This is a genomic window from Thalassotalea mangrovi (assembly GCF_005116735.1).
Lineage (GTDB): Bacteria > Pseudomonadota > Gammaproteobacteria > Enterobacterales > Alteromonadaceae > Thalassotalea_A > Thalassotalea_A mangrovi.
In genome coordinates, this window is sequence record NZ_SWDB01000007.1 from 57,672 (window position 1) to 115,342 (window position 57,671).

Here is a 57,671-nt window from a genome sequence, read left to right on the forward strand (position 1 = left end):
GGAAACTTTGTAGCAGCGGCCTATTGTTACGTTGAAAGTTGGAAAGCATACGTAACTCTTCAACGGTTTCGGCAGGAAGGTTTTGCGCCTCATCGACGAGTAATAATGCCCTTTTTCCCTGGCTGTTGAGAGCCAGCAAATGTTGTTCTATGGCTTGTAACAGGCTTGCTTTGCTGCGTTTTTCCACTGGCATTTTAAACTTTCGGGCAATAGCCCTGAGAAGGTCTTCCGGCGACAATTTAGTCGTAACAATCTGCACAGCCTCTATAGAAGAATCTTTAATGCGATGCAGAAGGCTTTGAGCAAGCATGGTTTTTCCGGTTCCAATTGGACCGGTAATGACAATGAAGCCTTCTCCCTGCTCGAGGCCATATTGCAGATAGGAAAGAGCCTGCGTGTGTTTAGCAGAACCAAAAAAGAACTTTGGATCTGGATTTAATTGGAAGGGTTTGGCTGTAAAGCCATAAAAATTCTCATACATATCAAAACTCTTTTACCAGTTCTATGCCAATGCGATTTTCATTGTAATTTAATAAAAATCGGTTTGAATTACGGTTTAAGTGTTGACCGTAAATGGTTAATGTTAATGTGGAATTTAATTCTTCATTCCATTCCGCTGCCCAGATACGGTAGTGATCGATTTGCGCTTCAGCCTCATCAAAATCCCGATCGAAGTCGTTCTTAATGTAGGAAAAACTTGCATCCACGGTGGCATTGCGGGTGACTTCGCGTGATGCGCCAATATTGAAATATTCGTATATATCATCATCACCGAACTCAAGTTCGGTGCGCTTGGTTTTGCGTATGCCAAGGTGGTAGGTAGTGCGCTTTAGCGCCAGCGAAGTGCTGAAGTTCAGGGTTTTATTGAGGCTGTAGGTTTCAGACTGGCGCAAACCAACGTCTGAAGCAAAGCCAACAAAGGTATAGCCAGTCAGATCGAATGATTCATTCGGTCCAACGATACAACTTGAGAAATCGCCCGGTGTTAAGCCAAGACACCAGACTTCGAGTTGTTGGTCGACAAAGTTGTATCGGTCAAATAACTCAATGGCCTCATTATAAGCCAGCGTGGTGGTTAGCTTGCGCATTCTGTGACGAAATGATGCCTGGTAGGCATCGCCATAAAAGCGTTGAAAAAACTTTGCTCGTAACAAGGTTCGGGCGGATGGCTGCCAATTGATTGCACCACTGATATAATCTTCAGGGGGGGCGAGAAAATCAACATCGGGTTGATTTGCGGAATCTTCATCTACCTGGTTCCAGGCAAGATCCACATCGAGACTGTCGATAATTTGCCAGCGGATACCGAATCCAAAAGAGGAGGTGCCCTGAATCTGGGTATCGAGCAGGTTACCTTCGGTGTCTTCATCGTAAAAGCGCACAAATGGATTTAATTTAAACCCGGTTATCCAGCCTATGACGATATCGGCGTTCCAATATTGTCCACTTCGACGGTTATTTGACGTGTCGAGGATTTGCCCACTAGCGTCCCAAAATATATTTCTTGCAGCATTACCACTGCGCGTATTGAAAAAACCACTATACCCTTCACGATCGCCAATCGCGTCCTGAGCTGTGTCATAGAGATAGGCCAGTTGTGCCGATGTGGTGACCGAACTAGACGTGACATTGTATTCAAGACCGGCACGAAATCGCTGAAACTGCACCGTATTGCCTGCGACCAGGTCAGCCAACGCGTTTCTGGCGCTGTTTTCGGCGACATTATCAATCGAATAAGTTGCAAACGCGGCCATGCCTTCCGGCCACAATTCAATGCGACCCATCGCTTCCATTTGATTAAAGTTATCCCGTTCGCCCAAGTCATGGCTATAGAGTACCTGGATGAATTCGTAGTCAATGTCGGCAAGCGCGCCACCAGACACATACTGTGCATTTATACCGGGTGAGATAAGTGTAACAAAACTAATGGTCTCGTCTGTGGGAGACAGCTCAACGTTATCCGTAACGACCTCTTCAACAGAGACCCGGGGTGTTAAATTCCAAGGTTCTGCTTGGGAAGAAAAGGTTAAAACAGTGCATATAGCAAGTACAGATATCTTATTGAATAGTCTTATTATCGTATCCGTAACTGTTATTACCATATAATTCCTTATGCGATTGTAATGCTTTATTTAACACCAGTCCTTTCGCTAAATCTTCATTTAACATGGCACAGGCTCGATTAACTTTTTGTATCGATGTTTTATTTTCTTCTACCGCGATTATGGCTTGCCCCATAAGTTGTGATAATGCCGCTGTTTCCGTTAAACCGAGAATCGGTGGGCAATCGAAAATAACGATTCGATCCGGATAACGGCTTGCCAATTCTTCTACCAGAGCCGTCATCTTGGCACTGGCAAGCAATTCATTGGCCAGGTAATGAGGGGTACCTGTGGGCATGATTTTTAGTTTTGCTACATTAGTCGAGTAAATAATGTCGCCAGGTTGTTTGACATTTCCCAGCAGGTATTCGATTAACCCTTTGCGTGGCTTGATACCGCAGTGCCGCAACACACTGGGTTTATAGATGTCTGCATCGACCAGTAATACGGTTTTGTCCTGTTCTGCGGCAATACTCAGCGCCAGATTAATGGCAATGAAGGTTTTACCTTCATCGGCAAGTGCGCTGGAGACCATCACCAGGTTTGGATGTTTCACATTGTTGGCTTTTGAGGTCAGGGCGTTTCCTAACAGGTTACGTTTGATTTCCCGAAACTCCTCCTGAATGCCATGATTACGAGAACTGTCCTGAGAGGTCAGGAAGCCCAGGTTTTCCAGCATCTCCAGGTCAAGCTGTAATACGGAATCGTCTTCATCGTCGCGACGTGCGGTGATTGACTCCATTTCGCTGACGTCATTATCTTTAACCGAGAGGCTTTCATTGACTTCACCAGCGACATGTTCAGGCTGCGCCTGTGCCGCTTTCTCGACAACGCTCCCAGTATCCGCATTCGAATCTGCACTGGATTGCACATTTTTCTGTGTAATGTTTTGCTCGGTGGATGAATCGGCGTCTACTCCCTCTTGTTTAGCTTTACTGGCTAAATCGGCTTGCTTTTTCGCGAGTGCTTGTTCAATGGTAGACATATCAATACACCTTAGTTTGTTGAGTTTGCGGAGCCTGACTGGAGGTCGAGTAACCGATAAATCCCGCAAGTAAGACCAATAACAAAATATTTGAAATGATAAACATGCGGGTCTTGCGTGTTTCTTTATCGAGTAACCCCATGGAGCTTGTCGCCGTAACCACACCCATAACCGGCATATTCAATGCGCGAGATAATTGATTGGATGAAACGACAATAGGGTTCGCCTGAGTCATCATAAATGCCGCGCCAGTACCTGCTCCGAGGCCGAGAACCAGAACACCTAAGTAAAACAGAATCCGATAGGGGCCACTTGGTTCGAGCGGAACCTGAGGTGGATCGACTACCCGAAACTGAATCTTGTCTGAGGTTGCATCCGCTTGTTTGGCCATCAATGCGGTTTCTTTGCGGGACAGCAGTTCCTCGTACTTACCTTTGTTGATCTCATAGCCACGGTTCAAGGCAACCAGTTCGGCTTCAATATCCGGAATGGTGCGGATTTTTTCAGTCAGTTCATCCACTTGTGCCTGGTAATTGTTAGCCCGAACCTGTAATGAGGCGATTTCGTTTTCAATTTGGTTAACCAGAATACGCATTTCCTGGTAAACCGGGCTGGCATTGGCAGCGCTAAGGTTGACACTTTCACCATCCTCGCCCTCGGTAGTTAAGGCGACATAATAGGCTTCAATTTCTTCTTTACGCAGGCGGCTCAGCTCGTCAAGGCGGCGGCGGATTTCAATCACGTCTGGATGCTTTTCGGTATAGCTGATCAACGCTGTATCTAAATTGGTTTTAAGGGTTTGAATGCGTTCATCATAAGTGGTTGAAATAGCATCGTTATCAAGGATGTTTTCTGATAAGGACTGACTGTTTAAGTCCTCTTTCGATAACTGGCCTTGCGCAGATTCAAGCCGACTACGTGCTTCCATCAATTGTAAGTTGGTGTCACGAAGACGTGTTTTTGCGCCATTTAGGGCACTGTAAAAGCCGCCTGAATCACTTGGCAAAATACCGGTATAACGCTTTTTAAATTCGGTCAGGCGTTTCTCAGCAATAACCAGCCTGTTTTCATAATCCTGGATTTGTTTGTCGAGGAATTTCTGAGCGGTATCGGTATCGCTTCGTGTTTCACCAAGGGTATTCTCGATAAATACCGTGAGCGCAGCCTGCACGATATTTTTTGCAAGTTGTGGGTCTTCACCTTCGTAGGAAATGGTGAATATATTCTCCTTGCCAACCGGTTGGATCGTCATTTTGCTCTTTAAATCGTCAATGATTTCTTCGAATTCTTCTGAATCTTCGGCCTGTAAATCGAGATCGGTCATGCGAGCAATTTTGGTCAGATTTGGTCGTCCCAATAAGGTTTTTACCATCAGGCGGACCTGATAATCTGGATCCGTCTCAACCATCAACCCTTCCATCAAAGGCCTGAGCAAAGACTGGGTATCGACATAAACCTGGGCGCTGGCCTCATATTTATCCGGCAGGGCACTTACTGCCAGCCAACCGATCGGACAAATTATCCATGTTGCTATCAGGATATAGTGCTTCTTGGCCCATACGCCCAGCAGTATTTCCTTTATTCTTTCAATTTGTTCGTACATGATAGGAATTCTTCATTGATGAAAATTAAAACCAAGCTTCCGGAATAACAATAATATCGCCCGGTAACACATCGACATTTGCGCTGATATCGCCATCTTTAATTAAATCTTCGATATTGAGCAGGTATTGCTTTTGCTCACCATTTTCGACCCGTACCAGTACTGATTGGTTACCGTCGGCAAACTGCGTTAGCCCTCCGACCGCAATCATTACGTCGAGTAAGGTCATATTCTGCCCATAGCTGACTGCTCGGGGCTGGGACGCTTCGCCAATGACTCGTATTTGCTCACTGTAAGGACCAATGAATCGGTTTACCGTAACGGTGACGATAGGCTCTCGTAAATAGGTCGAGAGTTGCTCTTCAATCGTACGGGCTAATTGGGTGGGTGTTTTCCCCGAGGCCATAATATCTTCCACCAGGGAAGTGGTAATTTTGCCATCAGGACGAACAATAAAGCTGCCCGAGACGTCTGGATTTCGCCAGACAAAGATATTCAACTGGTCACCAGGGCCGATCAAGTAGTTGTAGGAATCCGCAGTTTCAGTTTGAGCTGGACGGACGGTTGCTGAGGGTAATGATTGGTTTGAACTGCAGCCATTAATTATCCCCAAAAAGATCACAGCTATCATTATCTTTCTTATAGTCAAAGTTCCTTTCGCCATAGCTTAATGCCTTCATTGCAAAGATTATTTTTGGTTTATACAAAGGTTAGTTCAAAGATTTAATTTTTGCGCAAATTTTGTGGCAAAAATAATCATGACGCTCTGGTTTCTTGAACTATAGTTAATGGGAAATACGGATTTTCCCAATAATGTCAAACAATAAAGGATTCTGAGGTAACACTCGTGCAGAATAAAAATATTAACTACTATGCAGTGCTGACCAGACTGTTAATTCTGGTCGACTCGGTCATTTTTTTTGTCGCCTTTGCCATCAGTCATCAATTCTCGCCCCAAAATTACACCAATATTGAGGTTTTAGGTAACTCGCTGTTTTTTGCATTTGTGATGCAACTGGCATTTCTCGGCCTGGGTATATATAAGCCTAAGCTCAGGGATAAATGGTGGGGAATGCTCCGTCGATTGATTGTGGCAACAGCACTCAGTTTTCTGTTTTTGATATTGGTTCAGGCTCTGTTCAAACAGTCCTACTATATGACAGAAAGTCTATTTAATGCTTGCCTATACAGTCTTTTGGCTGCGTTTTTTTTGCGCAGTTTATTGTTGGCATTTAATGTTCTCGGGTTTGCAAAACGAAACGTATTAGTGCTGGGAGCTGGTGAGAGAGCAACCATCATTGAACAGAGAATGCGACGCAAAATTGATCGCCAGGGTTTTAATCTCATAGGTTTTGTTTATATGCCCGGAGATGTCGAGCCTCGGTTTGATAAAGAGAAAGTGATTCACCTTGGGGATCGGTCATTACTTGATTATATCGGTAAAAATAATGTTCAGGAAATTGTAATCGCTACAGACGAAAGGCGAGAAAACCTGCCGATTGAGGAGCTGTTTGCCTGTAAATTGCGAGGTGTAGTTGTTTCCGACATCCTTGACTTTTTTGAGCAGGAGACAGGTCAAATTGCCGTCAACCTTATTTACCCAAGCTGGTTAATTTTTTCCGATGGATTTTCTTCATCCAATGAAATCCGTAACAACCTTGACTGGCTGTTTAACGCCAGTTTAGCTGCTGTTTTATTTTTGTTAACCTGGCCTATTATGTTACTGACCTATATTGCGATTAAACTTGAAGACGGCATTCGCTCTCCTGGCTTTTACTGGCAAGAGAGGGTTGGCCTGAATGGCCACGTTTTCAAAATTGTGAAGTTTCGCAGTATGAGGACTGATGCTGAACGCCATGGTATCAAGTGGTCTTCAGAAGAAGATGACAGGGTAACCCGAGTAGGTCGCTTTATTCGTAAATATCGGATTGATGAGTTACCGCAAATATATAATGTTATTAATGGTGATATGGGTTTTGTCGGTCCAAGGCCTGAGCGCCCGGAATTCGTGGAATACCTGCAGCAAGTGATTCCTTACTACTATGAACGTCACAATGTTAAATCTGGTCTGACTGGATGGGCACAATTGAAATACCCTTATGGCTCCAGTGATGAGGATGCTTTGGAAAAGCTTAAATATGACCTTTATTACATTAAACATCGCAGCTTTTTCATGGATTTACTTATCCTGATACAAACCGCTGAGGTAGTCCTCCTTGGCAAAGGGCGCTAGTTTCTGATTTAACAGGTTTCTACATACATTAAATTTCAGTTTTCTGACCGTGCAATGATTGTCAACGGAAAAGCGCGGCAGCTCAAATCGATTTGCTAGCAGATTTGCTCCTAGCTTGTGGAGAAAAGTGAACGCCAGCTGGTAACCGCTCTTTCTAAGCAAGTTAGTTGTGATCTCATTGTAACTGTTCTCACCCCCAACTGGATAGGCAAAAGCGGAAATCACCGTATCTAGCTGTTGCTCCAGGCGACGTTTAGACTCTACAATTTCCTGTTCCTGCTGAGCTTCATTGAGATGCGATAGTATTTGGTGACTGCAGGTTTGTGAACCTATTGATATGCCATTGCTAAGAACTTCACGCAACATATCCCAGTTCATAAATAATGATTCTGATATGGTTAACTCATTGTCCTGATAGCCTGAGGCTTTGCGCAAGATGGCTAACTTCTCCGCCATGGATAACCGGTGATTTTGTTTCATAAACCTGAGCATGATACGTATTTGCTCGGTAACCGGTGCTTTGTACCAGTTAATCGGTAATTGCCACTTTTTCAGCTGCTGGTGATTTATTTCGGTATTTTTAAGCAACCAGGCTACCTCGTCCCACCAGGGAACCAACGGGTTATCAATAAAGTCGGTGGCGATAAAAAAGGTCGCAGGTAAGTTAGCAGACTTGAGTAACGGATACGCGAGGTTGAAATTGTCCTGGTAACCATCATCAAAGGTGATGATCGCCAGGCGGTCTTTGATCGGGCTGTTGTTACGCATGATTGTCATCAAGTCATCAAGACTGATAACATCAAAATTGCTTTTGAAAAATTTTAAATGGGCTTCAAATTGTTCAGCACTGCAGCTGAATAAGTTCGGGTCGTACTGAGTCTCTCCAGGATCACCGATACGGTGGTAATTAAACCCATACAGCCCTTGTGGACGTAATTTCCACAATAGCCAGCCAAGGCCTGAATATTTAAATAAATCCGCTTTATAATCCATGTCATGCCTTATGTTTTATTTCTTCATTGAAAATATCGGCAACTTTATATTCGGGCTTTGGAATAATAAAATCTCGATAAGCACCAGGCTCTCCCTGCACATCTGCTTCTGCTGCTTTTATAATGTTGTACATCTCTCGGGCAGAAACGTAATGTAATTTATATTTTTTACCATCATTGTATTTGTTTTCCAAATACTCACACATTTGTTCGAAAGGTTGGCCTAATAAGGTATCCATGGACTCTTCCTGAGTGCCGTGGGTGTGTACCTTTACAAACAGCCAGTCTGGCTTGTTGTTAACGCTGATTTGCGTATTTACCCAAAGGTCAATTCGATCCGGAGAGGGTGGCATATTGCCACGAATGTCAGCATTTTCTATTTGTGGGAAGATTTTCTTTTTTAAACGTTGCCAGTTGAGTGCTAATGGTCCGGTAATAATCATTAAATCTCCCCAATGACGCCCTCCGCGCTCAACCGGTTTACCAGTATTATGGGAGTTTGGTTGGCCGGGGTGGTCTTTGGCATAGTAAATTTCGTTGGCCAATGCAGGTTGTGTGTCGCTTGGCGCGCTGGGGAAAGTGAAATCTGCGAAACAACCGGTTTCTTTGAGGACTACAAGTTCATCATTGACCCCGCATAGCTTGCCATCGGGTCGGGAATTATTGAGACACCAGTTACCATGAATAAACGCATATTCAAGGTTTTTTGATTTTGGGTTTCGGCAAAATGCACCATGATTTTCATGCAGGGTTTGAGTGAAAGAGGTCAGGGTGTTTCGTAAGTTTTCACTGGTATCATTGTCATGGTGCAAATGCACCTCGATTTCACCAAACCCCTGGGCACAGATGTAGGCTATTTTATCCAGATGTTCTCGTCGATATTCTTCTTCCGGGTAAAAAAAACTGTGCTTTGGATGCTCACCATCCGCATCTTTGAATTTTCCGGCGATCTGGGGATAATCATAAAGCCAGCGATCGACCCGGGCACGTTCCTGTTCAATGCTGATGTTCTTACCCCATTGCGGTTCATAGTGATCGACAAAGCAAAACATAACATGGGTCAACTGCTCTGATTGGCCAAAATGATGCCATTTTCCGGTTAGTCTTCTCTTGATGAAATGACCGAGCCAGAGATTAAGATTCTTTTTATATAGGATCGCACTAATCCCTGCCGTTGAAAGTATCACGAGTGCGAGTAACCAATAAATCATGAGCGGGAAGTCCTTTGCCAGGTGCCAGTTAAATTTCGTCGACTAAAAAGCACAAAACCCTGCATCAGAGCCGTATTTAATCGTAAAAAGAACGCAATAAAGGTTACAAACCAGGGAGGGCTGTGACCTTTATCAATTTGTCGGATCCCCCAGATACCAAGCCCATAAAGACAGCACTGTAACAATAAAAAGCCGCCGTAAAATGGCTGGCCGGCAATCAACAAATTACTGAACAGGGCAACGATCATCAGGTGTGGTGTGAACCAGCGTAACACTTTGTGGGAGAAATAGGCGAAGCAACGCCAGCCTTGGGAGGGATTAAGAAGCCAGAGTAAATTACTGAATGCCTGATAATTACCAGCGCCAATGCGAATCCGGCGTTTGCCTTCATCAATAGCGCTGGGGGCAACCTCTTCCCGGGCTTTGGCGCCGCGGTGATAAGTTACCCGATAGCCTTGTCTGGCAATATTCATGACGATTTGAAAATCGTCGACTATGGTGTTGGCATTAATCGGCAAATAAAGCTGCCGGCGAATCGCATAAATGGCGCCATTGGCGCCAAGCAGCGCATTGAGCTGGCTTTCCTGGTTTTTAATAAATTGTTCATAGCGCCAATACAGGTTGTCTTTATTGGTGTTGACACCGTGGTTGAATAAATCGAGTTCACCACAAACGGCGCCGACTTTTGCACTGGTGAATCCGGCAACTAACTGTCGAATTGCGTCTGCTGCAAACTGGGTATTGGCATCAGAAAACACTACGATATCGGTTTTGACCAGCGCCAGTAAATCATTCAGGGTACTGGCTTTACCGCGATTACCTGGAAATAACTTTATCTCAACCTGAGGGTGATCAACGCGGGATAAAATGGTGTTGGTGGCATCGGTACTACCGTCGGAACCGATGAAAATATGTAGCTTTTGCAATGGATATTGCTGAGCCAGCAAATTGTCAATGCGCTCGCCAATACAGTGTTCTTCGTTATAAGCTGCAATGACTACGCTGACATCCGGTAATTGTTCATCGGCCAGAGGAACAATCTCTGGTTGGCGACCAAAAAGGCGAGCAAAAATGAAACAAAGGCAAGGGTAGATAACGTAACTGTAGGTAATGGCTATTACCGCTACCCAAAAAACAACTTCCATTTTCATCCCCTGATTATTCATTGTTATTCAATAAAATATATATCAAGAAATGAATTTTGGCAGGGCACAGGAAAAATAATTTTTTTGCCGAAATCCTCCGGTCGAACAGGTCAATTTTACAATTCGAATTAATTTGCCGGTCGAGCTAGCAGGTTTCCAGATCTGCCATATACTCAATGGTATTCCGACTATAAAAAAAACTAAAGACTGCACCAAAATGAATAACAAATGGGATGTTATTTACATCGGTAATGAATACAGTATCGACAATCGCACCAGTAGTCATCACCTTGCCAAACGACTCGCTGCCCAGCATAACCTTCTCTATGTCGAGGCGGCGGGCCTGCGAATGCCCAGGTTGTCAGTTTCTGATCTGAAAAAAATATTCACTCGTCTCTACAAGGCGTTTCACCGAAAGCCGAAAAAACTTCCTGAATTCGAAGTGTTGTCGTTATTTTTACTGCCGTTGCCATCTTCCTGGTGGCTTAGCCGCTGGAATAAAAATAGGGCCATCAACAAAATAAAAAGAAAATGCACGCAGATGCATTTTACTAATGCGCCCGTCGTTTGGTGTACCGTGCCTACCCTGGCTGATGTGATCCAGAAACTGCATCCACGGGCCATCATATATTATTGTGTTGATGACTTTTCGGCCCTGCCCGGGGTTAATCAACAACGCATCATTTCTCTCGATCAAACACTCAGTTCCCAGGCGGATTTAATCTTCACACCATCAATGCCATTGTTTGAAAGAAAACGCCGTGAATATGAAAGAGTATTTTTAAGCCCTCATGGAGTTGATGTTGACCATTTTTCACAGGCGAACCTGCCAGGTCCTATTCCGCCGGAGTTAGCGAACATCAAGGGGCCGGTGGTTGGGTTCTTTGGCTTAATCGAATACTGGATTGATATTGACCTGGTATGCTTTGTTGCTCGTCAACTGCCGCAGGTAACCTGTATTCTGATCGGTCGCATCACCGTCGATTTGCGACAGTATGATATTCCAGCCAATGTAAGATTTATTGGGCAGCGCTCCTATGAACAGCTACCGGATTTTGCGCGTCGCTTTGATGTCGCGATTATTCCTTATGTGTTAAATCAGCAGGTATTTAATTCAAATCCATTAAAGTTGCGCGAGTACCTCGCCACCGGCAAACCAGTGGTGTCGGTCAGTTGCCCGGAAATTGATAAATACCGAGAAGTCGTCAGTATCGCCAATGATTATCAGGAATTTGCCAGCCTGGTCGGCATGGCCATTAATGATACGGACCAATTTGCGCGTGAAAAACGCCAGCAAGTGGTCGCTAAAGATACCTGGGAATCACGGTATCGCAAAGTCAGTGAACAAGTCGAAACCATTCTGAATAGCAAAAAAACAATGGAGCAATAATGAGAACCGTAATTATTGGTTGTGGTAATTTAGCGCGTGTTCATTTGCAGAAATTACGCAATATGAATCCAGACATTGCCCTGGCGATTGTTGATATTGATCCTGAGCGTCTGGCGCAGTTTTCCTCTGAGCTTGGCATCAGTGCCAGCTTCACCAGTATTGAGCAAATGTTGCAATCTTTTCGCCCCGATTATGCCCATATTACCACGCCTCCGGGCAGTCATTATTCGCTGTGTGAGCATTTATTGTCCAGCCAGGTGCACTGTCTGGTCGAAAAGCCGCTGGCGATGACCAGTGAACAAATTTCAAGTTTACTCACCATTGCTGGCAAAGAGCAGGTTAAGCTGACCGTAAATCATATGCGTAGCTTCGACCCGATGGTAAAAAAAGCAAGGGACCTGATCAAACGCAAAGATTTTGGCGAAGTGAAAGCGGTGAATGGGCGTTACAGTTTCGATTATTTTGATAATCGCAAATACGACTCGACCAGTCGCTGGATGGAGAAATTACCCGGTGGGCCGGTGTTTGATATCGCACCCCACGTGTTTAGTGCCATGGAGCAATTCACCGGACCGTTACATTATCAGGCAAGCCAGGTTACTGCCATTGGTGATAAGGTACACGATTATCAGTTACTTTTGACTAACGACAAGGGCATATTTGCCAGTGCCCTGATGAATTTAAATACCCTGCCTCTGAAAAACGAAGTGATCGTTGAGTGTGAACGAGGCTCGGTTCATCTCGATTTTCGCAATTTTATTATCAATTACCAAAGTGTCAGCGCCCTGCCAAATGCAGTGTCGAGAGTAACGGCTAATTTACATGGTGCCTGGCAATTGCTGTGGGGTACAACGGTTGCGATCACTAAATTTGTCTTCAAACGCCTTGATCCCTATGCAGGTCTGGATGCCATCATCAAAGATTTTTACAGCGAAAAAATGATTAATAAATGCGCCGAAGACGCTCACAGATACCTGCAAATCATGGAGCGAGAGCCGGCTTTTGTGCCAGCAACGGAGCGAGTTGAGGAGCAAGAGCTAGCTGCGGCAGATGTATTGGTCACTGGCGGCCGGGGATTTTTAGGTCAGGCCCTGGTGTTGCGCCTGTTGAAACAAGGCCGGGTGGTGCGGGTTTTGTTGCACTCGAATAGCCCGTTACCGCAAAGCTGGCAGCCCTATGAGAAACAAATTCAGGTGATTATCGGCGATATTTACGATCACAAACTTGTCTTACGCGCCTGCACGGATGTCAGAAAGGTATTTCATTTGGCAGCCGCAATGCAGGGGAACTGGCATTATCACCTGGATACCACGGTAACAGGTACTAAAAATCTGTTAACTGCCAGCTCGCAACAAGGGGTTGAGCAACTTATCTATATCAGTACGCTGAATGTGTACCACGGAGAAGATTATCAACAGAGTTACAAAGTTGATGAATCTTTTCAGTTTGAACGGCAACCGCAACAGCGCGGCAATTATTCCCACGCTAAGTGGCAGGCTGAGCAGGCTGTACGGGATTTTGCGTCTGACAACCCTGAGATTCAGGTAACGATTTTCCGGCCGGGCCTGATTTACGGACCAGGACTGGATCCTTGTCTGAATGACCTGGGCATCTCTATTGGCGATAAATATCTGTTATCTATTGGAATGGGAGATCGACGCTTACCTCTGGTATATGTGGAAAATGTGGTCGATGCCTGCGTGTCAGCACTCAAACACAGTGATGGAACGTTAAAGATATTTAACCTGGTTGATAATGATTACCCAACTCAGCGTGAATACATTGAGTTATTGAATCAAAATGGTAAGAAGAAGCGGCTAATCCCCATTCCTCTGGTGGTTTACAAAACCGCGTTCTGGGTGCTTGATCACTTGTGCGCAATCGGACTGAAAAGAAACCCGCATTTATCCTACCGTTTACGCTCGATATCATCGTCACCGGTATTTGATACCAGTGAAGCGCAACAGACGTTGCACTGGCAACCTCAGGTGGGCCTGAAGCAGGGCGTCAATGCGGCAATTTCGGCGCTGAACCAAGCGGGCGTTAAGTAAATAATGAAAGGTCTGCTGCTGAAAAGTACGGCGTTTCGATTTTTGGAGCGCTTTATTATCCTGCTCATTTCGCTGTTGATGACGCCGTTTTTTATTCATCATTTAGGTGAAGAAGGTTACGGGCTTTGGATTATCATACTATCGGTACTCACCTGGTTTAACGTGGTTAACCTCGGGTTTCCTTCTGCGGTACAGCGTCATATCACCCTGGCGCTGGAAGCGGGTGATGAGGAGCAGGTCAACCGCGTATTTTCCACGTCTATTGTTCTTTTTCTCGGGCTGGGAATCATTGCCGCAACCGGGTTGCTGACACTGGCTCAATTCCCTTCCTGGCTGGGCATTTCCGGGCCAATGGAAGTGACATTAAGTTACTGTTTCCTGTTCCTGTCGTTAAAAATACTGTGGGGGTTCCTAATGAACTGCCTGCACGGTTTTTATGTGGCGGTATTGAGGTTCGATATTGATGCTAATATTTCCTCCCTGAACGCGATCATGAAAGCCATTATTGTCTATTTAACCATACCGCAACTAGATATCTATGGTGCTGTGCTGGCAACTCTTATTGCCGATGTGATAACCAATGGTTATAAAGTTTACTGGGTGAAAAAAAACTACCCTTATTTGACGTTTCGTCGGCGATTTGTCAGTAAAGCCGAATTTAGCAGTCTATTTCACTTCTCCAAATATGTAGTCGCAAGCGGCATCGCCAGTACCATAAATACCAAATCAGATCCGGTTATCGTCAGTAAATTTATGGAATTGGCAACGGTAACGCTGTTTAGTATTGCTACCCGGTTATGCGGTCATGTGCAGGCGTTTGTGTTATCTGTATCCGGTCTGTTTCAACCGATATTCACCAGGATGGTCGCTCGCGGGACCAATATGGAGCGCTTGTACAATCAGGTAACCAGCCTGAACCTGTTTGTCTGTACCGCCCTGTTCTTACCTTTGTTTATTTTTTCTCCCTTGTTTGTCGAATTGTGGGTTGGGCCGAAGTTCATTCCTGCCACTGATTTGATTGGATTTTTTATTTTTGGCTACATGTGCATTGCCGTAGGCAGCGGCGTTAATAATGTCCTGTTCGCACAAGCGAATCATAATTGGATATTTGTCGGTAACCTACTTGGCGCATTTGTACATATCGCAATGTCGGTTTATTTACTGGAGGATTATGGCTTGATTGGGGTTGCCATTGGTACTCCCGCTGGCTTCATTATTTCCGAACTTATCTTTAAGTTTTCGTTACTTAAATATTATTGTAATTTCAGGCTGTTGCCGATTTACCTGCGCTTCGGGTATGCGCTTGTGGTGCTTTACGGGCTAGGTATCCCACTGAAACAATGGCTACAAACTTATACCGCAGAGCAGTGGCTAATATGTTTTGGCCTGGCATTCATAATCCTGCCAATTACCACCCTGATTGCTTATGTGGCAATTCTCGACCCAGAAGTGAAAAGAAAAATCATCGAATTGGCCTTACAAATTAAATCGACACGGTGGAAGGGGAGTACCGAATTGGACAACCCTTGAAATGCCAGAAAATAAAGAGTGCTATTGATAACAATTAATGCTGATTTTCTAACGCATATCACCCGCACATTGTGATGTATTGACTATACTCAATTCAGTAATAATAAACGGCAGTGTAGAAATGGATATTTACGCAACATTCTTCCGATCAATCTTATTTCCAGGGTACGAGGCCTATAAAGGTCGTAAAACCTCCTCATTGCTCACATCGGCAGAGCAACGATTACAATGGCCTCGACAAAAAATTGTACAATTCCAACTTGAACGAATGCGCGAACTGCTCTGTTTTTGCCAAAACAATGTACCTTACTATCAAAAGCAGTGGCTGGATATTGGCTTTAATCCCAACAATCTGACCTCCGTTGAACAGCTAAGTGAATTGCCTTTGTTGACGAAACAGGATGTGCAGGATCATTACCAGGCGTTAATCCCGGAAAGCAAACGCATCAGTAATATGAAAAAGTCGACGGGCGGCTCTACCGGGCGTCCTTTTCATTTTGAATTGGATAAAGGCAGTTATGAAACGCGCCAGGCAATTATGTGGCGTGGATACGGCTGGGCGGGCGTCGATATTGGCACCAAAACCTGGTATTTATGGGGGGTAGATCTCGGTCAGCAAAGCTGGAAGCATAAGCTAAAGGACGATTTATACCATCGATTTTATCATCGCAGGATTGCCAATTCGTTTGCTCTGAGCAATGACAACTTTGCCGAGTATACCGCCGAGTTAAACCACTATAAGCCAAAAGCCATCGTCGCCTATGTAGCTCCCCTGTACAGCCTGGCAAAATACATTAATGAACACGACGTTAAAGTGCATCAGCCCGAGGTTATCCTGACGGGTGCCGAGGCCTTGCTGGAATACCAGCGCCAGGAAATTCAAAAAGCATTTCGATGTCAGGTATTCAACACCTACGGATGCCGTGAATTTATGTTAATTGCGGCAGAATGTGCACAACAGCGTGGCTTGCATATCAATATCGATCAGTTGGTGGTTGAAACCGTCGACCATAATGGCGCTGCGGTGAAAAATTCAGTTGGCGATATTGTCATCACGGATTTATTTAACTATGGCATGCCATTAATCCGCTATGCGAATGGTGATCAGGGGGTTATCAGTGAGCGTCAGTGTTCGTGCAGCAATCCCTTACCCATCCTTGAATCCGTGAATGGTCGCAAGCTGGATATCATCCGCTCCCCGCAGGGAAAAATTTTGCCGGGAGAATTCTTTCCGCACTTGTTAAAAGACTTTCGCGGAATTGAACGATTTCAGGTGCGGCAAAAATCGCTGTCTAGCCTGGATATTTTTATTGTCGCCAATGATAAATTTGATGATCAGGTACAAAGCACGATTGATGGTCAGATCAAAGCGGTGATGGGCGAACAGTTACAGGTAAACTTCCATCAGGTAAGTGAGATACCTCTCACCAGTACCGGTAAACACCGGGTTACGATATCGGAGCTGTGATGTCGAAATTGTTGATCATAACCAATCTGTATCCTTCCTCCTGGGATCCCAACCGGGCGACATTTAATAAACAGCAATTTGATCGGTTGGCTGATTTTTTTGATGTCAGCATTCTGGTTCCGGTTGCCTGGACGAAATGGTTAAAGCTTTCGCAAAATGAAAAGCGAGAGGGGGGTGAAAATCTTCGCTACCAGCCGTTTTTCTATACGCCAAAATTTCCCTACGCCATGTTTAGCGTATACATGTTTGTTTCGCTATTTACCGCATCGTGGCGTTGGATTAAAGCATTACGTCCCAAGGCATTACTGGCGAGTTGGGCATACCCTGAAGGCGTTGCAACAGCGCTACTGGCAAAGTACCTGAGTTGTCCATTTTTCATTAAAGTTCACGGTAGTGATATTAATGAGTTTGGCAAAGATAAGTGGCGAGCAAAACAAATTACCTGGGCAGCAAACCGGGCGGCGGCAGTTTTCGTGGTAAGTGACGCGCTGCGTCAGCGAATGATTTCCCTGGGAGTTGACGAACAAAAACTTCACCTGGTTTACAACGGTGTCGATAAAAAGCTGTTTTTTCCGGCAGCAGCGTCACACCCCAGGACATCGAAACGATTGCTATATGTTGGCAATCTGAAGGCCAATAAGGGTGTTATCGAACTGATCAGTAGTTTTACTGAGCTGTTACATCAATTTCCAGACAGCAAGCTGGTGATCGCAGGCCAGGGAGAGATGGAGTCAGCTATGCGGCAGATGCTTGATGACAGGTTGGCAGCAGATAAAGTCGAGTTTTTGGGGTCAATTGCGCATCAACAGGTGGCGCAGGAAATTCGCCTCAGTGATGTGGTTGTGCTACCGAGTTATGCTGAGGGAGTTCCCAATATCCTGCTTGAAGCAATGGCCTGTGGTAAGCCAGTAGTCGCTACAAGCGTTGGTGGCATTCCGGAAATAGTTACCGAAAAAACTGGCATTTTAGTGCCAGCGAAAATGGTAAAGCCTCTGACACAAGCGATGATACACGCATTAACAAAAACATGGTCTGAGCGGGAAATCGTTAATCATGCAGCGATTTTTGACTGGCATCATAACATTAGGTTGGTGCACAAGGTCATCGAACAGGTCATTGAGCAACATTCTGATAACTCCGTGGTGTCAATATGAGCTTTAAGTCGCGTCTTATTCAACGTTTATTTCCAAATGATAAAATCTATACCAGACGTAAGTCTGGTGACAAGTGCCTGTATCTTACCTTCGATGACGGACCGACCCCACAGGTGACTCCAAGGGTGTTAGAACTATTATCACAGCATGATACCAAGGCGACTTTTTTCTTTATTGGCAAACGGATGGAAAATAATCCTGAGCTTGTCAAAAAGGTCAAAGAGCAGGGACATTCGCTCGGCAATCATTCGTATTATCACAAAGGATTTAAACATATGCCGACCAAAGACCAGCTCGAGGAGATATTACAAACCAATGAATTGCTGGCAAGTTTTGAGGTAAATCAACAAAGTATCATATTCCGCCCACCACATGGTCGGTGGCGAATCGGGTTGTTGTGGCAATTGTTAAAACGAAACATACCTTTAGTACTTTGGTCCGTAGATAGCAAAGATTACTCCAGGAAAAACTCGCAAATACTGTGTCGTCGACTATCAGAAATGTCCTTGAGGGATGGCGATATCATCTTATTTCATGACGATAATGAGTTGTGCCTGGAGATATTAGACAATTTGATTCCATTATGGAAAAAACAAGGCTTTAGTTTTGCGACGTTGTAGTTAGCCAAAAAACTCAGAATTTAATAAAAGTGTTCAAGCCGGAGCGTATTTTATTGTTTGCGGCCTATAACTTTGTTTGGAGAGTCTGATGAAAGACAGCCTAATACAGTATTATTTGAAATCGAGTAAGGTCTTATTATTAAACAAAAGTTTTTTATCGGTATTTCGAAAAATGCCGAACTGGATGCGCATTTGGGGATTTTATCTGGCATCTTATTTGCGGGGTTCAAAATCGCAACATTGCAATTTTGTTATTTTTGCACAGGGAAGAACAGGTAGTACGGTGTTAGTTGACTTGATTAACTCCCATCCGGATGCGTTTTGTTACGGAGAAGTGTTAGCTCCCAATGTCGTGCGCGGTGTAAAAAAACCGGTACGTTATGCCCAGGGCCTGACCGTATTTGCCAAAACACCAGCGGTTGGCTTTAAAGTAAAAGTGTATCAACTGGAAAAGGCTCAAAACCAATGCCCACGCAAGGTGTTACACGATTTTTCCGACAATGGGTGGAAAGTCATCTACCTGCATCGAGACAATCTGCTGGAGCATGCAATATCTGATTTGCGCAGTGAAAAAACCGGGACATATCACCAGTTCGGTAAAAATAAACAGCAACAGCCTCTGGTTGATATCAATTATGAAGAAGTAGAGCGAGTTGTAAAATTCCGGGAAAATTGTCGGATGGCCGAGAAGAAGGCACTGCAAGGGATCGATTATTTCGATATTTCTTATGAAAAGAACCTCTGCGATGCTACTAAGCAAACAGAGACACTCAACCGCTTGTTCGATTATCTTGGCTTACCAGAGCATCAGGTGAGTACCAGGTTCAACAAAGTGGTTAAGTCAGATCTGTCAAAAGTGATCAGTGACTATGCAACCTTAGAGCAGCGCCTGAAAAATTCGCCTTACCAACACTTTTTAAATGCACGTTGATACTTTTAAGGATAGCGTCAAACCTGAAATAATGATTTTAAAACAAGGGGTTACAGATGGGATTCAGAGGGTTGGCAGCATTACCCGATAAACTTATCATTACCGGTGGCAAGCAACGCCGGTTTCATTACGATATGAAAGAGTGGACCGGTTACGGTGCCGCAAAGGCTTTACAAATCCAATTTACCCCGGACCTGAAGGTCAGCGAGGTCATTGATTACACGTCTCCTGAAGATTGTCTGCCTGAGGATAGTGAAGCATCCATTACATTTAAATCAGGAACCCGCCGTTCGGAAAGTTTATGGGTTGCAACGCAGACCGAAGCCTTATGCTTTTCAACTCAGGATTTTTCATTGCAACACCGAATTAGTCATCCCGTGTTTAACGATGTCCATCATGTATACCCGACTTTAGATGATACCTTGCTGGTCACTTCGACGGGTTTAGATGCGGTCTTTGAGTTTACTCCCAGTGGTGAAAAAATGAATGAGTGGAGTTGCACGGAAATGGACATCTGGCAACGATTCGAACCGGGTAAAGATTATCGAAAAGTACTCACTACCAAACCTCACGCCGTGCATCCAAATCATTGTTTTGAATATCAGGGCAAGTATTGGGTGAGTAATATGAAAAAGAGTCAATGCCAGTGCCTGCAGACAGGGGAAGTGATTCACCTTGATTCCGGTAATATTCACGATGGTATCCTGGTCGGAAAATATGCATATTTTACCCATGTAAATGGATTTATCTCCAAAGTTGATATGGACCTGCAGCGGGTCATCGAGATCCATGACATGAACCAGATTGAGGTAGGCCCTAAGCAACTGGGGTGGTGTCGTGGATTGTATTGTATCGATGAATACCGGTTTCTGGTCGGTTTTACCCGTATTCGCCCATCTAAAATGCAGATGGGCATGGAATGGTTAAAAAACCGCTTTTATGCAAAAGGCTGGCAAGGGTGTCTGCCAACGCGAATTTGTTTGTTGAATACGAAAACCATGAGCTTTGACTGGCAGGTGGATTTGGAGCAGCACGATATTCATGCGGTATTTTCTATCCTTTAGCTACCTTGAAACCTAGGTAGACAACCTGACTTATAAACTCTGCCGGCCTTTCCGCCTCACAGCAGGACTATCGTGATTATGTACATGGTGAAAACCGACAGCGGAGCCATGAACAAAATTTTCAAAATCGTTTTAGGCTCTTCGCTGGCACTCACTTCAGGGATTTTCGCTCTCACCTGAACGTAAACACCAAATGCCAGGCCTAAAAACATGTACAGAAAAACGATATAACTTCGGCTAAGAAAGAAAGCGGTAGCCATGAATCCGATTAGACAGTAAAAATAAATTTTCGCTAGTGCCAGGTTTTGACGCAGAGTTTTATCCTGAAGTTCGCTTTCATACTTACTCGAATCTATGTTTATGATTTTAAGGAGCATGATCATGGTTAAAATGATCGTCATAAACCACAGGGTGTAGCCAATAAGTCCTAGTTCAGCAAAAATTAATACATAGGAGTTGTGTGCGGTTCGTCCATGATTTTCTATAAACTGGTTGGCGCCGACCCCAAATAATGGACTGCTCTTTAACATCTGGATTCCTTCATACCAGGCATCGATGCGCCCGTAGGCGCTGTCTTCGTCGGCACTAATTTCCCTGAATAATGACATGGCGATGAACGTTATCGGCAATGAAATGATAGATGCCAGCGTCGCCTTAACAGTACCGAATTGAAAGTAACAGTATGCCAGGCACATAAATATAAGCCCTATCAAAGCTCCTCTTGAGTTGGCCAAGTATATTCCATAAAGAAGTCCGGCTACCAAAGCCAGATAAATAAAACGCATTATGAGACTTTGGCTGTTAGAGCGCAGATAGAATAGAATAGGCAAATTCATTAGCAGAAACATGCTCATATCGTTGGGGTCGTTAAACAGCCCCACATACCTTATTCGTGTGTCCTGAATTAATGAAATGCCCGTCCAGCCAATGCCGTCAGGATTGGCTCTTTGGCTCAGGCCATGGTGAACCATGATTATCGATGTTAAAGTGAACAGGAAAAAAATCCAGTTTCGTTTGGCAGGGGAATTGACTAAACTGGCGTACATGATGAAGGGCAGCAATCCATATATCGCAAAGTCAATTGATGCGAATAAGCCACCTCCAAGCCATCCATTCCAGAGACCGGATATTGGCATCAGAAAAACAATCCCCAGCAAAAACCAAGATTGGTAACCCCAAAGCTTAGGACGTTGTGATGCCAGAAAGAAGATAAAAGCTATGATTAAGAAATAGCGCGCAATGGGCGTTGGGTCTGGATTATACGTCCACTCCTGCGGACGGATAAAAAGAGCAATGGTATAGATAAACAGGAAGAAAAAGCCGAGATGAGAACTGTTTTTATCGTACAGGCCTACTGATTTTTCCATAGTAAAAAGTCCCTAGCTTGCTTTAATTTATTATTCATTGCAAAACCCAGATTGCTGGCTTTTTTAACGGCTAACCTAGATTCAAATAATTCTCGGGTGTTATCTGCAAATTGTTGTTTGTATGATCGACCCGACGCACCTTTCATAAAGTCATAGTATTTAAACTGGCGCTTGATACACTCTTCAATCAACAGAAAATGAGACAAAAAACCGGGCGAAAGATTTGGCCGGAACTCAGTGTCTAAACCGCTCTGGTAGAAATAACAAGTCTCATTATAGGTTATAGCATAGATTGCCGATATTGCTTGGCCACGAGCGAATAAGACCCAGAGCTCAAGGCGGTTATGTAACAGGGCTTGATGCATAAATTTTTGATGAAATAAACGAAATTTATCGGCTTTGAATACACCAGGCTTTTCCAGTCGTTGCCAGCGTTTCTGGTGCAAATCCTGTAAATGTTGAATGCCTTCCTCAAGGCTGGAGAGGTAGCGATAGGATTTAAATTCGCCCTGCATTTGTTGCAACCACTGATTACGGTGACGAAACATTTTCTTGCGAAAAGATGGTTGCAGCTGTTGCCAGAATTGTTCTCGCTCCGAAGGTAAGCGGCAACGGTACGATGTCCCAACGGTACTAGTGGATATAAAGAAGTAGCGATTAATTTTGCGCACAAAGTGAGCAAGGCAGCTATGTGCCAGGTAGTTATTCAGGGTAATATGAGTAACGGCTGTCATCGGTTGCTGACAGTAAGGGTGGACCCGATGGTGATTGGTGAACAGGCAGTCCATCAAGATATCACACAAATTGCTGGCTACGGATTGAAAATGTTCTGGTGCGCAGATAATGTCGAGGTATTCGCTGGCGACTTCCTCGCTTTCCGCCTCACCGGTACCTAACATCCGTAGTGTCTGATGTTGAATGTAAAATGGGGCGATTGCGATCAGGTTATCATGTTTATACAACAACACGATGTAAAGGCGATCTCCTGGCCTGGCATAGGTGTGCCACCAAAGGTTTAACCAACTAAAATCCAGAAAAAAACTTAAATGGGATTGTTTGACCATTTGCGCGTCCCAAATGCCTCGCAAATTATCAAACCCTCTGGTCGTCGTTATTATTTTACAATCCAAAACCTTGACTCGACTAAAACTCCTTAGATAGTTATAGATGGAATTAGCTAAATACCCCAAAAAATGACAATATTTTTTATTCTCAACGGCTTACCAACTACACTGAGATTTATATTGAATAACAATTAGTAAGTAACGGAATATGAAATTTTCCTGGTTGTGGTTGAGTGTGATATTAGCGGCGTTAGGGCTTAGTCGGCCGGCGTTGGCGAGCGTTGAATTTACCATTGCTGCTGACGGTGGTGGCTATCAGGTAGTGATCCCGGTTCCCGCTAATCGGGTTAAGTTGCAAAGCACCCCTGCAGTTGTACAAATTAATGGGGCTACCGAGCATGCTATTGCAGATGTCGATATTACTCATCATATGCTTTGGCCGGATGCCGATGGGCAGCCTGAATTTGTCCGGGCACTAATCGTTACATTTCCCCGGCCATTGTCCAAAAACAGTGTCTTTGCATTAAAGTTTTCCGCCAGGGCAAACGAGGCTATCAAGCCATGGTCAGGTGGCGCATTAAATCTGGCCGATGTGATTTTTTCCCCGGATTGGTTATCAGCGAGCTTGTACGCTCCGCTGCGGTCAACCAGCAACAGGCCTCCTGACTGGTTTGATTATGCTTATCAGCAGTTTGGATATCGCATGGCAGACATGGAATCCATCAACCAGGATCCTAAGATTAAGCGAAATTTTACCACATCTGCCCCCTGGCTTTATGACCGTGTTTACGTGTTGTATCAACTTTACTTTAAAACGGGCGACTTGTATTTCAAGCATGCGGCTCGTGCATCAGCCGAGATTTATCGCAGTTATCTCAATGAATTTGGCTATTTCTCTTTAAAACCGGGAACCGATATTAAATACCTGTTATCACCGGGAATGCTTCTTGATTACCAGTTTTATCCATCATCGCAGACTCGCCAGGTGATTAACCAATTCTTTCAAAACAGTTCGCGCTGGCCTGAGCAGTATCTGCCAGGGCATACATTCTGGACCGAACGTAATCTGTCAGTAGCTTTAGCCAATGCCATAAGCGAATGGGAAATCAGTCACTCATCGCAAAGCCTGCAGCGGGTTGAGCAATTGTTATCGGGTTCAAAGCGAATGCTTGAAGTGGCAATGAAAGATAATCTTAATTGTCTCGCCCATCCCTATCGTGTGCACGAGGGCAGGGGGGATGACGTGCTGGTTTGCTCCCCGTGGATGAATGCGTTGCTTGGCCATCAACTTTTTAAATGGTGGCAATTAACGGGCGATGAGGATGCGGCAGAATTACTTATGGCTCTGGCTACCGATGTTGTAGAGCGGGGTACCTACCAGGCACCGAAGGGTAAAATCGCCGGACTGACGGTTCCTAAATATCTGGTTTTTGCCAGCCCATCAAAATTTGCCGAGCAGATGTCACACTCAGACTTGCAACATGCCTGTGATGTGGCAGGGTTGTTGGTAACTGCCAGGTTTTTGAGTGTTCAACAGCAAGGCGATGATGGCTATTTCAAAGATAAAATGGAGGCATTGTTGTTAAGTTGTCGTGCCATCCTTGGTGTGGATAAAAAAAATCACAGTTGGCGGGTAAAACCACTGCGGAAATTTAACTGGTGGTTTCATTCGACCGGCAATCTTTCCTGGCAGTTGACGCAGTTGGATAGTGTTGAGCACGTGAATCCGGTTATTGGTGCTGGCAATAAGTAAATCGGCTCTTTTCTGAGAAGGTTGCAGTGATACGGACTTTACTGTCGGACTCTTGTTCCGGCGTATGCCAATATTTGCCTTCGCTAAATTCAGATGTTCGCTTAGTTCAGGTAAAGCTGCTTGTATTTATTGGCACAGTTTTGCAACGAGAAATTCTGTTCTATCATTGTCTTGCTGCGGTGTGCGTATTCATGTACGGTTTTGCGGTCATTGATGCAGGTTTCAATAATTTTCGCCAGAGACTGGCTGTCGTCGTAATTAAATAACCAGCCGGTATTTTCATGGGAAACCAGCCTTGGATTTCCTCCGACATCGGTAGCGATTACCGCACATTCACTGGCCATTGCTTCGATAATCGCCAGTGATAAGCCTTCTGTTTCTGAGGTTACAACCAACACATCGAAACTTGAGTAAATCTGATCTCGTTGATTAACGACGCCATGGAAAATGACGTTGGCATCAGGTAAATGTTCTTCCTTGAATTGTTGCAATAATCCGAGACACGGACCATCTCCGAAAAAATGGACGACAATTTTTTTACGCACTTCTGGTGTCAAATTTTCTAATGCTTTCAATAAGTTTATCTGATTCTTTATGTCAATCATGCGTCCTACGGAGCCGAGTGAAAGGGTGTCCTCAACCGTCTTGCGGGCACCGGTAATTTCCGGTAGCAACACGGCGTTATCGATAACCCACTTTTGCTTCTTATGCCAACCATGATTAGTGCTGAATATTTGCTGGCTCTCTTCACTGACAAAGGTAATTGTGTGAATGTATTTTTCACAGTATTTATGTAATAACTGCCAGGTCGGGGTGTCGAGGGGAGCAGCACCATGGCGGGTATAAATAATTTTTCGCTGGCCGATCAATGGCAATAATGGTGCAATAAACTTGAGCACATGGGGAGAGTGAATATGAATAACATCCGCATTTCTCAATATTCGGTGTAAACGAGTCAGGGCAATAATCTTCGGTCCTCGATTAAAAAAAACATTCAGCTTTAAAGCGTTGCATTCGCTGACTAATGGATCATCCTGACGGCCAAAAGAGAATATCTTTGTCTTCAGGCCATCGTGACGTTGTTGTTGACATAAATCAATGACAAACCGCTCGGCTCCACCGATCAAAAGACTGGACACCATGTGCAACACTGATAGTTTTTGATTATTACGTCTGCGCATGTTTTATGCTTCTTCACTTGTTTTAATCTAACTATAGAAAAAACCAATGATTTGACAAATTTTATAGTTCAACTATCTCTAAATATTAGGAATCATAAGGACGAGCCAGATGAAGATTTTGGAGATAGTTCAATCTTTGGATAAAGGAGGTCGTACCGTCCGTTTCGTGGATACCATTATTGGCCTTCGTGACAGAAGTATCAGCGTCTATCCAATCTCTTTAAAATCTCCGGAAAGACCTCTGAAAATCGATGATATCTGTATTATACCCAGGCATCAGGGGTACAACTTTTCGCTCGTGTGGCAATTGGTTGACTTCATTCGCAGACACAATATCGATTTGGTACACGCCCATTGTGAATATACACAATTTTATGCAGGGATCGCCTGTAAACTGTGTCGAATACCAATTGTTGCAACCATGCATCGCTCAGATTTGAGTAAATATCGTCCCTCACTGCTTAATTCCTGTTTGCGTTATCTGGTCGATGTCTTTGTCGCAGTATCGAAAGACCGGCAGGGAAAACTGGTCAAACAGCTTTCAGTCCCGGAAGAAAAGACATGTGTCGTCCACGGCGGGGTGACCAAAACTCAGCAGATTGAAGAAGCGCAAAAATATCAGCTACGCCAGCAGCTGGGGATAGCAGATGACCAGTTGGTCTTATTCAGTCTTGGTCATCTTGGCGAAATTAAAGGACATCAGGACACGATTCGAGCATTGCGCAACATTAATGACAGTAGGGTACATCTTTATATCGCCGGTACCGGAGAAAAGTCTGAGAAGACGTTCCTGGTTGATATGGTAGAGCGTTTCAAATTACGGGAACGCGTTCATTTTGTCGGCCAAACCAGCATCGCCCAGACCTGGATGCAAGCCTGCGATATATTTATTCAGCCCTCACTGGAAGAAGCCTTTGGCCTGGTTTTTATTGAAGCAGGGGCGGTGGGACGGCCGGTGATTGCGACCCGGGTTGGTGGTATTAAAGAGATAATTGATGATGACCAGACGGGTATTCTCGTTGAGCCGGGACATCCGGAGCAGCTAGCGCAGGCGATCATGACTCTTATCTCAGATAAAACCCGACGGGAAGCGATGGGGCATAACGGTCTGTTGCGGGTCAGAAAAAATTTCTTGCTTGAACACATGATTAATCGATATCAGCTATTATTTAGTGAATTGCTGGTCAGTAACGTTTCGCTATGGAAAAAATTATGGTTACGATAGTAATCTCTCCAAGGGATAGGTACACAGGTATTTTGGAATGTATTAGTCGTGTTTATCAATACACGACTGAGCCGTTCAAACTCATCGTTTTGGATTTGGGATACCCTAAATCGCTACGACGGGATATTGAGCGGGTTTTAGCTCCGTTTGACAATGCACAGATAATCGATCTGGGGTTGATGATACCCATGCGGGCGATCGCTGCAATACGCGAGCAGATTGATACACCGTACACGATGTTTATCGATAATGATTCAATCGTGACCAGTAATTGGCTCCCGCCGCTGCTCGAAGTGGCCAGGCTCGACGATGTGGCAGTGGTAAATCCGCTTACCTTGGAAAAGGAAGGGGTGGATCGTGGTGCTAAGTTGCGCACTCACCTTTTCACTAATGAAATACGTAGTATTGATGTTTCTGGCGTCAAGTATTTGATTGAGGCTAAAAGCTATCGCCGCAGTTTGCCTGAAGCACTACCAGAAGAAATCCGACCCTCGGATATGTTCGAATTGCATGGGGTGATGTTTAACACCCAAATCCTGAAAACTATCGATATTCCTGATATGGTCATTCGCGAGCACATCGATATCGGTATTCAGCTACACCGGATGGGAAAAAAGGTGTTATCGCAACCGAAATCCGTCGTTATTTTTGATAACCTGGGCACGCGCATGAAGCTGAGTGATATGCGTTATTTCTTTCACCGCTGGTCTAAACGGTTATGCTGGCACTCTGCCCGGGAATTCGAACGTCGCTGGGGGTTAAATTTTTATTCGGAAGACGCTATGTACCTTTGGGTCTTTCGGCGTCGGGTATTCCTGATTTGTCGCTGGTTGTATTTGCCGATTCCGGTTGCCAACAAACTTACCGGTGCTGCTGCCCGGCTGTACAACTTCTTTAACCCGGTCTGGGAACCTCTTGACGATCCGATCGCCAAGTCGGAGCGTTATTTTCCGGAAGGCTAAACCTGTATTCTGCCATCTTCCTGGCCAGAGATTTCTCAACCTGGCCGTCTGTGCCTGTTTTTTTTACAAATCAGCGACGTTTTTTTTCATTTCAACACTAACCCCATGATTTAATAGCCTAAATAAGAATGGCCTAAGACTTGCTTAGATAGTTATGTTGAGTCAGGCCAACATACCGCCAATGCAGACTCACTTGCAGTATTGATCATATTATAATTTTAGCCACAACAGGGGTCACAATGCAGATTAGCGTCGTTATTCCTTTTTACAATGACTATGACTTTTTCCCAGAGGCATTGGCGTCGGTTCGCCGCCAAAGTTACCAGGTAGCTGAGGTGGTGGTAGTAAATGATGGCGCCGATCAAAAATCACGCCAATTCCTGGGACAGTTTGATGATATTACGGTAATTCATTTGCCAGAAAATAGTGGTTCCGCGGCGGCGCGTAACGTCGGCATCATTGCCGCGGTGAGTTCCTGGATCGCGTTTCTGGATGCGGATGATGTGTGGATGGACAATAAACTGGCGATGCAAGTGAAGTTCCTTAAGGATAACCCTCATTTTGATGGCTGTCATACCGGGGTTTGTACCTTTAATCAGGACGGCATTCTCAATACCTATCTGAACAAACCTGGTAACCTTAAAATCTCTGATATGCTGATCGATACCCATGTCTTACCCAGTGCCTTGATGATCAGACGCCAGGCTTTACTGGATATCAACTTATTCGATGTCAAATTTCGCTGTAAACAGGATCAGGAATTAACATTGCGGCTTGCTGTATCGGGGTATCAGGTAGGGTTCATTAATCAATGCCTGATGAAATTGCGTCGGATGGATCATGGCAATACGACATCGAGCGGCCACAAGATACTGGCCGGTGCCTGGCAAATGTTGCGAAAGCACAGGAACCTGTACCGACAATACCCGGGAACCACGGCTAAATTCATTTATTTTTCGTTGATGACTGCCGGTGGCAAGATGCATGGCCTGGAAAGAAAAAGCTGCTTTATGCTAGGTAAGACGATGGCACGTGTATTTCCAAGTCTGCGCTCGTTGGCCAGCTAAATCAGCTTAATTTTGTCTCCCGGGTGACTCAGGCAGATCCACTAATTCATATCCGATATTTTGCAGCAAATTCGCAATTCATCCGTTCAATGTTTGTCACCCGATTTGGCTTATGAATCGGTCTCGTCTTAGTCGCTTTGCTGCGACCATCCAGGCAGAGCGTTAATCTTATTCTTGTTGTTCATTTGCCAGTAAAGGCTCGCAGTCCATGTCACAAAACCGGAATTGCCAGATCAATTTGTCATTTTCGTTTGAAGTTAGAAATGACTTACTTCGCATTAACTTAAAACGTTTTACATTACTGGTACGAAAATCCTGGCGTTGATACCAAAGTTGCAGATGAGCCTGCCTTCGACCCTGTTGCAAGACATATTCGGCAAACTGTTTATGATCACGAAACTCTACGACTTGCCAGCCTTGCGGCAAAACGACATTGGCATAATAACTTGGCTTGCAGTCGAGATCATCACAGTAAAATTGATAAACCTGCTCAATCCCTGTGTCCTCAAATCCCGGCAGGGGACGCTGACTCAGACTGGAATAAAACTTAATATCAGGGCTTGGCAGCGCCTGATTACCAGACATGTTGTTTATCGGCTGGCGATTAATCATCAGCAACGCAGACGAGCACAGGCTGACCATAACCAGGGTCAGCAGGGTAGCTGTCAGGTTAGGCTTGGTGGCTGCGGGCTTTTGAATTGTCTGCTCTTCGGGTTCGTCTGCGAGTTTATTACCGAGATAAAACAGGATTACCATAAACGGAACATACAGGTACCAACCAAAATTGTTGTGATCGTGCATCAACTCGCTTTCCATATTGGTGTATTGACCAATGAGAATTAAGCTGACAATTCGAATCCAGTTGGTGATTAAAGCACCCAGGATAGCGAAGGTGAAAAAGATGGTGGCAGATCGCCAGTTACGAATATACAGAAACACGTAAAGACTGCTTATCGCCAGGGATACCAGCAGGTATCGAAGGCCACTACAGCCATTAGCAATTTCGAAAGTTCCTGCCGGCAGGCTGATAAACTGATCCTTAACGTATATCGGAATATCGGTAAAATGCAGTATGCCCGTGGCAGCCGCTACAGACATATCTTGCAAAAAGGTGGTAAATGCCCCCCAAAGCGGCATCAAAAAAATCAGGTAGAGGGTGGGGAATAATAGAGCCAGGCGGGGTTTGAACAGCATGATACTGGCACTGCTTAATAGCATCAGCAGGCTTAACCAATAACCCAGGCTCATTTGCGCCCGGACTGTGGCAAACAGGCAAACACAGGAAATCAGAAATAGGAAAAACGCCAGGAACGAGAATTTATCTCGTAACTCAATCTTGCCTTGTTTAAACGCATCAAAAAGCAGGTAGGCGCTGATGACTGGGATAAGAAATGCGTGTGAGTATGTACCATCATCAAAACTGTGACGCCAAAGCGTCACTAAAATGGGCATATTCATCAAGCCAATAAAGGCAAATAATGCAAACAGCACGTAAAGGGGACGATAAATGATGTGTTGCGTTACTTGCATCGGTAATAATTTTTCCATAAATAATCAGATACCCGGTTGTAATAACGTGTTTCTCAGCCACTGCTTACACGAACGTAGCGACAAATAACCTTGTGCCAGCGCCCGAATAGTCCATTGCCTGAGCATAAATATTGGTGGTTTTGACAAAGGGTAACCCATGTGTTGTAAGGTGTTGCCCGCGACCGCTTCAAAGCAGGCAAGCTGATATGGACTCAAATGCTTTTGCCAGCGTTGGGCCTTGCTGGCATCAATTTTCGGTTTCACGTAAAGCGCAATGTTGTCCTGACGGATCAGCTGATTATCCAGCAGATTCTGGTAGTAATCCTGGGTTAACTGGCTCACCTTGACGTCGAGGAAAGTAGCGAGTTGGGCATATACCGCATCCGCATCCGCGAGAAGGTTTTCATAATGAATTCGCAGAAATTGAGGCGAAAACTTTTGTCCCGCAGACTCAGCAGAGTTCACAAACCTTTGCCATTGCCAGGCAATATTGAATGGCGATTTCGGATACTGACGAGCATCCGGGTGCTGTTCTCTTTCTAGCATTGACTGATAGGCGGCCCTGCCATCACGGACGATGTGAATAAATTTTGCAAAGGGAAATATATGCTGTAGGGTTTCTATGTGGGCGGCAAAATAGGGGACCTTGCATCCCCATCGTTGTTTATTCTCGAGGCGATTAAGAAATGCCTGGTAAATGGCATCGATTAACTGGCGTAGGGTAATGTCCTTTCGTGTCGCCAGTTCTTGATTAATTTGTTCCCGGCTAACGTGCCATTGACTGAATGTACCATTGTCATGGTAAAACAAATCGTCGATCAGGTGATTAACTTCCTGGTCGGTTAATATTCTTTCGCAATCCTGCTTCAGTTTGTAGTAGAACCTAAGTATAAAATCGTCTTCGGGGGGAATGGCTAATTCTTCGATCGCTGACAGTTTTACCTGCAGCAAGGTGGTACCGGAGCGCGGGCAGCCAACGATAAATACCGGGCTCAGGCGTTTCGCAAAATCGTCAGATGTACCAGCGGATTTATCCATGTTTTATATTTGCACCATTATTATTTTGTCGTCCTGAGTAATCTTTCGCGCCAGGTTTATTGCATTGTCGCCAGGATAACCGCCTCTATCACTGCATGCCAGAGCGGCTAACGAGGCCGCCCGAACGACGATAATCGTCGTCCAATCTATTATACTTAGTTCAAATTTGGCTAAATATCTATGCTGGTCACCGGATATTTATCGACAAATGCCCATCCTTGTCGTAACCCTGGCTTACTGATCACGCGATTTCACTAATATTGCAGATATTTTGTCCAAAAAAAAATTTCACCTATACTGAAGTCGAGTTCTGCTGATTTAGTGGTTCAGCCTATATATCAGATATATCAATTGGTTATAGAGCCTTCACAAGGAAGAAGAATGAAAACAACGATAAACTCCCTGATAATCCTCTTTTTAAGCTTTCTGGCGCTAACGGCCTGCCAACCCGACAAAAGTGAACAGGAATACATCGACAGTGCGTTACTGTTGATGGCTGATGGTGATTACCAGGCAGCGAGCATTGAACTGAAAAATGCAGTAAGGGTTGCACCTCAAAGTGGCCGCTCACGAATGTTATTGGGTAAGAGCTATCTGTTGTCTGGCTCTATCCAGGGTGCCAAAAAAGAATTGCAGCGAGCATTGGACTTAAATTTTGATGCCGATATTGTGTTGCCATTACTGGTGCGCAGTAATATCTATATGCTCGATTTTGACAGTGTTAAGGACAACATTGACACCGCAATCCAACTTTCGCCGCAGGTTCAGAGGGAAATCAACAGTGTCGCCGGGATCGCAATGTCGATGGCTGGGGATGTAGAATCCGGATTCGATGTTCTGTCGAAAGTGATTACCGGTAAACCATCCGATGATTTTTACTATAAGTTGAGCCAGGCCTGGTTTGCCGCTCACAATGATCAGATCACTCAAGCCATCGATATGGTCGATGCGCTGCAGGTTCAGGACACGCCTTACCGGGATGCGACCCTGATGCTGGCAAATCTATACCGGATGAATCGCCAGTTCGATATGGCCGTGCAAGCCTATGCCAATTATAACAAAGCCTACGCATACAATTACCTGGCGCAACTAGCCTACATTAATGTCCTTATCCGCGAAGGCCAAATGGACGTTGCCGAAGAGCAGGTTGATGAGATGCTGGGCTATTATCCCAGCTCGGCCATAGTGAACGAATACAAAGCCGAATTGCTGACGTTATCGGGTAAAAATGCCGAAGCCATTGAACATGCTACGTTAGCGTTGAGTGGTCAACCCAATTTAGTCAAATCTAACTTAATTGCCGGCGTTGCCAATTATCGGCTCGGTAATTTTGAATCCTCATATCGGCATCTGAGTATTATCGAAAAGGATCTGCCATCCAAGCATGTAGGCCATAAAATATTATCAATGGTAAAACTAAAGCTTGGCTACATTGATGAAGCAGTTGCCAGTATCGAAAAGCTGGATGAAATTAATGCAGAAGATTTTGCGTTAGTTGCCAATACATCGCAAGCCCTGTTGCGTAAGGGAGATACCAGTCAGGCGAGCAAATATATAGAAAAACTTGATGCCCTCGATGTCAATGACTCACAGACTCTCGGCCAGCGTGGTGCGTTAAAATTATCGGTTCAGGATGATACCGGCATTGATGATTTAAAACGCGCTTTAGAATTGGACCCGGATTTTGATCGGGCACGATTGACTCTGTTGTTAAATTACGTGAAAACCAAAAATTACTCCGACGCAATGGGTATTGCCGATGAATGGGTCAAGCAAAAGCCGGATTCCGATCAGGGTTATCTGGCTAGAGGAGTTGTTTATCGCGCGCAAGGGGAAATGAAACAGGCCATTAACGCATTCAACGTTGCGCTCGAAAAAGTTGAAAACAGTTCAGGCGCCTTGTTCAATCTGGCGTTAGCAGATATGCAGGATGGCCAGGGTGAGCAGGCGCATCAAAAATTAACTCGCCTGTTACAAAATGAGCCCGCGCATCGTGGTGGTCTCGATCTCATCATTGCCAATGCAAAAAACCTTAATGATGAAGATGAAGTTGTCGATTTTCTGGAGGAGCTTTCAGAACAACATCCAGAGCAAGTAAACCTGACCATTGCCCGTGCCAAAGCACTGGAAAATGCCGGCCGTCGGGGGCAGGGACTGGAATTACTGCAGAGCATGGCCAGCAATAAAGATAACCCGGATGTTTATTATCGGGTATTTGCGAAAATGGCTATCGCCGCTAAACAATATCAGCGTGCGGAAAACCTCTATTTGACTCAAATAGAGAAAAATCCGGATAATTTCGACGCGCACCAGGGCTATTTGTACACGTTGGAAGTACAGCAAAAATATCAGCAAGCTTACACCCAGGTTAAAAAAGCACAGCAACGCTTTCCCGAGCAGGAAAATTTAAAGTTGGTGGAAGCTAATTACCTAATGCAATCTAAGTCTTATGGGCGAGCCAGAGCTGTTATTGAGTCGATTGATCCAAGCGAAGTCAATGAAATTGGCTATCTGAAACTGGCGGCTAAATTTTACTACCAGGTGAATGAAAATGAGCAGGCAAAGGAATTTGCGCAACCATTGCACCAGCGTCAGCCCAATGCCGCGAATAGTTTTCTTTACGCACAAATCCTGCAACGCCTGCGGGACAACAACACGGCATTGGATGTCATCAATGTAGGGTTGGCATCAGATCCAGATAACCTGGCAATGAAAAACCTCAAAGCCGAGTTAACCAGCGAAACCGATCCCCAACAGGCGTTGGCTTTGTATCAGGAAATCGCTGAGAAATACCCGGATAGCTTTGTTGTACTTAACAACCTTGCCTGGTCGGCAATCATGGCGGAACAATATCAATTGGGCCTGGACAGTGCGAAAAGAGCGGCGAAATTAGCGCCACAACAACCGCAGGTTAAAGATACCTTAGCGGTAGCGCACATGAAGATGGGAGATTATGATACCGCTGAGTCTTTGCTAATTGAGGCGAAACAGGCCTTGCCAGACAACGAAGAGATCCTGTTGCACTATGCAGAGGTACTGATTCACCTGAATCGTTTAACAGAATCGGAAGAGGTATTGGCAAGCCTGCAAACCAGTGACAAGAAGGAAAAAGTGTTGCAGTTGCTGGAAAATAAAAGCTAAAAGGATATCCGGGTTAACAACAAAAAGGCTACTCGGTAGCCTTTTCTTTTGCGGTCTTGGCAATCCGGTCGGTGCTATCGCCTTGTGCCAGTTGTTCCTGGCCGGGTTGCAACAAAGAAGAAATATCGACTAACTCTACCTGGTGCTGGGCCAGTGTCGGTAGCATCCGATGCAATACCTGCAGTGTCTGCGGATGCGGATGGGCAATGGCAACGGCAACGCCGTCTCGTTTACTCAATCGGATTAACTTATTAAATTGATTTTCGATATAAGACTCATCGAGCTTGTTATCAAGGAATAGTTTGCGATGTAAGCTTGGAACCCCATGTTGTTGGGCCACGTATTCTGCTTGTGAGAACTTGCTGGTGCGTGAGTCGAGAAAAAACAAATCGTTGGCTTTCAGGAACTTCATGGTCCAGTTCATCGGCTGGGATAACTGCGTCAGTCGGCTACCCATATGATTATTGATACCTATTACATAAGGAATATCGTCAATTTGCGCCTGTAATGTTGCATAGAGATTTTGCTCAGACATTGCGGATGTCAAAGCTCCCGGGCCTGGATTTAAGCCTCGGATCGATTCCATCGGAACATGCAGCATAATTTCACGTTGCTGTTGTTTGGCTTGTTGGGCTAATTCTTTACCATGCGGGGTATGAGGAAGCACGGCAAACGCTACCTGCCTCGGTAACATTAACGCCGCCCGGTCGGTGTGACGGTAGCCGATATCATCGATCACGATGGCCACTTTTTTAGTGGTTTGCGAGCTTGCCAAAACAGAAAACGGCAATAACAATAAGAGAGAGAAAAGTAAGCGCAAAATTAAATTCTTATTATTTTAATGTTTTGTTTACAGCAGAATAACAATATTAATCTGGAAAATCGATGAAAACCCGGTAATTTTTTTCGCCCTGAAATAACCCTTTGTTCTGGCAGAAATTTATCGGTTATTTACACCATAGCTTAGGGTTCACCGGCTTTCCTTTGTGGCGGATTTCAAAATACAGGCCGGCCTGGTTTTGCCCTCCGGATTGTCCAACCAGGGCAATAGGTTCCCCGATTTCCACCCGATCACCTACATTTTTCAGCAAGGTCTGATTATGGCCATATAAACTCATGTAACCGTCGCCGTGGTCAACTACTACCACCAGCCCGTACCCTTTAAGCCAGTCGGCAAATAACACAGTGCCGTTGTGGATGGTATACACCGGACGACCGACCGGAGCACTCATTAACACGCCTTTCCAACGCAAGTAACCTTGTTTACGCTGGCCAAATGCATGGGTGACATGTCCTTTCACCGGCCATTGCAACTTGTTCTTTAACTTACTTAAGCCGGTAAGCTCCCAGGCTTGTTGCTGCATTGCCTGTAATCGAGCCAATGCCTGAATCAAGGATTTCTCCTCGTCTTCGAGCTTAGTCAGTCGCTGCTTCGACGAGAGTATTTTGGAATTTATGCTTTTCAATGTCGCCTGGCGTTGCTGGCGATTGGTTTCCAGAGCTTCTTTTTGTTGTTGCTGCTGATCGATAAGTTTGGCGAGCTTGTCGGCCTGGGCCTGCTGTTCCTGCTCGACATCTAGTAACCGTTGAATGACGGATTTAAAGTCTTCGATACTTTCAATCCGGGCATCGTTCAGATACTGATAGTAAGTAAGGTTGCGACCTACCTGATTCGGATCCTGTTGGTTGAGTAATAGTTTCAGGTAGTCATGATGGCCGGCATAATAAGCGCTGCGAATCTGTTCTGCCAGTACCCGCTCCTGTTTCTGCTTTTCTTTGCTCAGATCCTGCTGTTGTTGCCTGAGATCCGCAAGTTTACTTTCAACCAGTTGTTTTTCATCGCTAATTTGATTGATTTTTTGAGCATTTCTGGCAATTGCCAGATCATCCTGTTTAAGTCTGTTCTGTAGTTCCTGTTGCTGCTGATTACTCTGGTCGAGTGTTTGTTTCTGCGCGGCAATCTGTTGCTTTAACGCATCGAGTTCTTGTTGTGTTTTTGCATCATCATTACTGGCATTAGCGTTGCCAATCAGCAAGCAAAACAGGGCGCCCGACAACCAAAGGCTGCCGGGGATTCGTAAGAAAGGGAAAAGAGTGGCGCTAGTCACTTAGCTGCATCAATGGAGTTCCGGTCATTTCTTCGGGCTGCTCCATTGCCATCAGTTTCAGAATCGTTGGTGCGATATCACTCAGTGACCCGGTTTGTGCCGGGATTGCTGGGCGACCCACGTAAATCAGTGGTACGGGTTCGCAGGTATGGGCCGTATGAGCTTGTCCGGACTCGCTATTCACCATCATTTCGGCGTTGCCATGATCGGCGGTAATCAGACACTCACCACCGGTTTTATGCAATGCAGTTACCACCCGGCCTATGCATTGGTCTACGGCTTCACAGGCTTTTACTGCCGCCTCAAAATTACCCGTATGACCAACCATATCCCCATTCGGGTAGTTACAGACAATAAAATCATAGTCACCACTTTCAATCGCGGCAACGAGCTTTTCGGTTAGCAACTCAGAATTCATTTCCGGTTGTAAATCATACGTGGCCACCTGTGGTGACGGGATTAGTTCCCGATCCTCGCCAACAAACGTCTGTTCGCGACCGCCACTGAAGAAAAAGGTGACATGGGCGTATTTTTCCGTTTCTGATATCCGCAGCTGGGTTTTATTATGCTTTTGTAGCCACTCACCGAGCACGTTTTGTAGGTTTTCAGGCGGAAAAGCGATGGCGGCATCAATGTCTGCCGCATATTCGGTTAACATCACGAAGCGACTGACGTCTGGTGTGCGTTTGCGAGCAAAACCGTTAAAGTCCGGTTCCGTAAAACAGCGCGTAAACTGACGCGCCCGGTCGGCTCGAAAGTTCATGAAAATCATCGCGTCACCGTCTTCAACCGTTACCGCACTGCCATCCTGGATAATGGCGGTAGCTTTGACGAACTCATCGTTTTCATCCCGATCATAGGCATCCTGTAATGCCTGAACTGCAGTCTCGGCCTGATACTCGCCTTCGCCAGAGACGATAAGGTTGTATGCTTTCTCGACGCGATCCCAACGTTGATCGCGGTCCATGGCATAGTAACGGCCAACAATCGAAGCGATGCGACCATTGCCTAATTCCTGAAACACCTGATCGGCTTTTTCCAATGACGCCATGGCGCTCCGTGGCGGGGTATCGCGTCCGTCCAGGAATGCATGCAAGTAGACCTTTTCAGCGCCGCGCTGCTTGGCCATCTTCAACAGGGCGAAAATGTGTTCTTCGTGACTATGCACGCCACCAGGCGACAATAATCCGAATACATGAATGGCTTTGCCTTTGTCGACCGCCGTATCAATGGCTTCTTGTAATACCGCATTCTGGTTGAATTCACCATCTTCGATGGCTTTGGTGATGCGAGTGAAGTCCTGATAGACAATGCGTCCAGCCCCAAGGTTGACATGGCCGACCTCGGAATTACCCATTTGGCCATCGGGTAAACCTACCGCCATGCCGGATGTATCGATTAACATGGTCGGATAGTCCTTCATCAGGTTATCCATCACCGGTGTGTTGGCATGTGAAATCGCATTGGAGTCCTGATTTTCGCGATATCCCCATCCGTCGAGGATGATCAGTACTGTAGATTTCTTGTTACTCATTGATTTGCCTATATCTGATTAACGACTGGAGCTCAGCAGCATTGTACACCGGACTGGTATCATAGAACCAGTTTGTGGCGGGGATCAACCGCAATTTTTTGCAATTACTGGATTCTTGATAAGCAAACGGTATACTTGTGGCCTTTGCAGATTTAACAACCGCCGAAAGCGGCGCTTGCATCTTTTTTACAGGTAACATAAAGGTTATGGAACAGTACGTCGATTTTTTAAGTAATCACCCGGTTTTATCAATGGCATGGCTGGCGATTGCTTCATTACTGATTTTTACATCGGTGAAAAAGCGATTTTCATCAATCAAGTCGATCAGCACCCAAGAGCTGACTATGTTGGTAAATCGAGAGGATGGGGTCATCGTTGATATCCGTGCCGACAAAGACTTTCGAAAAGGTCATATTTTTGGTTCAAAACACCTGAGCGCGGAAAAAATTAACAGCAATGAGCTAACCAGCCTTGAAAAATACAAAGACAAGCCCATTATTGTGGTATGTGCCGCGGGCATGACTGCCGTAAAGGCGGCCAATCAGCTTTCCAAAGCCGGCTTTGCTAACGTGACTTACCTGCAAGGCGGTTTGTCAGCCTGGCAATCTGCCAGCTTACCGATCAGCAAGTAACGGACGTGTTATGGTAAAAGTAGTGATATATAGCAGCGCCTATTGCCCTTATTGCCATCGGGCGAAAGCGCTGTTATCTCATAAACAGGTTGTTTTTGATGAAATCAGTCTCGATGAGGAACCTGGTCGCCGAGCGGAAATGATCGAATTGAGTGGTGGTCGCAGAACCGTGCCACAAATTTTTATCGATAATAAACATGTCGGTGGTTGTGATGATCTAATGGCCCTGGAGTATCAGGGTGATCTGGATACTCTGCTGAACAAATAAATACAAGTCGTATCGATACGACAGAATTCTATACTTAGGAAGTAATATTATGTCTGAACAAAACCAAGCAGCTGCTAACGGTAGCGACAATCAACAAGCAGCACCGGCATTTGCGATTCAACGCATCTACACCAAAGATGTTTCATTCGAAACGCCGAGCTCGCCAGCGATTTTTCAAAAAGAATGGAAACCTGAAGTAAAGTTAGATCTTGATACCCGTTCTAACAAACTGGCTGAAGATACTTACGAGGTTGTGCTTGCTATTACAGTGACTGCATCGTTAGACGATCAGGTGGCATTTTTGGCGGAAGTTCAGCAGGCTGGTATTTTCACCGTTGGTAACATGCCAGAGCCGCAACTGGCGCACACGTTAGGTTCATTCTGCCCGAATACATTATTTCCATACGCTCGCGAGGTAGTTAGTAGCCTGGTTGCCCGTGGTACGTTCCCACAGTTGAACCTGGCACCGGTTAACTTTGATGCATTATTCGCATCGTATGTACAAAAACGTGCAGCGGATATGAAAGCGGCTCAGGAAGCCAATTCCGACGCAACAACTGACGCGTAATCTATATGGAAAAAAAAGCTGATATCAGCGTGCTGGGGGCCGGTTCTTACGGAACCGCCCTGGCATTTTGTTTTGCCAGAAATGGCCAGAAAACCCTCCTTTGGGGCCGCAACCCAGATCATGTTGCAGCCATGCAACAGAGCCGCTCGAACGAAGCATACCTGCCTGGCTTTACATTTCCTGAAGCACTGGCATTGGAAGCTGACCTGCATAAAGCGGTAACCGCCAGTGATATTTTATTGATTGTGGTTCCCAGCCACGCATTTCGGGAAATGCTGGTTAAGATAAAACCTCTTCTCCAACCCGGTGTTAAAGTCGCATGGGCGACTAAAGGCCTGGATCCGGAGACCGGACGTTTATTGCAGGATGTGGCCCGTGAAGTTCTCGGTAATGACGTGCCACTGGCGGTGTTGTCAGGGCCAACCTTTGCCAAAGAAATGGTGGCCGGCTTGCCGACCGCGATTTCGTTGTCGTCTGATGATCAACCATTTGCCGACAGCCTGGCCAGTTTACTGCATTGTGAAACCTCGTTCCGGGTCTATCAGAACAGTGATTTTATCGGTGTACAACTTGGCGGTGCGGTGAAAAACGTGATTGCCATTGGTGCCGGTATTGCCGATGGTATTGGCTTTGGCGCGAATGCTCGTACGGCTTTAATTACCCGGGGGCTGGCCGAAATGAGTCGCCTTGGCGTAAAGCTGGGTGCAAATCCTGTGACCTTTATGGGCATGGCGTGCCTGGGAGATCTGGTTTTAACCTGTACCGACAACCAGTCTCGTAATCGTCGATTTGGCCTGGCACTGGGTCGTGGTGAAAACGTGGAACAAGCACAACGGGAAATTGGTCAGGTGGTTGAAGGCTATCGCAACACCCGCGAAGTCTATATGCTGGCGAAACGTGAAAACGTGGAAATGCCGATTGTCGAACAGATTTATCAGGTGTTATACCAGGGTAAGCCAGCCGCTGAGGCGGCGTTACAATTACTCGGCCGTAATCCTACCAGTGAATGTTAATCGATGGACCTGTACTCAGGTCCATATTGCCACTTCTCACATTGACCAGAAAATGTAATAAGTTGCCGTTGCCAATATGGAGAGTGTAAATGTTTGAGATCGCCTTGTTTGAGCCCAGAATCGCGCCAAATTGCGGCAATATTATCCGCCTGGCCGCCAACAACGGTTGTCGCTTGCACTTAATTGAGCCTTTAGGGTTTGATTTCGATGATAAAAAGTTAAAACGGGCCGGCCTGGATTATCATGATCTTACCAATGTTGTCCGCCATGCCGACTATCAGGCATTTTTAAACGTTGTGGGAGATAAACGGATTTTCGCCTGTACCACCAAGGGTTCGGTGCATTATCATCAGGTACAGTTTCGTCCCGGCGACGTGTTGTTGTTTGGCTCTGAGACTCATGGTTTACCCGATGACATTCGCGATAACTTACCCGATGGTCAGCGAATCCGCATTCCTATGATGGCCGATGCACGCTCATTGAACCTGGCAAATTCGGTTGCCATTATCAGTTATGAGGCCTGGCGGCAGCAGGGTTTTATTAACGCTGTTTAGGAATACGTTATACCAATCACATTAAGTTTGTGCACAACTCAGAGTTCGGGCAGAGGTTCATTTACAACATAGATTTTATTGATATAGTCATTCTATATTAATGAAATAGGTATTATCGCTCCTATTTTTTGCGAAATGGCCACTGTTATGGCTGGGTGGCGGCGCGATAGATTTTTAAGGTTTGTTGCAAAGCATGGTGTGCTTCCAGATCGATATTGCTATGCAGCAGGCCATAGACATTGGTTTCGATACTCTGCGCCAATCCCAGACAATCCATATCAATGCGCTTGAGACTGATCTGCTGGTTATCTCTGGCATGTTCGAACAGGCTACACAAGTTTTCCCGGATAAACTGTCGCTGCGCCTGACTTAAGTCCTGGGTATGCTGCATGCAGGACTTCACCAGATCCTGATGCACTTCTTTGTCTTTAATGTCGTGAAAAACCGGTTGCCCCAGGGCCATTACAATATTTTCCACGACTTGCCAAATGTCACTGACCTGCAACCGGTAATTTTTTACCTGTTGCTGAGTTCGCTTAAAATGCTGATCTACGACCTGGCGAAAAATATCTTCTTTACCACTGAATAATTTATGAATAGTCACACGAGAGGTATCGGCATAGCGACTGATCATGGAAATGCTGGTGGTGTTATAACCGAACTGAAGAAAACATTTTCGGGCTGCATCCAAAATCTGTTGCTTACGATCATTAGATTGGTTTGACATTGTGATTTAAGTGGCTGAAATAAGTATCTCGGTATTTTTAGCTGCAGCTATCTTAGAACATCTGCGGCTTATAACCCAGTAAAATATCAAAAACCAAAATTACTTGTTAACAAAAAATGTAAATGTGTTAACCTCTCGCTCCTGTTTTTATCCCAGATAAGTTTGATTGGTTGCCGCTAAATTCAGGCGACCCGAGTCGTCGGCAATAACGGTGCCAGTGCGGCAGTTATAATGTAGATGCTGATTCTGCACGGTTATGGGCACCAGCGGCGTCCTGGTCGAGATTATGGAGTGTATATGTTGAAAAAAATTGTATGGTTGGTGATGTTGACCGGGGTTATCGCCTGTTCACCGGAACCGGCAACTGAAAAGGTCGTCAGCAAACCAGTGGTGGTGCAGTTGGCTAAAGTAAAAGCGGTTCCCGATCAAAATCATTATACCTTTCCGGCGACCGTATCTGCGGTGAAAACGATTGAGCTAAGCTTCGAGGTCTCAGGTCGTTTGAATCAATTGGATCTGGTACAGGGCAAGAAAGTGAAGAAGGGCTATTTACTGGCCAGTATTGACCGGGCTCCATTTGAACGCCGGGTCGAAGAGCAGCAGGTCAGGCTCGATATTGCGCAAAAGGATTTGAATCGAATTAAAACCATGTTCGACAAGGGACTTGCCTCACAGAGTATGTTTGACAGCGCCCAGACACAAATGGAGTTGGCGCAGATTGACCTTAACAATGCCCTTCAGGATTTAAGTTACACCGAGCTTAGGGCTCCATTCGATGCTCAGGTATCCGAACGCCTGGTCGATAACAATAGCTATGTACAGTCCGGTAAACCCATTGCCCGGCTGCAGGACCTGTCGCGGATTTACTTTACGTTTAATGTTCCCGAACGCATTCTTTCCGCTAACGCCAGTAATGAATTAATTTCGGCAACAGCGACCTTGTTGTCCCCCAATTCACCGAGTTTTGCGATTGAATATGTTGAGCATCGTACTCAACCAGACCCGATTACCCAGACTTATCAGGTGGTATTTGCTATGGAGCCGGTTGATAAACAGATTTTTACTCCAGGCGCCCGGGCCCGGGTCGCACTGCGGCTACAAAATAAGCAGCCGTTGCAGGGACTCGTCGTACCGCTAAACGCCCTGGTTGGTGATAAAGATAAGGGCTTCTTTGTCTGGCGTTTTCGCGACTCGCAACAGAGCGTTGAAAAAGTCGCGGTTGAGGTCTTAAAAATCATCGGGAATAGGGTCATTATTGATTCCAGCCTTACCCAGGCCGACCACGTTGTTCGCGCCGGTGTGAATAAACTGGGCGAAAACCAGCAAGTGATTCCATATAAGGCACCGTGACTATGAATATTGCCAAATATGCCATCAAAACCCCGGTCAATATCTGGCTGCTGATCCTTATTTTCCTGCTCGGAGGAACCCTGGCGTTGAGTAAGATTGGCCGCCTCGAAGATCCGGCATTTACCATTAAAGTGGCAAAAGTGGTTACTCAGTTTAATGGTGCCAGTGCCGTTCAGGTTGAACAGGAGTTAACCGAACAATTGGAAATTGCTATTCAGCAGATGCCTCAGCTGCGGCGCCTGACATCCATTTCCAAACCAGGTGTGTCGGAAATTACGGTTGAAATCAAACGTCATTTCGATGCCGATACCCTGCCACAGATTTGGGATGAATTGCGCAAGCGGGTCGGTGATGCCGCTACTCACTTACCTAAAGGGGCCGGTAAGCCGCAGGTAATCGATGACTTTGGTGATGTCTCAGGTTTGTATTACGCATTGACGGCTCCGGATTTCAGTGCCCGTGAGGTGCGCGAGTTCGCCAGGATTATCCGACGCGAGTTACTAACCACAGAGGGCGTGGCCCGGGTTAACGTAAATGGTGTAATGCAGGAACAGATTGTTGCTAACATCGACCCCTATCAGCTTGCCGGTTTAGGGATTTCGTTTCCCGATGTGGTGCGCTTGTTTAGCGATAACTTTCGCCCGTTTCACGGCGGTCGGATGTTGGTGGAAGGTAAGCAGGTACGTATTCTGGTCGAGGAATCGAGAAACCAACTCGATGAAATTAATAACCTTACCCTGGTGTTGCCAGGCTCTAATAAATCGATCAAGGTGCGGGATATAGCCCGCCTGAGCGTCGAGCCAACCGATATTCAGCCAAGCATTATCCACCATAACGGTGAGCAGGCTATCACCCTGGCAGTGTCGGCATTAAATGACATTAACATTGTTGAAGTGGGCAGCCATGTCGATGCAAAAATTAGCGAAATATTGCAGTCGTTGCCTTTGGGTATCGAAATCAGCCCGATATACAACCAGGCACAGATTGTCGATGAGGCAGTTGATGGTTTTATCCTCAATATTGTCTTGTCGGTGACGGTCGTATCGATAACCCTTTGTCTTTTTATGGGGTGGCGTTCTGGTGTGGTGGTCGGCAGCGTATTGCTGATCACCGTAATGGGTACCGTATTGTTAATGTGGTTGTTCGATTTGCAACTGCAGCGAATCTCTCTCGGTGCTATGGTTATTGCCATGGGGATGCTGGTCGATAATGCGATAGTAGTTGCTGAGGGCATGATGCTTCGTATGCGCCAGGGTAAGTCAGCAGAAGATGCCGCAGCGTTTATCGTTAAACGTACCCAGTGGCCTTTGTTGGGGGCCACTATTATTGGTATTGCAGCCTTCTCCGGTATTGGCTTATCGGATGATGCGACCGGCGAGTTTCTGTTTTCCCTGTTTGCAGTGATCCTTATTTCGCTATTGTTAAGCTGGGTGTTGGCGGTTACTGTGACGCCGCTATTCGGTAGCTATTTTTATCAGGTTGGCAGGGATCTGCCTGAACAGGACCAGAGCAATGGTATTTATCGTCAATATCAGCGCCTGCTGGGACTGACCTTGCGTCATCGGGCACTGACCGTCGGTCTGCTGGTACTGATAACCGTCATTGCCTACGCAAACTTTTCTAAGGTAAAGCAAGGCTTTTTTCCGCCGTCCAATGCGCCTATCTTCTTTGTCCACTATTGGGGGGGACAGGGCCAGGATATTCGACGCACCGAGCAGGTGATCACCGAGGTGGAACAAAAGCTTATCGCCGAAGGTGCGGTTCATTCCGTGACCAGCTATATTGGCAGTGGCGCCGAACGATTCACTCTGACTTATAATCCGCAAGCGGCTAATGAAAGTTATGGGTTGCTGATGGTGCGCATGCATGATGTTGTTGATATCGCGCCGTTTATCGCTTCGTTGCCGGAACAACTGGCAACGGAAGATATTGACGGAAATTTTTATCTGGAGCGGATGCAGTTCGGTCCTGGCGGAGGCGCAAAATTAGGCGTTCGCTTTTCCGGTCCCGACGCTGAAGTATTGCGAGAGTTGGCGCAACAGGCAGAAAGCATTCTGCGTGATGATGGCCTGATTAAAGATATTCGCCACGACTGGCGCCAGAAGGGACTGGCGATTAACAGTAACTTCGATGAATTTAATGCTGGCGTTGCCGGAGTTTCCAGAGCCGATTTTTCCGATGCAATCCAGTACTCCAGTAATGGCCTGCAATTGGGAACGATACAGGATGGCGAATACAGTTATCCCATTGTCGCGAAAATCAATCAAGCGAGCCTGTTATCGAATGAGGGAACAGGCAGTGACATTGAGGATATGCGCAATATCCAGGTGTGGAGTTCTGAGCAACGTAAATATATCCCGTTTCAGCAGCTGTCTACGGGCATTACCCTGGAAAGTGAAGACGTACTGATTCACCGACGTGATCGGGTGCGAACCATTACCGTGATGGCAGATCCGGGTGACGGGGAAACCGCCGCCCAGGCCCTGGCGCGAATAAAGACGGCTGTTGAAGCCATTGATCTACCAAGCGGTTACCTGCGGGAGTGGGGCGGCGAGTATGAATCATCGGCGGAGGCACAACAGGCACTGGGTACCGGATTACCCATGGGCTTTTTTGTGATGTTGTTAATTTCCGTGTTGCTGTTTGCCAGAGTTCGACAGCCGTTGATTATCTGGCTTGTTGTACCTATGGCCGTGGTTGGCGTGGTTAGTGGCCTGTTATTAACGGATATGCCGTTTGGTTTCATGTCATTGCTCGGCTTTTTGAGTTTGTTTGGTATGCTGATTAAAAATGCCATTGTTTTAATTGAAGAAATTGACTTGCAAATTAAAGAAGGTAAAGATAAAGCCATTGCCATTGTAGCTGCCAGTAGCAGCCGATTAAGGCCAGTGGCCCTCGCGGCCATCACCACCATCCTGGGTATGGCTCCCCTGCTATTCGATCCGTTCTTTGCGGATATGTCGGTTACCATCATGGGTGGTTTGATGTTTGCGACCTTACTGACCCTGATAGCGGTACCGGTACTTTACAGCAGTTTATATAAAATCAGGGTACGACAGTAGATTGAACATTAACAAGCAACGTCAACAATACGCGAGACTGGTTACTTTAGCGACCAGCCTGGCGGTTGGCATTGTGGTAGTGATGATGCTAACCAAACTTACAGTATGGTGGTTTACACCATCTGCATCGCTGTTAGGTTCGACCTTAGATTCGCTATTTGATTTGTTGGCTAGTGTTAGTAATTTATTGATTGTTCGATGGTCTTTGCGACCAGCCGATCAGGGGCACAGGTTTGGGCATGGCAAAGCTGAAAATATGGCAGCCCTGTTGCAGGCAACCATTATCAGTGCTTCGGCCAGCCTGTTAATCGTGCACGGCTGGCAACGTATGTTTAATCCGATTGTCATTGAGCACACGGTATGGGGAATAGGGGTCAGTGTCCTGGCAATTGTCCTGACCCTGGCATTGGTGCGCTTTCAGGTATTTGTTATCGAGCGCACCGATTCCCTGGCGATCAAAGCCGATCAATTGCACTACAAGTCAGACTTAATGTTAAATCTTGCGGTAATTGCGGCGCTGTTATTGTATCAACTGGACTGGCAGTTTTTTGATGGTTTGTTCGCCATGGCGATTGGCATCTATTTGATTTTTGGTGTTGCTCGCCTAGCATACATGAGCATACAACAATTGCTGGACCATCAGTTGCCACAGGAAGAGCTGGCAAGAATTGAAGAAATTATCACCGCGCCTGTAGAGGTCATCGGTTTCCATGAGTTAAAAACCCGTCGTGCTGGCCAGCATCGGTTTATTCAGTTTCATCTTGAGTTAGACCAGGACCTGTCATTGGTTGCTGCCTACCAGATTAGTGAACAGGTGCAACAGGCACTGGAGGCAGAGTTCAGTGACTGTCAGGTAATCATCCACCAGGACCCTGTGGCCGCAGGGTCTGCAAAAGATGGGCATTAAAAAAGTTCACGATGGCGGTCAGCGCCTGCTCGCGCGCTGGATCGGATTCGAACAGAATCTCGTGCCGTGCTTCACCAATAACCAGAGGCCGTTGCGGTTCACAGCCTTGACCGGTTAATTGCAGGTGTTGCTGACAAAACCTATCTTGCGCCCGGTTATCCACTACCGTATCCTGCTCAGCCTGAATTAACAGAGTTGGCGTTTTTTGCAATGGCAATTGCCTGAATACTTTCTCCATGCCATCAATTGCGGCGTTCAACCAGGCGAACGTGACGCCGCCTAGCTGGACTTTAGGGTGCTCAGCCCAGGTATCACGAAAAGTCTGATACCGTATTCTCGAATGAGTCAGGTCATTATCTGCAAAGGGTTTTTCTTTATATGGCCCATGTCCGAAAAAATACCAGGCCTGATCACTGAATAGCTGGTTAATGTTATGACCCGTGGCGACTAACGATGTTGCTAACCAATGCGGCAGACTGCCGGTATCGAGACCAAACATGGGTGCCGAAAGAGCCAGGGCCTGAATGTGCTGCGGATACTTCTGCACGTACAGGCTGGCAATGGTTCCCCCCATGGAGTGCCCGAGTAAAAATATCGAGCCTTCACAGCGGCGGGTGACCTCACTCTCGATAAACTCATGTAAGTCCTCAACATAATGATCAAATGACAGCACGTAACCGCGATGACGCTGTTGCTGTTCTCGATCCGACAGCCCCTGGCCGCGGTGATCGAGTATCGCCACGTTAAAACCATTGTTGGTCAGGTCGAATACCAGCTCCTGATATTTCAGATATCCTTCCCCACGACCCGGCGAAATTACGATACAAGGCTTATTTTTATCAATGATGTTCAGGTAATAATGCAGGTCTGGCGCCTGCCTGCGATGCAGGATTCCCTGTATACCCTGGGAAAAATGCTCGCTGATATGGTCGATATTGGTTGCCAGTTGCGCTTCCTTTGACCAGGAATAGGGTTGTTGCATTGCCTGGGAGGCTCCCGATATTAAGCTAAAAATCAATAAAACAGGGTGAAGTAGGTTTTTATACATGTTGCTGGTTATCATAAGGCAATTCAATGCGCACTGAAAGGCCAGGATTGTCGCTGTTGGTATCGCCGTTACTGGCTCGGATTTCACCATTATGCCGTTTTATCGCATCCATGGCGATCGCTAAGCCAAGGCCAGTACCGCCAGTGTTTCGGTTTCTGGAATTATCCTGGCGGTAAAATGGTGTAAATATCCGGGCCAGATCCGACTCTGCAACCCCCGGACCCTGGTCACAAATGCCAATGACCAGGTGTTGTGGTAGGCAGTCGAGAGTGACGTTAATGACTCCTGTGCGGGGCGAGTACTTGATTGCATTTTCGAGGATGTTGCTTATCGCACTGTAGAGCAATGGCAGGTCGCCGCAATAGCTCAAATGGCCGTCAGCACCCGGTGTTGTCATCGTTATCTGAATATCTTTATTGCCTGCCATAACCTCATATTCATCAACAATTTGCTGACACAGGGCCCGCATGTCTATCGATTCTCTGTTTAGCGGCTGAATCTGATTTTCCAGCTTCGATAGTGCCAGTGCCTTGCCGACCATATCGTCTAACAACTCCACTTCATTACGACAGCGGCGAAGATTCTCCTGCAATCGAGGTGTATTCGTAGCTTGTTTTTCCATTAAAGTAATCAGTAATTGCAGTCGGGTTAATGGCGATCGTAGCTCGTGGGAGACATCACCCAATAAGCGTTTGTGAGTCGTCAGGTGCTGGTTGATTTCCTCCGCCATGCGATTAAATGCCTGGCCCAGTTCACCCAATTCATCATGGCGTTGCTCAAATTCAGGCACCCGCAGGCTTAATTCACCATGACCAAACTGACGACTGGCTAAGGTCAGGCGTTTAAGCGGCTTTATCAGTAGCCAGGTTAATGCCCCACATAACAGCGCCGAAACTGCGATTAAGGACAGGGATCGTGCCCAGTCCGGCAGTCGTTTGAAAAAGCCCTGTTGCTGGCTGCGCGGCACCGGTCGGCCTACATAGAGTTGTAACTCCCGGTCTTGAACCTGAATCGTTTGTGGACCGAGCAATAGGTAGCCCGGCAATACCTGGGCCACCGGCTGCGGAAAATTTAATCGTCGCAGGCGCTTTTTCAGATGCGGTTTAGGTGCAGGCGAGTTACTGTAAAGTCGTGCCGTTGAACGTTCATATAGCCAGGTATTCGGTGGCAGGCGACGATTGTTTTGCATCCATTGCTGGAGATTAACAGGCGCATCAATAGAAAGTCGCGCCAGGGATTGCTGAATTTTTCTGCCGCTATCCTGCAACAGCTTTTGCTGTTGGAAATTTAGTGGCGCAGCCTCGGGCGGCGCGGCGAACTGAATGCTGAGCCAACGGGTGACCAACATCGAAGTCAAAGCTACCAACCAGAAGCCGAGAAATATTTTAATAAACAGCGATGAATACCAGCGCTTGGGTAGCCAGGTCATGAATCAGTGTCCGTGGAGTTAAAAATATAACCAACACCGCGCACCGTAGCGATGCAATCCTGCTTACCCTGATGTTGCAGTTTTCGGCGGATATTTGAGATATGCATGTCGATACCACGATCGAATTTTTGCAATCGTCTATTCAATATGTTCATCGACAGGCTTTCTTTGCTAACGACCTGATCAGCGCGCTGCATCAGTAGCTGTAACATAGAAAACTCAGTGCCGGTAAGGTCAATGTGGCGATCCTGAAATGTCACGGTGCGCTTTGCTGGCGTCAATATAAGCTGGTTCAGGCTAATAGGCTGCTCGGCTCTTTGCCTGGCGATAATATCAATGCGGCGAAAAATTGCCTGGATCCTTGCTAATAATTCATCTGGATTAAATGGTTTGGGTAAGTAATCATCCGCGCCTAGGGTGAGGCCAAGCACCCGGTCTGCCTCTTCTCCCTTGGCGGTTAACATGATTATCGGCGTATGGTGAGCGCCACCGAGGGCCTGTAATACTTCAAAACCGGTTAATCCAGGGATCATGACATCGAGCAATATCAATGAATAATTTTGACTTCTGGCTAGTTGCAGGCCACTCAGGCCATCATTGCAAACTTCAACGTTAATACCTTCACCGGCTAAAAACTCGCTCAGTAATTCGGTCAGGGACTGATCATCGTCGATTAATAAAATAGGTTTTTGTTGCACGCGAAATACCTGTCACTTTATGTCTGTAACTTTTCTACTTATCCGATTTATAAACAGATGTTGCATAAAATTCGGCCGGAAATGATCAACAGGCCTTTGCTAAATCTAACCTGTTTTGATTGGTCGAAGGAACTCTTTACGCCAAATTTACACTGTCTTTGCACAACGTTGCATTAAGGTTAGCTAGGATATCCCCAGTGCTAACCGAAACAACAGGAGATCAGCATATGCAAGCAACGGGAATCATTAAATCATCAATCATCGCGGTTTTATTAGCAAGCCTTGCCTTTGCAAGCATGGCATATGATAAACACAGGCATCAGGGCGAACGTGGCAGTCACCCAACGCGTATCGATAAGTTGGTACGGGCCTTGGATTTGACTGATGAACAGCAACAACAGATCAAAGCGATCCGTGAGGCAAGTAAACAGGAAATGGATGCGTTAACGAATGATAAACAGCAGCATCATGAAGAGATGCAGGCCATTATAACTGCCGATACGTTTGACCAAAACGCGTTCATTGCGTTACACCAGGACAGAGCGGATAAGCGCCAGCAAATCGCGCTGATTCACGCTAAAAGCATGCACGACATCTATCATCTGCTCGAACCGGCGCAACAACAGAAATTCAAGAAAATGCTGGCAAAACGGCGTTCCCGTTAAGCCTAATTTTCCCTGACAACAGGTGGCGCAAGTTAACGCGTCACCTGTTTATGATTAACCATCCGCTACGCGCGCAAATCGCCAACAAAAAATTTTTTTGTAATAAACCCAGATCCTCTGTGACTATAAAGGTATCGACAAGTCTTTCAGGATTATCAGCTTGATTTTAACCATCGGCTGTTTAATGCTGGTGCGACGGCAGTTATTTCAGGAATCATTAATTCAGCAGCCATGATATTTTGGAAAAAATGGCGGACAAGTTCCCAGCTGGAAAAAGACCTGCAGGAGCATTTGCCAATGTTGGAGCGACTGGTTGCCTCATACGAACACAACCCGGCAATTCAGCAGGAGCTGATGCAAGAGGTGGTATTGGCTATCTGGCAAAGTTATCCCCGGTTTAGTGGCCAGTCGTCGCTGAAGACCTATTTTGCCCGCATCGCTCAGAATCGTTGTATTTCTCACGTGCAAAAAGCCGTAAAGGTCGTCGACCCGCTAGAGTTAGCACAGCTTGAGACAAATAACACTGCACTCGATATACAGGCGCAGGTTGGCCGTGAGCAACAATATCAACAACTTCTGTCTCGCATACGAAAACTACCCTTGCAGCAAAAACAGGTTATCAGCTTGTTTCTGGAAGGGCTGAATTATCAACAGATTGCCGACATTTGTGGATTAACCACCAGCAATGTTGGGGTCATTATTAATCGCTGTAAGCCCAAATTAATGGGGTAGATGGCAAAGGATTTTGATATGGATTCATTAAAAAATATCTGGCAGTCCCACACGGCTAGTCTTGATGCGTCGGGGTTGCTCAAACAGGCTAAAAAACAACAGCGTCGAATGTTATTCCTGATGCTGGTTGATTTACTTATCTGGTTTGCCCTGGTGATTTGGGGATGTCTGATTATCGACCAAAAATCACGGCCGGATAGCTTTGCGGCAGGAGTTTTAATTATCATGGCTGCCAACATCGCAACGGCATATATGTTGTGGCTGCGTACGTCAACCTGGGGGAGTGGTGAGCTAGATGCTGCCAATCTGTTGCGGCTGTTAAACCACCGTAGCAAAGGGGCGATTCAGGCGGTCAATGTCACCTACGGCTTTATGGTCCTGATGCCGCTGGCATTGATGTTAATTAAATGGTGGTATCCAACGCCCGGAGTTAATTACTGGCCGGTATTCATCGGTTACAGTATCTATTGCTTGCTCGCAGTAGGAATCGGACAATGGTATAAAAAACGTCAACAGCTAAAACAACGACGTTATCAGCATTTATTGCAGGAACTCGAAGCTGAACAGGATTAACCTTCGAGGTTAAAGTCGAAGATCTTAGTCATCGAACTTTCTACGGGCTCACCATTAACTGTGGCTGGTTTAAAGCGCCATTTTTTCATCGCCTCAGAGACGGAATTTTTAAAATATCGAACCTGGCGTTCTTCTTTGAAATCAAGCTGGGTTACCTTTCCTTCGACATCGATAACAAAAGATACCTGAACCGTTTTACTCAACTTACGTCGAGCCGCAAGCTTGGGATATCTTGGCGCATAACTTTTTAACACTTCCGCTTCTATCCATTCCGCCTGTTGTTGCTGGTTAGGATAAGTCTGAGCTATCAATTGATGGCTGTCGAAAAGTTGCGCCTGACCGGAAAGATCATCTTGCAGTGCGACAACCGGCATGACCATCGACTTTTTCACCTTTTTGGCAAATACCGTCATTTGATTTCTGGTTGTCGTGGTTAAATCCTGATTATCATTAATAGCAATGGGCTCGTTAACGGGCAAAACATTCTGGCTCGGCAGGCCGGATACATTGGTTTTGGTTTGCCGGGCCAGACTTTCGACTGTTACCGCAGTCGCAGTGATGTTGCCATCGTCTTCGCTATTGCTACTGACCACATGCTCACCCGGATGCTGGCGTCGACTGTGTTGGGCAATGACAGGCTCTGGTGTTTCGTCCTGCTGCCATAAAGCGACATGGGCGTCAGCGGCAAGTGGTGGCTGTTGCGCGGTAATCGCAGGTTGGCTGTTGATCACCGTGAACGTTGGATTTTTAGCAGGCGTACCGTCATTGTTTAATAACCAATGCGCCATGCTATTCGGGCCTGGCGTCGACGAGTGGGTTGGGCGCACCGCTGATTGCTCAGCGGTTGGTTGTTGTGGCAGCGACCAGTGGCCAGGTGGGTAAGCAACGACCAGTCCGATGCTGCATAAGGCCAGTACCATCGCTGGCACAAACCGCAAATGACTGTGTGGCTTGTTATCCTTATTAAACAGGCGTTGTACCCGCTGTGTTAACTCGCCACCATTAGCGGCGATACTTAATGCCGAATTGTGTCGGTGATATTCAGCCAGGTCGGCAATTAATCTGCCGTACGTCAGCTTATTATCATATTCCTGAATCACCCCCTGATCGCAGACACATTCGCGCTCCAGGCGAATTTGTCGACCTATCCAGTGGACGGCGGGGTGGAAAAATAACATTAGCTCAACCAACGCCTGACACAGATTAACGGCGTAATCATGGCGTTTGATATGAATCAATTCATGCAGCAACACCAGTTTTAACTGCTCCTCATCCAGGCCAGTGACTAATTGTGCGGGAAGTAGTACGACGGGTTTGAAAAACCCCAGTGTCATTGGTGAGCTGACATTAAAAGAGAGTAGGAGAGTGATATTTTCAGACAATCCTAATTTAATGCGTAATTGCCTGAACAAGTTCTGAACTGAGGCTGTCGCCGGTAATACCTGGTAATGTCGGGTTGCCTGCGTTGCCTGATATTCGAAGACAAATTTGCATAATAAAATAGCGACCGTAACAAACCAGGTGATTGCCACCAGGTGGCTCAGTTGCAATGACTCGTCCAGTCCGGCCGTGTATAGCAGGCTTTGCGTGGATTGTAGCAATGGTTCTGTCCAATTAAGGACTTGCACCGATGATGATGGTTGCAGATACAGTAATTGCGAGAAGGTGTATATGGGCACCAAGATGCAAGTGAGCATGGCGACAATACTGCAAACATAGCGCAGTTGCGCCTGACGCTTGTCAATGAGCGTCAGACACACACGCAACAGCAGGGCAATGATACCGCCCTGCCAGAGAAAATGCCCCAGGGTATAGGACAAATATTGTAGAATCTGCAACCAGTCCGAAGACAAAACTATTGTACCGTTTCCTGCTGTTGCTCTAATTCGTCCAACATGGAACGAATGTCACTGATTTCCTGCGCATTGGTCGAGTTTCCGATGGCGCGCATGACCAGCTGCGACAAAGAGCCATTGAAGGCTTTTTGTACCAGGTCGCGAATCAACGAGCTTTGGGTCTGAACGGCGCTCTCGGAAGGTGCGTAGATGTGGGCGCGTTGGCGCTCATCACGCTGTACCAACTTTTTCTCGTGCATGATTTGCAGGATTTTCAATACGGTTGTGTAGCCGATATGTTGCTCGCCTGGCAAGTTTTCATTGTATGTCTGGTGAACCTGACGCACGGTAGCCGGGCCGGTTTCCCATAGGATAGTTAATAGGGATAGTTCTGCTTCTGTAGGTTTTTTAGTGGCGCTGCTCATGGTCACCTCATTTTTATTCTTATCGAGTCCTGATACGATTATTTTGTAAAAAATTATTCGTACTTTCTTCTAGACTAGCCAAAGTTGCATGACTGGGCAACTAATTTATCGGTGCAATTAAGGTCGAATTATTCGTCCAAGTGCCGCTGTAAAATATTTGCCAATTGTCGGCCCAGGCGCATCACCTGATTGGACTTGTCTTCTTCCACCAGGCGACCTTGTGAGAAACTCGAATAGGCACGTTCAATCGTCACTTGTTGCGGTAGCACCGTAACCCCCATGTTACTGAGCAACAATCGCAGGCTGGACAGGCCCCTAACCCCACCCATTGCCCGTGGTGAAGCCGCCATGATACAGGCGACTTTTTCTTTGTAGGCGCTAAGGGGAACCTCATCTTTGCTAGTGGCTCTTGATGCCCAGTCGAGGGTGTTTTTCAGTAACGGGCTATAGGCACTGTTGTACTCTGGTGACGCGATCAGCAGGCCGTGATGGGTAAGTAACAGGTTTTTAAACGCCTCGGCATGCTCTGGCATTCCGTTTTCCTGTTCAATGTCCTGACAGAAAATCGGCATTGGATAATCAGCAAGGTTGATAATGGTAACTTTAGCTCCGGCTTCCTGTGCTCCCTTTGCCGCCAGTTTGACCAATTGCTGGTTGTAAGAATCGCGCCGGGCACTTCCGGAAAAAGCTAGAATCTTGACCATAAATAGCGAAAATTGCCTGTAACTTGTTCTTTTTTATAACATAGAGGCAAAAAAAATAATTTGCCAGTTTTTGCTAATCGATGCGCTGCAAAGCAATCATCCGGCCAATGGCATTGGCACTTTGGCTGAGATTTTTCCGGCCATTTTTCATCGCCTGGACCAACGACATCGGCTCTGGAGTGGCGGCAAAGGCGGCGACGATACCGTGTTGATAAAACTGTTGGTAATCTTCACCAAGACTACCGCTAAGTAATATCACTGGGGTTTGATGGGCTTGAGCCAATCTGGCTACGCCAAAACAGGTTTTCCCGGCCAGAGACTGATGATCGGTTTTTCCTTCTCCGGTAAACACCAGATCCGCCCACTTGATCTGTTGCTCAAGTTTGATGGTATTGCTGATCAGTTCAAAGCCGGAGCGGCGTTCTACTGTGGCAATCGCTTCCAACGCCAGTGACAACCCTCCAGCGGCTCCCATGCCGGGCTCAGTGAGTAAATCAATACGGCAAAGTGGTTGTAATAACCGGGCAAATCGATTGAGATTGTCGTCGAGTTGCTGCACCATTTTTGCCGATGCACCTTTTTGCGGACCAAACACGGCGCTGGCGCCCCGGGTGCCACATAATGGATTACTGACATCACAGGCAATGGAAAACTGGGTTTTGGCCAGACGAGGGTCAACGCGGCTAAGATCAATACTGGCTAAGTCTTGTAGAGCGCCTCCACCGCCTGCAATGGGTGCTCCCTGGGCGTTTAATAGTTGTCCTCCCAATGCGCGAAGCATACCAGCACCACCATCATTGGTGGCGCTACCGCCAAGGCCGAGGATGATGTGCGTACATCCTGCATTAAGCGCCGCTAATATTAACTCTCCGGTACCATAGCTGTCTGTTGCCATCGGATTCCGTTCTGCTGGCTGCAACAGTTCCAGCCCAGAGGCGGCAGCCATTTCGATAACTGCCAGATCGTTAGCTTTTCCCCAGGATGCCCGAATGGGCCGACCAAGCGGATCATTAACGTCAGATGTCATGATTTGACCACTAAGTGAACCAATCATTGCCTGTACGGTTCCTTCACCTCCGTCAGCTAGCGGCAGACATTGAAATGTTGCCCCGGGCAGAGCCTGTGCCAGGCCGCAATGGATAGCATCTGCCACCTCAACCGCGGTCAGGCTTTCTTTGAATGAGTCCGGAGCAATTAGAATATTCATAGCGGAAAATAGTAACCAGAGAACAGGATACTCTGAGCTTAAGAAAATTTAGCAGCATCGACAATGGAAAAAAATTAATCTCTTAGGTCGTTTACGGGTGAAGTGTGAATTTCTGGGAAGAGGAGAATGGCTGACAGCTCAGGGCCGGCATAATGAATGCCGACCCGGTAGCTTGATTTATTTTTTCGCTTTTGCGAAGGCTTCGGCAAAGGCATTGCCCATCATCGAATTGGCCGGTTGTTTGTCGCGGCTACGATCTTTGCCTTTGCGGGGCGTGGTTTTGCCGGCTGGCTTGTGAGATTTGGTATCTGTCGCTGTTGCCGTGGCACTGTCATCAAGGCGCATAGTGAGGGAAATCCGCTTGCGTTTAACATCCACTTCCAACACTTTTACTTTAACGATATCCCCGGCTTTGACCACTTCATGCGGGTCACTGACAAATTTATTGGTTAGTGCGGAGATATGTACCAGACCATCCTGATGTACGCCAATATCGACGAATGCACCAAATTTGGTGACGTTACTGACGACACCTTCAAGAATCAGGTTTTCTTTCAGGTCGGTAATCTTGTTAATTCCATCTTTAAATTTGGCGGTTTTAAATTCGCCACGCGGATCACGGCCCGGCTTTTCCAGCTCACTGAGGATATCGCGAATGGTTGGCAAACCAAACTGCTCGGTGACATAGTCGGCAGGGTTAAGTTGCTTGATCGCTTGCTGTTCACCAATCAGTTTATCCACGGGCATACCCGATTGCGTTGCCATGCGAGTGACCAACTCGTAACTTTCCGGGTGGACACCGGAGGCATCAAGAGGGTTATCGCC

The 57,671-nt window shown here is 46.1% G+C and carries 50 protein-coding genes (2 of these 50 cut by a window edge); 25 read left to right on the forward strand and 25 right to left on the reverse strand.

Features of this window, described 5'->3' with window-relative positions:
* The 5 genes in view from E8M12_RS16445 to E8M12_RS03460 are tightly spaced (at most 25 nt apart) and all read right to left on the reverse strand, a layout consistent with a single transcriptional unit that may run on beyond the window.
* Window positions 1-481, reverse strand: the 5' portion of a protein-coding gene (locus tag E8M12_RS16445; RefSeq protein ID WP_136734686.1) for an XrtA/PEP-CTERM system-associated ATPase. Its footprint begins 875 nt before the window's first position; the window shows 481 of its 1,356 coding nt (coding positions 1-481); its start codon is at window positions 479-481; the stop codon falls past the left edge of the window.
* 1 nt (window position 482) lies between these two features.
* Window positions 483-2,102: a TIGR03016 family PEP-CTERM system-associated outer membrane protein gene (locus tag E8M12_RS03445; protein ID WP_136734687.1), complete on the reverse strand. Its 1,620-nt coding sequence runs from the start codon at window positions 2,100-2,102 to the stop codon at window positions 483-485.
* Window positions 2,059-3,087, reverse strand: a complete 1,029-nt coding sequence (locus E8M12_RS03450) for an XrtA-associated tyrosine autokinase (protein WP_246033998.1) — start codon at window positions 3,085-3,087, stop codon at window positions 2,059-2,061. The genes E8M12_RS03445 and E8M12_RS03450 overlap by 44 nt, the downstream gene beginning before the upstream one ends.
* A gap of 1 nt (window position 3,088) precedes the next feature.
* Entirely contained in the window at window positions 3,089-4,690 is a 1,602-nt protein-coding gene (locus tag E8M12_RS03455; RefSeq protein WP_136734688.1) for an XrtA system polysaccharide chain length determinant, read from the reverse strand.
* Window positions 4,691-4,715: 25 nt separating this feature from the next.
* Entirely contained in the window at window positions 4,716-5,321 is a 606-nt protein-coding gene (locus E8M12_RS03460; protein ID WP_438363448.1) for an XrtA/PEP-CTERM system exopolysaccharide export protein, read from the reverse strand.
* Between the two features lie 216 nt (window positions 5,322-5,537).
* Between E8M12_RS03460 and E8M12_RS03465 the strand changes: the two genes are divergently transcribed.
* On the forward strand, window positions 5,538-6,923 hold the full coding sequence (locus E8M12_RS03465; protein ID WP_136734690.1) for a TIGR03013 family XrtA/PEP-CTERM system glycosyltransferase: 1,386 nt from the start codon (window positions 5,538-5,540) through the stop codon (window positions 6,921-6,923).
* Here E8M12_RS03465 and E8M12_RS03470 read toward each other — a convergent pair.
* From E8M12_RS03470 to E8M12_RS03480, 3 genes are read right to left on the reverse strand one after another with little or no spacing between them, the layout of a single operon-like run.
* Window positions 6,870-7,916, reverse strand: coding sequence for a polysaccharide deacetylase family protein (locus E8M12_RS03470; RefSeq protein ID WP_136734691.1), 1,047 nt, complete (start codon window positions 7,914-7,916; stop codon window positions 6,870-6,872). The two genes, E8M12_RS03465 and E8M12_RS03470, sit on opposite strands and share 54 nt — an antisense overlap.
* Window position 7,917: 1 nt before the next feature.
* Entirely contained in the window at window positions 7,918-9,126 is a 1,209-nt protein-coding gene (locus E8M12_RS03475; RefSeq protein WP_136734692.1) for a hypothetical protein, read from the reverse strand.
* Window positions 9,123-10,271, reverse strand: coding sequence for a glycosyltransferase family 2 protein (locus tag E8M12_RS03480; protein WP_246033999.1), 1,149 nt, complete (start codon window positions 10,269-10,271; stop codon window positions 9,123-9,125). The genes E8M12_RS03475 and E8M12_RS03480 overlap by 4 nt, the downstream gene beginning before the upstream one ends.
* Window positions 10,272-10,488: 217 nt before the next feature.
* Here E8M12_RS03480 and E8M12_RS03485 point away from each other — a divergent pair, with 217 nt between their 5' ends.
* The 8 genes from E8M12_RS03485 (at window position 10,489) to E8M12_RS03520 (ending at window position 20,479) form a co-directional block, all read left to right on the forward strand.
* Window positions 10,489-11,661 carry a glycosyltransferase gene (locus tag E8M12_RS03485; RefSeq protein WP_136734694.1) on the forward strand — a complete coding sequence of 391 codons (1,173 nt, stop codon included), beginning with the start codon at window positions 10,489-10,491 and terminating at the stop codon, window positions 11,659-11,661.
* Complete coding sequence (locus E8M12_RS03490; protein ID WP_136734695.1) at window positions 11,661-13,712, forward strand: NAD-dependent epimerase/dehydratase family protein; 2,052 nt, start codon at window positions 11,661-11,663, stop codon at window positions 13,710-13,712. The genes E8M12_RS03485 and E8M12_RS03490 overlap by 1 nt, the downstream gene beginning before the upstream one ends.
* Window positions 13,713-13,715: 3 nt before the next feature.
* On the forward strand, window positions 13,716-15,242 hold the full coding sequence (locus tag E8M12_RS03495; RefSeq protein WP_136734696.1) for an oligosaccharide flippase family protein: 1,527 nt from the start codon (window positions 13,716-13,718) through the stop codon (window positions 15,240-15,242).
* Window positions 15,243-15,510: 268 nt separating this feature from the next.
* Window positions 15,511-16,710 (forward strand): phenylacetate--CoA ligase family protein, encoded by a 1,200-nt coding sequence (locus E8M12_RS03500; RefSeq protein ID WP_246034000.1) that lies wholly within the window; start codon window positions 15,511-15,513, stop codon window positions 16,708-16,710.
* Window positions 16,710-17,864, forward strand: a complete 1,155-nt coding sequence (locus E8M12_RS03505; RefSeq protein ID WP_136734698.1) for a glycosyltransferase family 4 protein — start codon at window positions 16,710-16,712, stop codon at window positions 17,862-17,864. The genes E8M12_RS03500 and E8M12_RS03505 overlap by 1 nt, the downstream gene beginning before the upstream one ends.
* The gene (locus E8M12_RS03510) at window positions 17,861-18,484 is read left to right on the forward strand and encodes a polysaccharide deacetylase family protein (RefSeq protein ID WP_136734699.1); all 624 of its coding nucleotides are present in this window, start codon (window positions 17,861-17,863) and stop codon (window positions 18,482-18,484) included. The genes E8M12_RS03505 and E8M12_RS03510 overlap by 4 nt, the downstream gene beginning before the upstream one ends.
* An 88-nt stretch (window positions 18,485-18,572) precedes the next feature.
* Window positions 18,573-19,415: a hypothetical protein gene (locus E8M12_RS03515; RefSeq protein WP_136734700.1), complete on the forward strand. Its 843-nt coding sequence runs from the start codon at window positions 18,573-18,575 to the stop codon at window positions 19,413-19,415.
* A gap of 56 nt (window positions 19,416-19,471) precedes the next feature.
* Window positions 19,472-20,479: a hypothetical protein gene (locus tag E8M12_RS03520; protein WP_136734701.1), complete on the forward strand. Its 1,008-nt coding sequence runs from the start codon at window positions 19,472-19,474 to the stop codon at window positions 20,477-20,479.
* Between the two features lie 56 nt (window positions 20,480-20,535).
* Here E8M12_RS03520 and E8M12_RS03525 read toward each other — a convergent pair whose 3' ends face one another.
* Window positions 20,536-21,846 (reverse strand): O-antigen ligase family protein, encoded by a 1,311-nt coding sequence (locus tag E8M12_RS03525; RefSeq protein ID WP_136734702.1) that lies wholly within the window; start codon window positions 21,844-21,846, stop codon window positions 20,536-20,538.
* Entirely contained in the window at window positions 21,831-22,910 is a 1,080-nt protein-coding gene (locus E8M12_RS03530; RefSeq protein ID WP_136734703.1) for a GNAT family N-acetyltransferase, read from the reverse strand. The genes E8M12_RS03525 and E8M12_RS03530 overlap by 16 nt, the downstream gene beginning before the upstream one ends.
* Before the next feature lie 208 nt (window positions 22,911-23,118).
* Between E8M12_RS03530 and E8M12_RS03535 the strand changes: the two genes are divergently transcribed.
* Window positions 23,119-24,663, forward strand: coding sequence for a hypothetical protein (locus tag E8M12_RS03535; RefSeq protein WP_136734704.1), 1,545 nt, complete (start codon window positions 23,119-23,121; stop codon window positions 24,661-24,663).
* A gap of 101 nt (window positions 24,664-24,764) precedes the next feature.
* Here the strand turns inward: E8M12_RS03535 and E8M12_RS03540 are convergent, their stop codons facing one another.
* Window positions 24,765-25,844 carry a glycosyltransferase family 4 protein gene (locus E8M12_RS03540; RefSeq protein WP_136734705.1) on the reverse strand — a complete coding sequence of 360 codons (1,080 nt, stop codon included), beginning with the start codon at window positions 25,842-25,844 and terminating at the stop codon, window positions 24,765-24,767.
* A gap of 109 nt (window positions 25,845-25,953) precedes the next feature.
* On the opposite strand from E8M12_RS03540, the gene E8M12_RS03545 reads away from it, so the two are divergent.
* The 3 genes from E8M12_RS03545 (at window position 25,954) to E8M12_RS03555 (ending at window position 29,098) form a co-directional block, all read left to right on the forward strand.
* On the forward strand, window positions 25,954-27,069 hold the full coding sequence (locus E8M12_RS03545) for a glycosyltransferase family 4 protein (RefSeq protein ID WP_136734706.1): 1,116 nt from the start codon (window positions 25,954-25,956) through the stop codon (window positions 27,067-27,069).
* The gene (locus E8M12_RS03550; RefSeq protein WP_169303024.1) at window positions 27,057-28,031 is read left to right on the forward strand and encodes a glycosyltransferase family 2 protein; all 975 of its coding nucleotides are present in this window, start codon (window positions 27,057-27,059) and stop codon (window positions 28,029-28,031) included. The genes E8M12_RS03545 and E8M12_RS03550 overlap by 13 nt, the downstream gene beginning before the upstream one ends.
* 239 nt (window positions 28,032-28,270) lie before the next feature.
* Window positions 28,271-29,098 carry a glycosyltransferase family 2 protein gene (locus E8M12_RS03555; RefSeq protein WP_136734708.1) on the forward strand — a complete coding sequence of 276 codons (828 nt, stop codon included), beginning with the start codon at window positions 28,271-28,273 and terminating at the stop codon, window positions 29,096-29,098.
* Between the two features lie 168 nt (window positions 29,099-29,266).
* Here the strand turns inward: E8M12_RS03555 and xrt are convergent, their stop codons facing one another.
* Together xrt and E8M12_RS03565 are read right to left on the reverse strand one after the other, a co-directional pair.
* Window positions 29,267-30,646, reverse strand: a complete 1,380-nt coding sequence (xrt, locus tag E8M12_RS03560) for an exosortase (protein ID WP_136734709.1) — start codon at window positions 30,644-30,646, stop codon at window positions 29,267-29,269.
* 6 nt (window positions 30,647-30,652) lie between these two features.
* The gene (locus E8M12_RS03565; protein ID WP_136734710.1) at window positions 30,653-31,666 is read right to left on the reverse strand and encodes a sulfotransferase family protein; all 1,014 of its coding nucleotides are present in this window, start codon (window positions 31,664-31,666) and stop codon (window positions 30,653-30,655) included.
* A 381-nt stretch (window positions 31,667-32,047) separates the two neighbouring features.
* Here E8M12_RS03565 and prsT point away from each other — a divergent pair, with 381 nt between their 5' ends.
* A complete protein-coding gene (prsT, locus tag E8M12_RS03570) occupies window positions 32,048-34,807 on the forward strand; it encodes an XrtA/PEP-CTERM system TPR-repeat protein PrsT (protein ID WP_136734711.1) in 2,760 nt (919 codons plus the stop codon).
* A 28-nt stretch (window positions 34,808-34,835) separates the two neighbouring features.
* Here prsT and E8M12_RS03575 read toward each other — a convergent pair whose 3' ends face one another.
* From E8M12_RS03575 to gpmM, 3 genes are all read right to left on the reverse strand, one after another.
* On the reverse strand, window positions 34,836-35,627 hold the full coding sequence (locus tag E8M12_RS03575) for a divergent polysaccharide deacetylase family protein (protein ID WP_246034001.1): 792 nt from the start codon (window positions 35,625-35,627) through the stop codon (window positions 34,836-34,838).
* 127 nt (window positions 35,628-35,754) lie between these two features.
* The gene (locus E8M12_RS03580; RefSeq protein WP_136734713.1) at window positions 35,755-36,915 is read right to left on the reverse strand and encodes a murein hydrolase activator EnvC family protein; all 1,161 of its coding nucleotides are present in this window, start codon (window positions 36,913-36,915) and stop codon (window positions 35,755-35,757) included.
* Window positions 36,908-38,449, reverse strand: a complete 1,542-nt coding sequence (gpmM, locus tag E8M12_RS03585) for a 2,3-bisphosphoglycerate-independent phosphoglycerate mutase (RefSeq protein WP_136734714.1) — start codon at window positions 38,447-38,449, stop codon at window positions 36,908-36,910. Before gpmM ends, E8M12_RS03580 begins: the two co-directional genes overlap by 8 nt.
* Before the next feature lie 206 nt (window positions 38,450-38,655).
* On the opposite strand from gpmM, the gene E8M12_RS03590 reads away from it, so the two are divergent.
* From E8M12_RS03590 to E8M12_RS03610, 5 genes are all read left to right on the forward strand, one after another.
* Window positions 38,656-39,081 (forward strand): rhodanese-like domain-containing protein, encoded by a 426-nt coding sequence (locus E8M12_RS03590; RefSeq protein ID WP_136734715.1) that lies wholly within the window; start codon window positions 38,656-38,658, stop codon window positions 39,079-39,081.
* A 10-nt stretch (window positions 39,082-39,091) separates the two neighbouring features.
* Entirely contained in the window at window positions 39,092-39,349 is a 258-nt protein-coding gene (gene grxC / locus E8M12_RS03595; protein ID WP_136734716.1) for a glutaredoxin 3, read from the forward strand.
* A 49-nt stretch (window positions 39,350-39,398) separates the two neighbouring features.
* Complete coding sequence (gene secB / locus E8M12_RS03600; RefSeq protein ID WP_136734717.1) at window positions 39,399-39,917, forward strand: protein-export chaperone SecB; 519 nt, start codon at window positions 39,399-39,401, stop codon at window positions 39,915-39,917.
* A 5-nt stretch (window positions 39,918-39,922) separates the two neighbouring features.
* A complete protein-coding gene (gpsA, locus tag E8M12_RS03605) occupies window positions 39,923-40,930 on the forward strand; it encodes an NAD(P)H-dependent glycerol-3-phosphate dehydrogenase (RefSeq protein WP_136734718.1) in 1,008 nt (335 codons plus the stop codon).
* 89 nt (window positions 40,931-41,019) lie between these two features.
* Entirely contained in the window at window positions 41,020-41,484 is a 465-nt protein-coding gene (locus E8M12_RS03610) for a tRNA (cytidine(34)-2'-O)-methyltransferase (protein WP_136734719.1), read from the forward strand.
* 145 nt (window positions 41,485-41,629) lie between these two features.
* Here E8M12_RS03610 and E8M12_RS03615 read toward each other — a convergent pair whose 3' ends face one another.
* Complete coding sequence (locus tag E8M12_RS03615) at window positions 41,630-42,211, reverse strand: TetR/AcrR family transcriptional regulator (protein WP_136734720.1); 582 nt, start codon at window positions 42,209-42,211, stop codon at window positions 41,630-41,632.
* Between the two features lie 297 nt (window positions 42,212-42,508).
* Here E8M12_RS03615 and E8M12_RS03620 point away from each other — a divergent pair, with 297 nt between their 5' ends.
* Genes E8M12_RS03620 through E8M12_RS03630 form a run of 3 tightly spaced genes read left to right on the forward strand, consistent with a single transcriptional unit; the run spans window position 42,509 to window position 47,530 of the window.
* Complete coding sequence (locus tag E8M12_RS03620) at window positions 42,509-43,561, forward strand: efflux RND transporter periplasmic adaptor subunit (RefSeq protein WP_136734721.1); 1,053 nt, start codon at window positions 42,509-42,511, stop codon at window positions 43,559-43,561.
* Between the two features lie 2 nt (window positions 43,562-43,563).
* Window positions 43,564-46,623, forward strand: coding sequence for an efflux RND transporter permease subunit (locus tag E8M12_RS03625; RefSeq protein WP_136734722.1), 3,060 nt, complete (start codon window positions 43,564-43,566; stop codon window positions 46,621-46,623).
* Window position 46,624: 1 nt separating this feature from the next.
* Window positions 46,625-47,530, forward strand: coding sequence for a cation diffusion facilitator family transporter (locus tag E8M12_RS03630; RefSeq protein WP_211244975.1), 906 nt, complete (start codon window positions 46,625-46,627; stop codon window positions 47,528-47,530).
* Here E8M12_RS03630 and E8M12_RS03635 read toward each other — a convergent pair.
* The 3 genes from E8M12_RS03635 to E8M12_RS03645 are packed head-to-tail and all read right to left on the reverse strand — an operon-like array spanning window position 47,481 to window position 50,705.
* The gene (locus tag E8M12_RS03635; RefSeq protein WP_169303025.1) at window positions 47,481-48,512 is read right to left on the reverse strand and encodes an alpha/beta fold hydrolase; all 1,032 of its coding nucleotides are present in this window, start codon (window positions 48,510-48,512) and stop codon (window positions 47,481-47,483) included. The genes E8M12_RS03630 and E8M12_RS03635 overlap by 50 nt on opposite strands.
* A gap of 58 nt (window positions 48,513-48,570) precedes the next feature.
* Window positions 48,571-50,007: an ATP-binding protein gene (locus E8M12_RS03640; RefSeq protein WP_136734724.1), complete on the reverse strand. Its 1,437-nt coding sequence runs from the start codon at window positions 50,005-50,007 to the stop codon at window positions 48,571-48,573.
* A complete protein-coding gene (locus tag E8M12_RS03645) occupies window positions 50,004-50,705 on the reverse strand; it encodes a response regulator transcription factor (RefSeq protein ID WP_136734725.1) in 702 nt (233 codons plus the stop codon). Before E8M12_RS03645 ends, E8M12_RS03640 begins: the two co-directional genes overlap by 4 nt.
* Window positions 50,706-50,932: 227 nt before the next feature.
* Here E8M12_RS03645 and E8M12_RS03650 point away from each other — a divergent pair, with 227 nt between their 5' ends.
* The 3 genes from E8M12_RS03650 (at window position 50,933) to E8M12_RS03660 (ending at window position 52,675) form a co-directional block, all read left to right on the forward strand.
* The gene (locus tag E8M12_RS03650; RefSeq protein ID WP_136734726.1) at window positions 50,933-51,370 is read left to right on the forward strand and encodes a Spy/CpxP family protein refolding chaperone; all 438 of its coding nucleotides are present in this window, start codon (window positions 50,933-50,935) and stop codon (window positions 51,368-51,370) included.
* Window positions 51,371-51,601: 231 nt separating this feature from the next.
* A complete protein-coding gene (locus E8M12_RS03655) occupies window positions 51,602-52,102 on the forward strand; it encodes an RNA polymerase sigma factor (protein WP_136734727.1) in 501 nt (166 codons plus the stop codon).
* 18 nt (window positions 52,103-52,120) lie between these two features.
* Window positions 52,121-52,675 (forward strand): hypothetical protein, encoded by a 555-nt coding sequence (locus E8M12_RS03660; RefSeq protein WP_136734728.1) that lies wholly within the window; start codon window positions 52,121-52,123, stop codon window positions 52,673-52,675.
* Here E8M12_RS03660 and E8M12_RS03665 read toward each other — a convergent pair.
* The 5 genes from E8M12_RS03665 to E8M12_RS03685 form a co-directional block, all read right to left on the reverse strand.
* Entirely contained in the window at window positions 52,672-54,528 is a 1,857-nt protein-coding gene (locus tag E8M12_RS03665) for a M56 family metallopeptidase (protein ID WP_136734729.1), read from the reverse strand. The genes E8M12_RS03660 and E8M12_RS03665 overlap by 4 nt on opposite strands.
* A 2-nt stretch (window positions 54,529-54,530) precedes the next feature.
* The gene (locus E8M12_RS03670; protein ID WP_246034002.1) at window positions 54,531-54,935 is read right to left on the reverse strand and encodes a BlaI/MecI/CopY family transcriptional regulator; all 405 of its coding nucleotides are present in this window, start codon (window positions 54,933-54,935) and stop codon (window positions 54,531-54,533) included.
* A 128-nt stretch (window positions 54,936-55,063) separates the two neighbouring features.
* Window positions 55,064-55,639, reverse strand: coding sequence for an NADPH-dependent FMN reductase (locus tag E8M12_RS03675; protein ID WP_136734731.1), 576 nt, complete (start codon window positions 55,637-55,639; stop codon window positions 55,064-55,066).
* 73 nt (window positions 55,640-55,712) lie between these two features.
* Window positions 55,713-56,846, reverse strand: coding sequence for a glycerate kinase (locus tag E8M12_RS03680; RefSeq protein WP_136734732.1), 1,134 nt, complete (start codon window positions 56,844-56,846; stop codon window positions 55,713-55,715).
* Between the two features lie 177 nt (window positions 56,847-57,023).
* Window positions 57,024-57,671, reverse strand: the end of a protein-coding gene (locus E8M12_RS03685; RefSeq protein ID WP_136734733.1) for a Tex family protein. 1,668 nt of this gene lie beyond the right edge of the window; only the last 648 of its 2,316 coding nucleotides appear in the window; the start codon falls outside the window, past its right edge; it ends in the stop codon at window positions 57,024-57,026.

What these genes read in the sequence shown, in the direction of transcription:
- E8M12_RS03445 (WP_136734687.1), bottom strand. Translation starts at nt 2,102, where the DNA reads ATGGTAATAACAGTTACGGATACGATAATAAGACTATTCAATAAGATA.
- E8M12_RS03450 (WP_246033998.1), bottom strand. Translation starts at nt 3,087, where the DNA reads ATGTCTACCATTGAACAAGCACTCGCGAAAAAGCAAGCCGATTTAGCC.
- E8M12_RS03455 (WP_136734688.1), bottom strand. Translation starts at nt 4,690, where the DNA reads ATGTACGAACAAATTGAAAGAATAAAGGAAATACTGCTGGGCGTATGG.
- E8M12_RS03460 (WP_438363448.1), bottom strand. Translation starts at nt 5,321, where the DNA reads ATGATAGCTGTGATCTTTTTGGGGATAATTAATGGCTGCAGTTCAAAC.
- E8M12_RS03470 (WP_136734691.1), bottom strand. Translation starts at nt 7,916, where the DNA reads ATGGATTATAAAGCGGATTTATTTAAATATTCAGGCCTTGGCTGGCTA.
- E8M12_RS03475 (WP_136734692.1), bottom strand. Translation starts at nt 9,126, where the DNA reads ATGATTTATTGGTTACTCGCACTCGTGATACTTTCAACGGCAGGGATT.
- E8M12_RS03480 (WP_246033999.1), bottom strand. Translation starts at nt 10,271, where the DNA reads ATGGAAGTTGTTTTTTGGGTAGCGGTAATAGCCATTACCTACAGTTAC.
- E8M12_RS03485 (WP_136734694.1), top strand. Translation starts at nt 10,489, where the DNA reads ATGAATAACAAATGGGATGTTATTTACATCGGTAATGAATACAGTATC.
- E8M12_RS03490 (WP_136734695.1), top strand. Translation starts at nt 11,661, where the DNA reads ATGAGAACCGTAATTATTGGTTGTGGTAATTTAGCGCGTGTTCATTTG.
- E8M12_RS03495 (WP_136734696.1), top strand. Translation starts at nt 13,716, where the DNA reads ATGAAAGGTCTGCTGCTGAAAAGTACGGCGTTTCGATTTTTGGAGCGC.
- E8M12_RS03500 (WP_246034000.1), top strand. Translation starts at nt 15,511, where the DNA reads ATGCGCGAACTGCTCTGTTTTTGCCAAAACAATGTACCTTACTATCAA.
- E8M12_RS03505 (WP_136734698.1), top strand. Translation starts at nt 16,710, where the DNA reads ATGTCGAAATTGTTGATCATAACCAATCTGTATCCTTCCTCCTGGGAT.
- E8M12_RS03510 (WP_136734699.1), top strand. Translation starts at nt 17,861, where the DNA reads ATGAGCTTTAAGTCGCGTCTTATTCAACGTTTATTTCCAAATGATAAA.
- E8M12_RS03515 (WP_136734700.1), top strand. Translation starts at nt 18,573, where the DNA reads ATGAAAGACAGCCTAATACAGTATTATTTGAAATCGAGTAAGGTCTTA.
- E8M12_RS03520 (WP_136734701.1), top strand. Translation starts at nt 19,472, where the DNA reads ATGGGATTCAGAGGGTTGGCAGCATTACCCGATAAACTTATCATTACC.
- E8M12_RS03525 (WP_136734702.1), bottom strand. Translation starts at nt 21,846, where the DNA reads ATGGAAAAATCAGTAGGCCTGTACGATAAAAACAGTTCTCATCTCGGC.
- E8M12_RS03530 (WP_136734703.1), bottom strand. Translation starts at nt 22,910, where the DNA reads ATGGTCAAACAATCCCATTTAAGTTTTTTTCTGGATTTTAGTTGGTTA.
- E8M12_RS03535 (WP_136734704.1), top strand. Translation starts at nt 23,119, where the DNA reads ATGAAATTTTCCTGGTTGTGGTTGAGTGTGATATTAGCGGCGTTAGGG.
- E8M12_RS03540 (WP_136734705.1), bottom strand. Translation starts at nt 25,844, where the DNA reads ATGCGCAGACGTAATAATCAAAAACTATCAGTGTTGCACATGGTGTCC.
- E8M12_RS03545 (WP_136734706.1), top strand. Translation starts at nt 25,954, where the DNA reads ATGAAGATTTTGGAGATAGTTCAATCTTTGGATAAAGGAGGTCGTACC.
- E8M12_RS03550 (WP_169303024.1), top strand. Translation starts at nt 27,057, where the DNA reads ATGGTTACGATAGTAATCTCTCCAAGGGATAGGTACACAGGTATTTTG.
- E8M12_RS03555 (WP_136734708.1), top strand. Translation starts at nt 28,271, where the DNA reads ATGCAGATTAGCGTCGTTATTCCTTTTTACAATGACTATGACTTTTTC.
- xrt (WP_136734709.1), bottom strand. Translation starts at nt 30,646, where the DNA reads ATGGAAAAATTATTACCGATGCAAGTAACGCAACACATCATTTATCGT.
- E8M12_RS03565 (WP_136734710.1), bottom strand. Translation starts at nt 31,666, where the DNA reads ATGGATAAATCCGCTGGTACATCTGACGATTTTGCGAAACGCCTGAGC.
- prsT (WP_136734711.1), top strand. Translation starts at nt 32,048, where the DNA reads ATGAAAACAACGATAAACTCCCTGATAATCCTCTTTTTAAGCTTTCTG.
- gpmM (WP_136734714.1), bottom strand. Translation starts at nt 38,449, where the DNA reads ATGAGTAACAAGAAATCTACAGTACTGATCATCCTCGACGGATGGGGA.
- E8M12_RS03590 (WP_136734715.1), top strand. Translation starts at nt 38,656, where the DNA reads ATGGAACAGTACGTCGATTTTTTAAGTAATCACCCGGTTTTATCAATG.
- grxC (WP_136734716.1), top strand. Translation starts at nt 39,092, where the DNA reads ATGGTAAAAGTAGTGATATATAGCAGCGCCTATTGCCCTTATTGCCAT.
- secB (WP_136734717.1), top strand. Translation starts at nt 39,399, where the DNA reads ATGTCTGAACAAAACCAAGCAGCTGCTAACGGTAGCGACAATCAACAA.
- gpsA (WP_136734718.1), top strand. Translation starts at nt 39,923, where the DNA reads ATGGAAAAAAAAGCTGATATCAGCGTGCTGGGGGCCGGTTCTTACGGA.
- E8M12_RS03610 (WP_136734719.1), top strand. Translation starts at nt 41,020, where the DNA reads ATGTTTGAGATCGCCTTGTTTGAGCCCAGAATCGCGCCAAATTGCGGC.
- E8M12_RS03615 (WP_136734720.1), bottom strand. Translation starts at nt 42,211, where the DNA reads ATGTCAAACCAATCTAATGATCGTAAGCAACAGATTTTGGATGCAGCC.
- E8M12_RS03620 (WP_136734721.1), top strand. Translation starts at nt 42,509, where the DNA reads ATGTTGAAAAAAATTGTATGGTTGGTGATGTTGACCGGGGTTATCGCC.
- E8M12_RS03625 (WP_136734722.1), top strand. Translation starts at nt 43,564, where the DNA reads ATGAATATTGCCAAATATGCCATCAAAACCCCGGTCAATATCTGGCTG.
- E8M12_RS03635 (WP_169303025.1), bottom strand. Translation starts at nt 48,512, where the DNA reads ATGCAACAACCCTATTCCTGGTCAAAGGAAGCGCAACTGGCAACCAAT.
- E8M12_RS03640 (WP_136734724.1), bottom strand. Translation starts at nt 50,007, where the DNA reads ATGACCTGGCTACCCAAGCGCTGGTATTCATCGCTGTTTATTAAAATA.
- E8M12_RS03650 (WP_136734726.1), top strand. Translation starts at nt 50,933, where the DNA reads ATGCAAGCAACGGGAATCATTAAATCATCAATCATCGCGGTTTTATTA.
- E8M12_RS03655 (WP_136734727.1), top strand. Translation starts at nt 51,602, where the DNA reads ATGATATTTTGGAAAAAATGGCGGACAAGTTCCCAGCTGGAAAAAGAC.
- E8M12_RS03660 (WP_136734728.1), top strand. Translation starts at nt 52,121, where the DNA reads ATGGATTCATTAAAAAATATCTGGCAGTCCCACACGGCTAGTCTTGAT.
- E8M12_RS03670 (WP_246034002.1), bottom strand. Translation starts at nt 54,935, where the DNA reads ATGAGCAGCGCCACTAAAAAACCTACAGAAGCAGAACTATCCCTATTA.
- E8M12_RS03675 (WP_136734731.1), bottom strand. Translation starts at nt 55,639, where the DNA reads ATGGTCAAGATTCTAGCTTTTTCCGGAAGTGCCCGGCGCGATTCTTAC.
- E8M12_RS03680 (WP_136734732.1), bottom strand. Translation starts at nt 56,846, where the DNA reads ATGAATATTCTAATTGCTCCGGACTCATTCAAAGAAAGCCTGACCGCG.